At 61.1% G+C, this 57445-nt stretch carries 52 protein-coding genes and 1 riboswitch (1 of these 53 cut by a window edge); of the genes, 23 read left to right on the top strand and 29 right to left on the bottom strand.

The genetic code is table 11. The features are described 5' to 3' along the window. Positions 1 to 28, bottom strand: the 5' end (the start) of a protein-coding gene (locus PMI03_RS30525) for a plant virulence effector HPE1-like domain-containing protein (protein ID WP_007703769.1). Its footprint begins 401 nt before the window's first position; only the first 28 of its 429 coding nucleotides appear in the window; its start codon is at positions 26 to 28; its stop codon lies off the left edge, out of view. A gap of 120 nt (positions 29 to 148) precedes the next feature. Next, on the bottom strand, positions 149 to 1420 hold the full coding sequence (purD, locus tag PMI03_RS30520) for a phosphoribosylamine--glycine ligase (protein ID WP_007703767.1): 1272 nt from the start codon (positions 1418 to 1420) through the stop codon (positions 149 to 151). Between the two features lie 245 nt (positions 1421 to 1665). Here purD and PMI03_RS30515 point away from each other — a divergent pair, with 245 nt between their 5' ends. Together PMI03_RS30515 and PMI03_RS30510 are read left to right on the top strand one after the other, a co-directional pair. Beyond that, the gene (locus PMI03_RS30515; protein ID WP_007703766.1) at positions 1666 to 3975 is read left to right on the top strand and encodes a Tex family protein; all 2310 of its coding nucleotides are present in this window, start codon (positions 1666 to 1668) and stop codon (positions 3973 to 3975) included. Positions 3976 to 4120: 145 nt separating this feature from the next. Next, a complete protein-coding gene (locus PMI03_RS30510; protein ID WP_007703762.1) occupies positions 4121 to 5380 on the top strand; it encodes a cyclopropane-fatty-acyl-phospholipid synthase family protein in 1260 nt (419 codons plus the stop codon). 87 nt (positions 5381 to 5467) lie between these two features. On the opposite strand, the gene PMI03_RS31960 is transcribed toward PMI03_RS30510, so the two are convergent. Continuing rightward, on the bottom strand, positions 5468 to 5884 hold the full coding sequence (locus tag PMI03_RS31960; RefSeq protein ID WP_131596048.1) for a hypothetical protein: 417 nt from the start codon (positions 5882 to 5884) through the stop codon (positions 5468 to 5470). 109 nt (positions 5885 to 5993) lie between these two features. Further along, entirely contained in the window at positions 5994 to 6413 is a 420-nt protein-coding gene (locus tag PMI03_RS30505; protein WP_234907538.1) for a hypothetical protein, read from the bottom strand. 322 nt (positions 6414 to 6735) lie between these two features. Here PMI03_RS30505 and PMI03_RS30500 point away from each other — a divergent pair, with 322 nt between their 5' ends. The 3 genes from PMI03_RS30500 to PMI03_RS30490 all read left to right on the top strand — a co-directional run bounded on the left by PMI03_RS30500 (position 6736) and on the right by PMI03_RS30490 (position 9034). Next, entirely contained in the window at positions 6736 to 7509 is a 774-nt protein-coding gene (locus PMI03_RS30500) for a MipA/OmpV family protein (protein ID WP_178125486.1), read from the top strand. A 64-nt stretch (positions 7510 to 7573) separates the two neighbouring features. After that, complete coding sequence (gene ubiA / locus PMI03_RS30495) at positions 7574 to 8533, top strand: 4-hydroxybenzoate octaprenyltransferase (protein WP_007703754.1); 960 nt, start codon at positions 7574 to 7576, stop codon at positions 8531 to 8533. 48 nt (positions 8534 to 8581) lie between these two features. Beyond that, the gene (locus PMI03_RS30490) at positions 8582 to 9034 is read left to right on the top strand and encodes a GNAT family N-acetyltransferase (protein ID WP_007703752.1); all 453 of its coding nucleotides are present in this window, start codon (positions 8582 to 8584) and stop codon (positions 9032 to 9034) included. Between the two features lie 72 nt (positions 9035 to 9106). Here PMI03_RS30490 and PMI03_RS30485 read toward each other — a convergent pair whose 3' ends face one another. Beyond that, on the bottom strand, positions 9107 to 9673 hold the full coding sequence (locus tag PMI03_RS30485; RefSeq protein WP_007703751.1) for a DUF6101 family protein: 567 nt from the start codon (positions 9671 to 9673) through the stop codon (positions 9107 to 9109). A 319-nt stretch (positions 9674 to 9992) separates the two neighbouring features. Here PMI03_RS30485 and PMI03_RS30480 point away from each other — a divergent pair, with 319 nt between their 5' ends. Together PMI03_RS30480 and PMI03_RS30475 are read left to right on the top strand one after the other, a co-directional pair. Then, positions 9993 to 12503 (top strand): DUF1217 domain-containing protein, encoded by a 2511-nt coding sequence (locus PMI03_RS30480; RefSeq protein WP_007703747.1) that lies wholly within the window; start codon positions 9993 to 9995, stop codon positions 12501 to 12503. A 218-nt stretch (positions 12504 to 12721) separates the two neighbouring features. Then, on the top strand, positions 12722 to 15703 hold the full coding sequence (locus PMI03_RS30475; protein ID WP_174005655.1) for a DNA translocase FtsK: 2982 nt from the start codon (positions 12722 to 12724) through the stop codon (positions 15701 to 15703). A gap of 283 nt (positions 15704 to 15986) precedes the next feature. Here PMI03_RS30475 and PMI03_RS30470 read toward each other — a convergent pair whose 3' ends face one another. Genes PMI03_RS30470 through PMI03_RS30460 form a run of 3 tightly spaced genes read right to left on the bottom strand, consistent with a single transcriptional unit; the run spans position 15987 to position 19096 of the window. After that, a complete protein-coding gene (locus PMI03_RS30470; RefSeq protein WP_007703741.1) occupies positions 15987 to 17417 on the bottom strand; it encodes an FAD-binding oxidoreductase in 1431 nt (476 codons plus the stop codon). Between the two features lie 34 nt (positions 17418 to 17451). After that, the gene (locus PMI03_RS30465) at positions 17452 to 18426 is read right to left on the bottom strand and encodes an L-threonylcarbamoyladenylate synthase (protein WP_007703738.1); all 975 of its coding nucleotides are present in this window, start codon (positions 18424 to 18426) and stop codon (positions 17452 to 17454) included. A 58-nt stretch (positions 18427 to 18484) separates the two neighbouring features. Beyond that, a complete protein-coding gene (locus PMI03_RS30460) occupies positions 18485 to 19096 on the bottom strand; it encodes a DUF6656 family protein (RefSeq protein WP_007703736.1) in 612 nt (203 codons plus the stop codon). Positions 19097 to 19186: 90 nt separating this feature from the next. Here PMI03_RS30460 and PMI03_RS30455 point away from each other — a divergent pair, with 90 nt between their 5' ends. The 3 genes from PMI03_RS30455 (at position 19187) to PMI03_RS30440 (ending at position 22453) form a co-directional block, all read left to right on the top strand. After that, positions 19187 to 19588 (top strand): ACT domain-containing protein, encoded by a 402-nt coding sequence (locus tag PMI03_RS30455; RefSeq protein ID WP_007703735.1) that lies wholly within the window; start codon positions 19187 to 19189, stop codon positions 19586 to 19588. A gap of 226 nt (positions 19589 to 19814) precedes the next feature. Then, positions 19815 to 20019: riboswitch (cobalamin riboswitch) on the top strand. Between the two features lie 97 nt (positions 20020 to 20116). Next, positions 20117 to 21361, top strand: a complete 1245-nt coding sequence (locus PMI03_RS30445) for an aromatic ring-hydroxylating dioxygenase subunit alpha (protein ID WP_007703733.1) — start codon at positions 20117 to 20119, stop codon at positions 21359 to 21361. A gap of 3 nt (positions 21362 to 21364) precedes the next feature. After that, entirely contained in the window at positions 21365 to 22453 is a 1089-nt protein-coding gene (locus tag PMI03_RS30440) for a hybrid-cluster NAD(P)-dependent oxidoreductase (RefSeq protein ID WP_012651044.1), read from the top strand. On the opposite strand, the gene PMI03_RS30435 is transcribed toward PMI03_RS30440, so the two are convergent. Continuing rightward, positions 22450 to 23454: a glycoside hydrolase family 25 protein gene (locus tag PMI03_RS30435; protein ID WP_007703729.1), complete on the bottom strand. Its 1005-nt coding sequence runs from the start codon at positions 23452 to 23454 to the stop codon at positions 22450 to 22452. The genes PMI03_RS30440 and PMI03_RS30435 overlap by 4 nt on opposite strands. Before the next feature lie 217 nt (positions 23455 to 23671). Here PMI03_RS30435 and PMI03_RS30430 point away from each other — a divergent pair, with 217 nt between their 5' ends. Next, positions 23672 to 24163 carry a BA14K family protein gene (locus PMI03_RS30430; protein ID WP_007703727.1) on the top strand — a complete coding sequence of 164 codons (492 nt, stop codon included), beginning with the start codon at positions 23672 to 23674 and terminating at the stop codon, positions 24161 to 24163. 75 nt (positions 24164 to 24238) lie between these two features. Here PMI03_RS30430 and PMI03_RS30425 read toward each other — a convergent pair whose 3' ends face one another. Further along, positions 24239 to 25240 carry a transporter gene (locus PMI03_RS30425; protein ID WP_012651046.1) on the bottom strand — a complete coding sequence of 334 codons (1002 nt, stop codon included), beginning with the start codon at positions 25238 to 25240 and terminating at the stop codon, positions 24239 to 24241. Positions 25241 to 25509: 269 nt separating this feature from the next. Between PMI03_RS30425 and PMI03_RS30420 the strand changes: the two genes are divergently transcribed. Then, positions 25510 to 27288 (top strand): acyl-CoA dehydrogenase, encoded by a 1779-nt coding sequence (locus tag PMI03_RS30420; RefSeq protein WP_007703721.1) that lies wholly within the window; start codon positions 25510 to 25512, stop codon positions 27286 to 27288. Positions 27289 to 27298: 10 nt separating this feature from the next. Next, on the top strand, positions 27299 to 28051 hold the full coding sequence (locus PMI03_RS30415; RefSeq protein WP_007703718.1) for a crotonase/enoyl-CoA hydratase family protein: 753 nt from the start codon (positions 27299 to 27301) through the stop codon (positions 28049 to 28051). 9 nt (positions 28052 to 28060) lie between these two features. On the opposite strand, the gene PMI03_RS30410 is transcribed toward PMI03_RS30415, so the two are convergent. Then, entirely contained in the window at positions 28061 to 29311 is a 1251-nt protein-coding gene (locus PMI03_RS30410) for a class I SAM-dependent RNA methyltransferase (RefSeq protein ID WP_007703716.1), read from the bottom strand. Then, on the bottom strand, positions 29308 to 30048 hold the full coding sequence (locus PMI03_RS30405; protein ID WP_007703712.1) for a TlyA family RNA methyltransferase: 741 nt from the start codon (positions 30046 to 30048) through the stop codon (positions 29308 to 29310). Before PMI03_RS30405 ends, PMI03_RS30410 begins: the two co-directional genes overlap by 4 nt. Before the next feature lie 339 nt (positions 30049 to 30387). Between PMI03_RS30405 and PMI03_RS30400 the strand changes: the two genes are divergently transcribed. Then, a complete protein-coding gene (locus PMI03_RS30400; protein ID WP_007703710.1) occupies positions 30388 to 32325 on the top strand; it encodes a methyl-accepting chemotaxis protein in 1938 nt (645 codons plus the stop codon). 308 nt (positions 32326 to 32633) lie between these two features. Next, positions 32634 to 33662 carry a sensor domain-containing diguanylate cyclase gene (locus PMI03_RS30395; protein WP_007703707.1) on the top strand — a complete coding sequence of 343 codons (1029 nt, stop codon included), beginning with the start codon at positions 32634 to 32636 and terminating at the stop codon, positions 33660 to 33662. 55 nt (positions 33663 to 33717) lie between these two features. On the opposite strand, the gene dxs is transcribed toward PMI03_RS30395, so the two are convergent. From dxs to PMI03_RS32070, 5 genes are all read right to left on the bottom strand, one after another. Continuing rightward, positions 33718 to 35634: a 1-deoxy-D-xylulose-5-phosphate synthase gene (dxs, locus tag PMI03_RS30390; protein ID WP_007703705.1), complete on the bottom strand. Its 1917-nt coding sequence runs from the start codon at positions 35632 to 35634 to the stop codon at positions 33718 to 33720. Positions 35635 to 35759: 125 nt separating this feature from the next. Then, complete coding sequence (locus PMI03_RS30385; RefSeq protein WP_007703703.1) at positions 35760 to 36683, bottom strand: pirin family protein; 924 nt, start codon at positions 36681 to 36683, stop codon at positions 35760 to 35762. Between the two features lie 74 nt (positions 36684 to 36757). Next, positions 36758 to 37009, bottom strand: coding sequence for an exodeoxyribonuclease VII small subunit (locus PMI03_RS30380; RefSeq protein WP_007703701.1), 252 nt, complete (start codon positions 37007 to 37009; stop codon positions 36758 to 36760). A gap of 2 nt (positions 37010 to 37011) precedes the next feature. Then, positions 37012 to 37953 carry a histone deacetylase family protein gene (locus tag PMI03_RS30375; RefSeq protein ID WP_007703698.1) on the bottom strand — a complete coding sequence of 314 codons (942 nt, stop codon included), beginning with the start codon at positions 37951 to 37953 and terminating at the stop codon, positions 37012 to 37014. 242 nt (positions 37954 to 38195) lie between these two features. Continuing rightward, a complete protein-coding gene (locus tag PMI03_RS32070) occupies positions 38196 to 38327 on the bottom strand; it encodes a hypothetical protein (protein WP_161833884.1) in 132 nt (43 codons plus the stop codon). A gap of 450 nt (positions 38328 to 38777) precedes the next feature. Here PMI03_RS32070 and PMI03_RS30370 point away from each other — a divergent pair, with 450 nt between their 5' ends. Next, positions 38778 to 39179, top strand: coding sequence for a thioesterase family protein (locus PMI03_RS30370; protein WP_012651048.1), 402 nt, complete (start codon positions 38778 to 38780; stop codon positions 39177 to 39179). 3 nt (positions 39180 to 39182) lie between these two features. Here the strand turns inward: PMI03_RS30370 and PMI03_RS30365 are convergent, their stop codons facing one another. From PMI03_RS30365 to PMI03_RS30355, 3 genes are read right to left on the bottom strand one after another with little or no spacing between them, the layout of a single operon-like run. Continuing rightward, positions 39183 to 39746, bottom strand: coding sequence for a biotin transporter BioY (locus PMI03_RS30365; RefSeq protein WP_007703675.1), 564 nt, complete (start codon positions 39744 to 39746; stop codon positions 39183 to 39185). A 28-nt stretch (positions 39747 to 39774) separates the two neighbouring features. Next, positions 39775 to 40377 (bottom strand): energy-coupling factor transporter transmembrane protein EcfT, encoded by a 603-nt coding sequence (locus PMI03_RS30360; RefSeq protein WP_007703672.1) that lies wholly within the window; start codon positions 40375 to 40377, stop codon positions 39775 to 39777. After that, positions 40377 to 41054, bottom strand: a complete 678-nt coding sequence (locus PMI03_RS30355) for an energy-coupling factor ABC transporter ATP-binding protein (protein ID WP_007703668.1) — start codon at positions 41052 to 41054, stop codon at positions 40377 to 40379. Before PMI03_RS30355 ends, PMI03_RS30360 begins: the two co-directional genes overlap by 1 nt. 108 nt (positions 41055 to 41162) lie before the next feature. Between PMI03_RS30355 and PMI03_RS30350 the strand changes: the two genes are divergently transcribed. Next, positions 41163 to 42353, top strand: a complete 1191-nt coding sequence (locus PMI03_RS30350) for a winged helix-turn-helix domain-containing protein (protein WP_012651050.1) — start codon at positions 41163 to 41165, stop codon at positions 42351 to 42353. Positions 42354 to 42476: 123 nt separating this feature from the next. Here PMI03_RS30350 and ribB read toward each other — a convergent pair whose 3' ends face one another. Beyond that, a complete protein-coding gene (ribB, locus tag PMI03_RS30345) occupies positions 42477 to 43580 on the bottom strand; it encodes a 3,4-dihydroxy-2-butanone-4-phosphate synthase (RefSeq protein ID WP_007703663.1) in 1104 nt (367 codons plus the stop codon). Between the two features lie 10 nt (positions 43581 to 43590). Further along, positions 43591 to 44688 carry a chorismate synthase gene (aroC, locus tag PMI03_RS30340; RefSeq protein ID WP_034520542.1) on the bottom strand — a complete coding sequence of 366 codons (1098 nt, stop codon included), beginning with the start codon at positions 44686 to 44688 and terminating at the stop codon, positions 43591 to 43593. Between the two features lie 309 nt (positions 44689 to 44997). Here aroC and PMI03_RS30335 point away from each other — a divergent pair, with 309 nt between their 5' ends. Next, the gene (locus PMI03_RS30335) at positions 44998 to 45258 is read left to right on the top strand and encodes a DUF1344 domain-containing protein (RefSeq protein ID WP_007703658.1); all 261 of its coding nucleotides are present in this window, start codon (positions 44998 to 45000) and stop codon (positions 45256 to 45258) included. A 35-nt stretch (positions 45259 to 45293) separates the two neighbouring features. Here PMI03_RS30335 and PMI03_RS30330 read toward each other — a convergent pair whose 3' ends face one another. The 4 genes from PMI03_RS30330 to PMI03_RS30315 form a co-directional block, all read right to left on the bottom strand. Next, positions 45294 to 45890 (bottom strand): histidine phosphatase family protein, encoded by a 597-nt coding sequence (locus PMI03_RS30330; RefSeq protein ID WP_007703656.1) that lies wholly within the window; start codon positions 45888 to 45890, stop codon positions 45294 to 45296. A 20-nt stretch (positions 45891 to 45910) separates the two neighbouring features. Continuing rightward, positions 45911 to 46729: an enoyl-ACP reductase FabI gene (gene fabI / locus PMI03_RS30325; RefSeq protein ID WP_007703652.1), complete on the bottom strand. Its 819-nt coding sequence runs from the start codon at positions 46727 to 46729 to the stop codon at positions 45911 to 45913. A 121-nt stretch (positions 46730 to 46850) separates the two neighbouring features. Next, positions 46851 to 47999: a DnaJ C-terminal domain-containing protein gene (locus tag PMI03_RS30320; protein WP_007703649.1), complete on the bottom strand. Its 1149-nt coding sequence runs from the start codon at positions 47997 to 47999 to the stop codon at positions 46851 to 46853. A gap of 294 nt (positions 48000 to 48293) precedes the next feature. Further along, on the bottom strand, positions 48294 to 48752 hold the full coding sequence (locus PMI03_RS30315) for an RT0821/Lpp0805 family surface protein (RefSeq protein ID WP_012651054.1): 459 nt from the start codon (positions 48750 to 48752) through the stop codon (positions 48294 to 48296). 63 nt (positions 48753 to 48815) lie between these two features. Between PMI03_RS30315 and pdxH the strand changes: the two genes are divergently transcribed. Further along, on the top strand, positions 48816 to 49436 hold the full coding sequence (pdxH, locus tag PMI03_RS30310) for a pyridoxamine 5'-phosphate oxidase (protein WP_007703644.1): 621 nt from the start codon (positions 48816 to 48818) through the stop codon (positions 49434 to 49436). 4 nt (positions 49437 to 49440) lie between these two features. On the opposite strand, the gene PMI03_RS30305 is transcribed toward pdxH, so the two are convergent. Next, complete coding sequence (locus PMI03_RS30305; protein ID WP_007703641.1) at positions 49441 to 50499, bottom strand: polysaccharide deacetylase family protein; 1059 nt, start codon at positions 50497 to 50499, stop codon at positions 49441 to 49443. Between the two features lie 229 nt (positions 50500 to 50728). Here PMI03_RS30305 and PMI03_RS30300 point away from each other — a divergent pair, with 229 nt between their 5' ends. Together PMI03_RS30300 and PMI03_RS30295 are read left to right on the top strand one after the other, a co-directional pair. Continuing rightward, entirely contained in the window at positions 50729 to 52018 is a 1290-nt protein-coding gene (locus PMI03_RS30300) for a D-alanyl-D-alanine carboxypeptidase family protein (protein ID WP_007703638.1), read from the top strand. 110 nt (positions 52019 to 52128) lie between these two features. Next, entirely contained in the window at positions 52129 to 52437 is a 309-nt protein-coding gene (locus PMI03_RS30295) for a hypothetical protein (RefSeq protein ID WP_007703634.1), read from the top strand. 14 nt (positions 52438 to 52451) lie between these two features. Here PMI03_RS30295 and tldD read toward each other — a convergent pair whose 3' ends face one another. Further along, positions 52452 to 53867: a metalloprotease TldD gene (gene tldD / locus PMI03_RS30290; RefSeq protein ID WP_007703631.1), complete on the bottom strand. Its 1416-nt coding sequence runs from the start codon at positions 53865 to 53867 to the stop codon at positions 52452 to 52454. A gap of 64 nt (positions 53868 to 53931) precedes the next feature. Then, entirely contained in the window at positions 53932 to 54543 is a 612-nt protein-coding gene (locus PMI03_RS30285) for an invasion associated locus B family protein (protein ID WP_007703628.1), read from the bottom strand. A gap of 338 nt (positions 54544 to 54881) precedes the next feature. Here PMI03_RS30285 and coxB point away from each other — a divergent pair, with 338 nt between their 5' ends. Both coxB and ctaD read left to right on the top strand, forming a co-directional pair. Beyond that, positions 54882 to 55772, top strand: a complete 891-nt coding sequence (gene coxB / locus PMI03_RS30280; protein WP_007703623.1) for a cytochrome c oxidase subunit II — start codon at positions 54882 to 54884, stop codon at positions 55770 to 55772. A gap of 15 nt (positions 55773 to 55787) precedes the next feature. Then, positions 55788 to 57445: cytochrome c oxidase subunit I (gene ctaD / locus PMI03_RS30275; RefSeq protein WP_007703618.1), on the top strand; the 1658-nt coding region annotated here is incomplete at its 3' end.

The following is a 57445-nucleotide window of genomic DNA, read 5'->3' as shown; positions in this document are numbered from 1 at the left end:
ATGCCAAGGTCAGGAAGAAGGGACGCATAACTACCACTCCGTCTTATCGTGACCGAGAGATTAGCGCGTCTTTGTTTCCATCCCGTCAGGAGATTAGGTAAAAGTTTAGTGGAGACGAGAATTCGGAACAGGCTTTGCGTTTACGTTTTCAGGCTTTTTCCCGCGCGATGGCCTGCCAGCCGATGTCGCTACGATTGAAGCCGTTTTCCCACTCTACCTTGCTGGCAAGGGCATAGGCGCGCTTCTGCGCCTCGCTAACGGTCCTGCCGGTGGCGGTGACGTTCAGCACCCGACCGCCGGTCGCAACCAGCGCGCCATCCTTCAGCGCCGTGCCGGCATGAAACACCTTGGCGCCCTCGCTATCGGCGGGCAGCGCCGCGATCGGCGTGTTCTTGGCATAGGAACCGGGATAGCCCTTCGAGGCCATGACCACGGACAGCGCCACGTCGTCGCTCCATTCCGCGTCGACCTGATCCAGCGTGCCGTTGGCGCACGCCAGAAGCAGCGGCAGCAGGTCGCTCTTTAGCCGCATCATCAGCACCTGGCATTCCGGATCGCCGAAGCGGACATTGTATTCGATCAGTTCTGGCCCTTTCGCGGTGATCATCAGCCCGGCGAAGAAGACGCCGGAGAAGGGATAGCCGCTTTCGGCCATGCCGCGCATTGTCGGCTCGATGATCTCCTTCATGGTCCGCTCGACCATCTCCGCCGTCATCACAGGAGCGGGAGAATAGGCGCCCATACCGCCGGTGTTCGGGCCGGTATCGCCGTCGCCGACACGCTTGTGGTCCTGGGCGGTGGCAAGCGCCAGGGCATGCTTGCCGTCACTAAGGCAGAAGAAGCTGGCCTCCTCGCCATCGAGATAGGCTTCGATCACCACTTCGGCACCGGCCTCGCCAAATGCACCCTCGAAGCAGTCATCGACCGCGGCAAGCGCCTCGTCGACCGTCATGGCGACCGTCACACCCTTGCCGGCGGCAAGCCCGTCTGCCTTGACGACGATCGGCGCACCTTGCTCACGGATATAGACTTTGGCTTTCGGCGCATTGTTGAAGCGTTGGTAGGCGCCGGTCGGGATATTATAGCGGGCGCAGATATCCTTGGTGAAACCCTTGGAGCCCTCGAGCTGAGCGGCGGCCGTGGATGGGCCGAATACAGCAATACCCGCGGCGCGTAGTGCATCGGCGATACCCGCGACCAGCGGTGCCTCCGGGCCGACGACGACGAAGTCGATGGCCTTTTCCTTGCAGAAGGCGACAACCGCGCCATGGTCCTCGATGTCGAGGGCGGCAAGCGTCGCATATTCGGCAATGCCGGGATTGCCGGGCGCGGCATAGAATTCCGTCATCAGCGGCGATTGCGCCAGTTTCCAGGCCAGCGCATGCTCGCGTCCGCCCGATCCGATTAACAGAACTTTCATGGCTTGCCCTCTTCATTAGGTTCTTGTGCGCGGTTAAGGGGGCAGAGCCCAAAGGTCAAGCGGCAAATCCTGTGGAGGCGTGGGCAGCAACATTGCCCTGCCTTTTTATCTCGCTAAAGCGGGACGCTGGTTTTCGAATCGCGATCCCTCCCGGTTGTCCGGATCGGCGATCTCGTCCGAAACCGTTTCGTACTTTCCGGGATCACGCCTATGGTCCCGCCACCGAGTTCAGTTCAGAGAGACATATGGCCGCCGACATTCGCTCCCTTGCCGCAACTATTGCCAACGAGATCAATTCGCGCCCCGATCAGGCCAAGGCCGCGATCGAGCTTCTCGACGAAGGCGCGACGGTGCCGTTCATCGCCCGCTATCGCAAGGAAGTGACCGGCGGTCTCGATGACGGCCAGTTGCGCACGCTGGCGGAACGCCTTGTCTATCTGCGCGAGCTCGAAGCCCGCCGGTCCGCCATCGTCGAGTCGATCAACGGCCAGGGCAAGATGACCGACGAGCTGATGCACAAGATCGCCGTCGTCGCTACCAAGGCCGAGCTGGAAGACCTTTACCTGCCCTATAAGCAGAAGCGCCGCACCCGCGCCGAGATCGCCAGGGAGCGCGGCCTCGGTCCGCTTGCCGATACCATTCTTGCCGACCGCTCCAAGGAGCCGGCTACTCTGGCCGAGGGCTTTCTCACCGCCGACGTGCCTGATGTGAAGACGGCGCTTGAAGGCGCGCGCGATATCATCGCCGAAGGTATTGCCGAAAATGCCGACCTGCTCGGTAAGCTACGCACCTACATGAAAACCAATGCCGCACTGAAGGCCAAGGTCGTCGACGGCAAGCAGGAAGCGGGCGCGAAATTCTCCGACTATTTCGACCATCAGGAACGCTGGGCAACCGCCCCCGGCCACCGCGCGCTTGCCATGCTGCGCGGCTGGAACGAAGAGGTGCTGACGCTGACCATCGAGATCGACGTTGATGCCGTCTCGCCGAACAAGCCGGTCGAGCGAATGGTCGCCACGACCTACGAGATCGGCTCGAGCCGTCCCGGCGACCGCTGGCTGACGGAGGTCGCGAGCTGGACCTGGCGTGTGAAGCTCTCCATGTCGCTGTCGCTCGATCTGATGCGGGAGCTGCGCGAGCGCGCCGAGGAGGAGGCGATCCACGTCTTCGCCCGCAATCTGAAGGATCTGCTGCTGGCGGCGCCTGCCGGCTCGCGCGCGACCATGGGCCTCGATCCCGGCATCCGCACAGGCGTCAAGGTCGCCGTGGTCGACGGCACCGGTAAGGTGCTGGAGACGACGACGGTCTATCCGTTCCCACCGAGGAACGATGTGCGAGGCACGCAGGCGACCCTGGCGGCGCTGGTCCGCAAGCACAATGTCGAGCTGATCTCGATCGGCAACGGCACCGGCAGCCGCGAGACGGAAAAGCTGGTGGCGGATATGCTCGCCGACCTGCCGGCCCCGAAACCGACCAAGGTTATCGTTTCCGAAGCGGGCGCCTCCGTCTATTCGGCCTCAGAGACCGCGGCGCTGGAATTCCCAGGCCTCGACGTCTCGCTGCGCGGCGCCGTCTCCATCGCCCGCCGTTTGCAGGATCCGTTGGCCGAGCTGGTCAAGATCGAGCCGAAATCGATCGGCGTCGGCCAATACCAGCACGATGTCGATCAGCTGAAGCTGTCGCGCTCACTGGATGCTGTCGTGGAAGACGCGGTGAACGCCGTCGGCGTCGATCTGAATACGGCATCCGCGCCGCTGCTCGCCCGGGTCTCCGGCCTCGGGCCGTCGATTGCCGATGCGATTGTCAAGCATCGCGACGGCGAGGGTCGTTTCGAGACGCGGCGTGATCTCCTGAAAGTCGCCCGCCTCGGTCAGCGTACCTTCGAGCAATGCGCCGGCTTCCTGCGCATCCCCAATGGCAAGGAGCCGCTCGACGCCTCCTCCGTGCATCCGGAAGCCTATGGCGTCGCCAAGAAGATCGTTGCTGCCTGCGGCCGCGATCTGCGCAGCCTGATGGGTGATGCGACTGCGCTGAAGGCGGTCGACCCGCGCCAATTCATCGACGAAAAATTCGGCCTGCCAACGGTGCGCGACATCATCGCCGAGCTGGAAAAGCCGGGTCGCGACCCGCGCCCGAGCTTCAAGACCGCGACCTTCGCGGAGGGGATCAATGAGATCAGCGACCTCAAGCCCGGCATGCTGCTGGAGGGTACGGTAACCAACGTCGCCGCCTTCGGCGCCTTCGTCGATATCGGCGTTCACCAGGACGGCCTTGTGCATGTCTCGCAGCTTGCCGATCGCTTTGTGAAAGACCCGCACGAGATCGTCAAGGCGGGCGATGTCGTGAAAGTGAAGGTTGTGGACGTCGACGCCAAGCGGAAGCGAATCAGTCTGACGATGCGCAAGGATGGCGGCGCTGAGGCGGCCCCGGCTGCGCGTGAGTCGCGAGAGCAAAATGGCGCGCGCAACGCAGGCGGTAAGAACAATAGTCGTCCGAATACCCCTCAGCAGGGTAGTTTCGGTGCCGCTCTGGCGGACGCATTCAAGCGAAAATAAGTACTTAGCACGAATTATTGCAAGAATATCACACTCCGGCGGCGTTGTTGCCGGAGTGCCACAGAGTGCAAAAAGCTGCGCTTGCCACAATGTTCTGAGGCGCTAAAGTTAGCGCTATTGTCATGTCATAACATTCGAGGCGTCCATGGCGTCGGCACTGTTCTCTCTTGTCAAAAAACTGGTCCGTAAAGGCTCCCTGAAACTTACGCTTGCTTCCGGCGAGACGCACATGATCGGCGATGGATCCGGCGAAACAGTCGCCGTCCGCATCGCCGACCAACAGGCGGAGGACGCGGTCGCTCGCGATCCGACGCTGAAGCTCGGCGAAATGTATATGGAAGGGCGCTTCATTCTTGAGCAGGGGGATATCTATGATTTCCTCGCGCTGGTGAAGCAGAATACCACCAACGAAATCTTTGATATGCGTATGGCGACGCTGCTGATCGGCCGCATCGTCTGGCAGCAGCTCAAGAGCCGTTCGCCGATCAACCGCAACAAATACAATGTTGCGCATCACTACGATCTCTCGGCCAAGCTGTTCGATCTGTTCCTCGACGAGGATTGGCAATATTCCTGCGCCTATTTCGTGCCACCGGGTATCAGCCTGGACGAGGCACAGGTGGCCAAGAAGCGCCATATCGCCGCCAAGCTGCTGGTCGAGCCCGGCCAGCGTGTTCTGGAGATCGGCTCTGGCTGGGGAGGCATGGGCATGTATCTTGCCGAAGCCAATCCCGGCCTCGATTTTACCGGCATTACGCTGAGCGAAGAGCAGCTCAAGGTCTCGCGTGAACGCGCCGCCAAGCGCGGCCTGTCCGATCGCGTCCGCTTCGAGCTGCAGGATTACCGCTATCTGAAGGACAGGAAGTTCGACCGCATCGTCTCGGTCGGCATGTTCGAGCATGTCGGCATCGGCGATTACCGCAAATACTTCAACAAGGTTTCGGAGCTGCTCGACGACAACGGCGTCATGCTGCTGCATTCCATCGCCCGTCCGAAGCCAAGCTTTGCGACCAACGCCTTCATCGAGAAGTATATCTTCCCGGGCGGCTATATCCCCTCGGTCGGCGAGACCCTGCCGCCGCTGGAAAAGGCCGGGCTCTTGGTCAAGGATGTCGAAATCCTGCCGATGCACTATGCCCATACGCTAAGGCACTGGCGCAACCGCTTCGTGGCGCGCAAGGCCGAGGCCGTGGCGCTTTACGATGAGAACTTCTTCCGTATGTGGGAGTTCTACCTGGCCGGCTCGGAAATGGGCTTCCGCTGGGATGAGCTTTTCATCATGCAGATCCAAATCACCAAGAACCAGTTCGCGGTTCCCGACAACCGCAACTATATCGGCGAGCGTGAGGCGAAGCTCAGGGAATTCGAGGCGACCCGGGCGCCGCTTGAGAAGATCGTGTTCTGAAGGTTTGTCATCGTTTGGAAGGTTGCGCCGGCCGCATGGAGAACATGGGGCCGGCGTTTTGTCATTGTATGGCCAAACATCGAGCCGCTATTTGACCACCTTGATCGCAACATCAGTCGTCAGTCCTGGCCGGCGAAAGGTCGCTCGGTCGGAGCCGACAAACCCTGGATCGGATCGGTAGAAAACGACGGCACCTTCCACCGATTTTTGGCGGCACGCTGGACTGGAACCCTCGGTTATTGCTTTTGGGCGACCTGAGTGAACTTCAAAACTGATGTTACCATGATCTGGGTATCTGATAGTTTCCGGATAAGTGTAGTATGTATTTTTGCAATCTTTTGTTGCAGAAAACATGATTACGAGCGATGTTTTTTTGCCCGAGACGGCCGTTATCGCACGTTGTTCCTGCCTCGTTCCGCCGAACGGCGCGCTGACGCAGCCTGAAAGCGCTAGGCCAGTGACGGCGAGCAAGATACTGCCGCGGACCAGATAGCTGTTTTGCATTTTGTCCCCTTTCGAAAGCGAACACCGAACCATGGCCTCATAGTTCTGTGTTCGATTTTCGACCTCGCCGCCGCCTCACTCCTGCGGATGTGATACGGCGATGGTCCAGTTACTTGCCGACATGAACCGCGAATGTTCTGTCTTGCACTGTGCCGTCTGTATTCAGCCCTGTGAGACGGACCGTGAATTGATCGGTTCCGGCGAAGCCGGGGTTGGAGGTGTAGAAGATATTGTTTCCTTGGACAGGTTTGCCGCTGCAAAGGTAGGCGTTGCTGTCCTTGGGAAACTTTGATGCAACCGGACCATGCTCGACCTCGACCTTACCATGGGCAGGTTGCTTGATGATGCCGGTATAGGGAAAGCCTGCAAAGGTACAATCCGGCTTCACCAGCGAAGCGCCTGTGATCCGTGTCTTCTTGCCGGGCGCAACCCTGCCTGAAAACTGGCTTTGCTTGGCGCCGCCAATTGGCGCGGACACGCAGCCTGAAAGCGCCATGCCGACGCTGAGAAACGCGCCGAGATAAATCAAAGATCCGGGTTTCATTCCACTCTCTCGTTTAATCTTTATATTGGAAATTCATTGTTTATGCCTGAGCCCTGGGGGACACCCTTGATTGAGTAGCGCATGCCAAAATTAAATCGCTGCGACAGATCGGCGCAAGCTGGAAGCCAATGCAAGTCGCGTTGAAAATTGTGCCGTCGATCACGCATTCGGCAGCGCTTGGTTAAGGGAGCGGTAATGCGATCCGGATAATTTGAGACAACTCTCGGAGCGTGTGTATGGCTCCGTTGTATTGCGTATCAAGGAGTTGCATGTGTTTGCGAAGTCGCGTCTATTTTTCACCCTCGGCTTGTTCGTCGCGTCCGCTGGGGCGGCTTCGGCCGGAGACGGCCAGTACTTCTGGTCGGGTAACTGGTACCTAAGCGTCGGTGCGGCCGGTTTCTCGGCGCCCAAGTTCGAAGGCAGCAAGCACAATAAACTGCAGTGGTCGCCGTTGATCTCTGTCGGCAAGCAGGGTCCGGGGCCACGCTTCTCCTCGCGCAACGACAATCCGTCCTTTGCCTTGATCGAGAGTGACGCCTTCCGCGCCGGTATCGTCGGCAAGTTCGTGCCGAGCCGAGACAGCAGCGATGGTCGCGAGCTGAGGGGCCTGAAGAAGGTAAAGTGGGGCCTTGAGGCCGGCGGCTTTGCCGAGGCCTATCCGACCGACTGGCTGCGCGCCCGCGTCGAAGTCCGCCAGGGCATTCGTGCCCATAGCGGCATTGTTGCCGATGCCGCCGTCGACGCCTTCGTCGATATCACGCCGGAACTGCGCCTGTCCGGCGGTCCGCGCATGACGCTCGCCTCCAACGATTATTTCAACACCTACTACGGCGTCGATGCACGGACGGCGGCGGCATCCGGCCTCAGCCGCTACAATCCGGGCGGCGGGGTGAAATCCGTCGGTGCCGGCGGCGCATTGACGTGGAAACCGTCCGAGAACTGGACCACCAGTACTTTCCTGGAATACACGCGTCTTACCGGCCCGGCCGGTGACAGCAGCCTTGTGCGCGAGCGTGGCGATCGCAATCAGCTGCTGGTCGGCGTCTCCGCCAGCTACAAGTTCAATTTCACGATGAACTGAGAAAAGCGCGGGGCTGCGGCCCCGCCGCTTGACCGCGGGCGGCGGATATCACTACTACTCGCCTATGCAAAAGACAGGTGATATCAACGGGCGCGTCGCCGACGCGCCGTCCGGCAACTGGGTTTACCGCATCCTGCCCCCGGTGCTTTGGCCCTATGCGCAGCTCGCGCGCTGGGACAGGCCGATCGGCTGGCAGCTCTTGATGTGGCCGTGCTTCTGGTCGGCGGCTCTTGCCGCCAATGCCGCCGCCGCAGTGGGGCAGTCGCCCGGCTTTCTGGTGGTCTACCACCTCATCCTCTATTTCATCGGCGCGGTCGCCATGCGCGGCGCCGGCTGCACCTATAATGATCTGGTCGATCACAAGATCGACATGGAAGTGGCCCGCACACGCTCGCGTCCGCTGCCGTCGGGCCGCGTGACGCGCTTCCAGGCCAAGGTCTTTATCGCGCTACAGGCGCTGGTCGGGCTGCTGGTGCTTTTGCAGTTCAACTGGTTCGCCGTCATTCTCGGCGTCTTGTCGCTCGCCATCGTCGCGCTCTATCCGTTTGCCAAGCGCTTTACCGACTGGCCGCAGTTTTTCTTGGGGCTCGCCTTTTCCTGGGGCGCGCTGATGGGCTGGGCCGGGCTGTTCGGCAGCCTGTCGCTTGCGCCCATCATGCTTTATGCAGCCGCCATCCTGTGGACGATCGGTTACGACACGATCTACGCCCATCAGGACAAGGAGGATGACGAGCTGATCGGCGTGCGCTCCACCGCCCGGCTCTTCGGCGACAAGACCCGCCTCTGGCTGATTGGCCTCTACGGTGTCGCGCTGGTGCTGATGCTACTGTCCTTCGCGCTGGCGGGGGCGGGATGGCTCTCCTATGTCGGCCTTCTCGTTGCCGGCGGCATGTTCGCCTATCAGATCGCCGTGCTCGACATCAACAATGGGGAGCAGTGCCTGGCGCTGTTCAAATTCAACGGCAAGGTCGGCCTTATTATCTTCGCCGGCCTATTCCTGTCGTTCCTGTTTCTTGTTGCCTGATGAAAACGAGCCGGATTGCCGTCACATAACCAGCGATGGGTGCTTGCCATGGCGTGCGATGTCCGACCGGCTCGCGAAAGTGATGCGAATGCCATCAGCGCGGTGATCCTGTCCGCGCTTCGCGAAACCAACGCGAAAGACTATTCGCAGGATATCATCGCCCGTGTCACGCAGAGTTTCAGCCCCGCCGCGGTGCGAAAGCTTATGGTCAGCCGGACGGTTCTCGTCGCGATGAAAGGCGGGGATGTGGTCGGCACCGCCAGCCTCGATGGTGCTGTGGTCCGCACGGTGTTCGTTTCCCCTTCGGTGCAAGGTCAGGGGACCGGAACTCGGTTGATGGCCGAGATTGAGCGGATAGCATACATCAAGGGTGTCACGCTCCTAACTGTGCCGTCATCCGTCACCGCAGAAGCTTTCTATGCCAGGCTCGGATTCAAGGCTGTCGAGGATAGTTACCACGGCGATGAGCGGACGATCATCATGGAGCGCTCGCTGCCATAACGAAATCGGCCGCAGGGCTGATGCCCCACGACCGATGTCTGACGAATACCAGGATATCAATCCCAGCCGCTTTCAACGCCGCGCGATGATCTCGCGGCCTTCGATCTTCATCTTGAGGCCCAGCGAACCGGTCGAGCGGCGCACCAGGAAGCGCGGACGGCGCTCGGCGAAATAGGAGTGGCGGCGGCGCGGCTGGGTATCGCGGGCGGCGACCCCACCCAGATGCTCTTCCAGCGGACGGGCAACGCCATCGGCTTCGATCATCAGCATCGGAATGCGGAAGGCTTCCGACCACGAGCGCCAGTCGGCGGCGATGTCGCTCAGGTCATGGGCAACGAGGAGAGGGATGCAGAGATCCGGATCGGAATGATGCAATTCCAGCGTCACGGTGACTTCGCCGTCGCCATGATCGATGGCGCGGGCGGCAACACCCATGAAGGCGCGTTTCGGCAGGGCGACGGACAGCGGCAGGCCGCTGGACGGGAGGATCTTGCGCAGCACCGCGCCGCGCTCGTCGATCGTGATGGTGACGTCACCCTCGGCACCCCGCATGGCGTAGCTGACCTGTTGCGGGAAGCGCGCCGGATCAAGCCGCAGTGTGTTTCCAGCCCAATCGGGCTTCAGGACGGTATTTGTCATCTAATCTCTACCCTTGCTTTACCTGAGAGCCGGTTTTCCGGTCTTCTTACGGAGAACGTCATGTCCTCTCGTTGGGTTCAGATTAGGCGGCGTCCCTTCCAGACAGCTTAAAAATTGCGGTTAAGAAAACTTTGCGTCCTCAAATGGTTAGCAAAACCGAATCGATCAGGGTTTCCATAAAGTGAATGCACGGCGCAGGCAGAGCGTGCCGATCCGGCACACGCAATAGATGAAGTATTGTAAGTCTCGGGTAAGGTTTAACTGCGATACTGTGGAGAGATTCACTGGCTTATATTAGAGAATTATTGGGATCGCGCTGATGATATCCACCTATCTTGGTTACACGGTCGCGACCAGGAATATGGCGACGACGCTCAATCAGGTAGCGTCCCAGTCGCAGAGCAAGCGTCAGATCGACTACTACAATGCCAATATCGGCAAGGTAACCAATGTCGATGACTTCATGGGCGACTATCAGCTCTATAGCTATGCGATGGAAGCATACGGCCTGTCGGACATGACCTATGCCAAGGCCTTTATGAAACAGGTGCTGACCAGCGACCTCAGCGATTCCACCAGTTTTGCCAATAAGCTGACCGATCCGCGCTACAAGGAATTCGCCGCCGCGTTCAATTTTGGCACGGGCAGCTCCTCGACGGCGCAATCCAGTACCCAGGAAGACGATCTGATCGGCCTTTACAATCAGTCCTTTACGACTGAGGCAACGAATGCGCAGACCGAAACGACCTATTTCAGCCAGAATATCAGCAGCGTTAAGACCGTCGACGACCTCCTGGGCAACAGCCGCCTGAAAAACTACGTGCTGCAGGCCTATGGCCTCGATCCGACCTATACGTCGAATTCGTTCCTGAAGCAGATGCTGACGAGCGATCTCAGCGATCCCGACAGCTTCGTCAATCAGAACGGCAGCGCCGCCGACAAGGCGATCGTCGCGGAATTCAATTTCAATGCCGACGGAACGGTGAAGACCTCGACGGCTGATGCCGATACGACCTACTACGAAAACCATATCAGCACGATCACGTCCGTCAGCCAGCTCACGGCCGATCCCAAGCTGTTCAACTATGTCAAAACCGCCTTCGACATTCCGGCCTATATCACCGCGACCCAATTCAACGCCGCCGCCAAGGATGCAAGTGTTGCGGCGACGAAGGGGCTGACCGATGTCATGGCGCAGTTCAATTTCCAGAGCGACGGTACCGTCGCGAGTGGTTCGCAAGCGCAGACATCGGCTCAGATCAGCGCCACGACGGACGCCTATGCGACGAATTATAAGGGCGGCCCGCAGACGCTCGGCCAAATGGCCGATGTCATGAGCGCTTACAATTCCGCGGTTCCCTCGTACACGACGGATGTCGGCGCCAACGACAACGACCTTTATTACAAGGAGCATATCGGCTCCATCACCACCGTCGACGAACTGACGTCGGATACTCGCCTGTTCGACTATATCAAGACGGCCTATGGGATCGACGCGGATACGCCTGCGGTCGTGCTCAAGAATGCTTTTTCGAGTTCTTCGACCGCGGCCATCTTCGGTCTCACCGATGTCGTCTCGCAGTTCAATTTCCAGGCTGACGGCACCCTTGCCTCGGGTGACACGGCGCAATCCCAGACGGCGATCGATGCCGCGTCGACGGCCTATATGAAGAACTACCAGACGTCGCAGACGTCCTTGACCACCAAAGCCGTCAGCAACTACCAGACGCGCATCGCCGCAGTGAAGACCATTGACGATTTCTTCGCCACCAATGCCACGGCCGATAGCGATACCAGCAACGACAGTCTTCCCGAACTCTACCAGATGGCGATGCGCGCTTATGGCATCAGCCCGGACGAGATGACGAAGACGCAGATGAAGAAGATCCTCGAAAGTGATCCCTACGATCCGAAGAGCTATGTCAATTCGCTCAAGGACACGCGCTTCACCAATCTCGCCAAAGCCTTCAATTTCGACAGCGACGGCAAGCTGAAACCGCCGGTCCAGGCCTTGTCGCAGACGCAGATCAACAGCTATGTCTCGGAATATTCCAGCCGCAGCAAGATCGGCCTGACGGGCGCCGAGCTGACCAAGGCCACCAGCGACGCCAAGGATGCCGGCACCTATTTTGCGACGAATATCGTCAAGGTCACCAGCGTCACCGATCTTCTCGCCGATAGCAAGCTCACCGACTACATCCTGAAGGCCAACGGCATCGATCCGAAGACGGTCGACACCGCGACGCTGAAAAAGGCCTTCGCCTCCGATCCGAGCGATTCGAAGAGCTTCATCAACACGGATGACGGCGCGCAGTTCAAGAGCATCGTCAATGCCTTCAATTTCGACACGGACGGTAATCTGACCAACACGAAATTGGGGACGGCGCAAAATCAGGGCACGATTGCCGATACGAACGACCTCTTCCTGCATCAGACCCTTGAGGATCAGGAGGGAGAAACCAATACGGGCGTGCAACTGGCGCTTTACTTCCAGCGCAAGGCTCCGGATATCAGCTCCATCTACGATATCATGGGCGACACCGCCCTCTATCAGGTCATCACCACGACCTATAGCCTGCCGAGCTCGATGTCCTCGATGGATGTCGACACCCAGGCCAAGCTGCTTGCCAAATTCGTCGACGTCAGCGATCTGCAGGATCCGACCAAGGTCAACAAGCTCCTGCAGCGATTCTCGGCGATGTACGATCTGGCGAACAACACCACCTCGTCGACATCACCCGCGCTCTCGATCCTGACGAGCTCCTCCTCAAGCGTCGGCATCAGTGCCGATACGCTGCTGTCGATCGCGCAGCTTTCCTCCACCAAGTAATCAATCCCACAAAAGATCTCCGTCGATTCGCGTCGCTTTCCCGGCGACGTGGAGCCAATCGGCGTGCCTGTTGCTGTCGTGCCGCTATGGGCCGCTCCCTTGGGCCGGCGATGCGGAATAAGTGCATTCTACGACGATCAGAAGGAACTTATTAACCGTCTTTGCCCTATTCGATTTGGGAAGCCATCGGCAATATCAATGACTGGGTTGCAGGTCTCATGCGTCTTTCCCGAACGAACATTTCGAATGCTGCAAATGGCTCCCAGCCTGAAGGCGAGCTTGACCCGGAACAGGTCGCGGAAGAAGCCCGCCGTGCCGAGCAGATCGCTGCTCGCCGCGCATTCCTGGAAGAAAAAATCCGCACCGTCCGCGAAGCCAAGCGCCAGGCCGAAGAGCGCCGCCGCGCAGAAGAGCGGCGGATTGCCGAAGAGGCACGCTTGCGAATCGCAGCCGCGCCAAAGCCGGTCGTGGAGGCCCTGCAGGCGAGCACCGTGGCTGCCAGCGGGCCGATCATGCCCGTTACACCGCAGGGTATCTCGGCCGAGGAGCTTGCCTCGCCCGGCTGGCAGAACGCCTTCCTGATGGGGCCGAACGTCCGCTTCACCCGAACGCGGGAGAACGAGATCGTCAGCCGGCGCGCACCAGCGGAGCCCGTACCTGTCCTCGTGCCGCCGGCCGCGAACCATGCCGCGATGCGGGTCATGGAACCGCCGGTGGTCGAATCACCGGCGCCGATTGTCGCTCGCCCGGCGGAACCGTCGGTCGAATTCGATCTGCCGCCATGGGAGGGCGCGCCGTTTGCGGCTGAAGCCTACCAGCCCACCGTAATTCAGAACTCTCCGGCGACTGCGCCGGACGCATTGGAGACGACTGTCATCGCTACCGCATTTTATAAGGCTCCCGCGACCGCGCTGGATGCTTCTCCGTCATTGCCGAAAATTGCAGAATTCGTTGCCGCGCCTGTCGTCGAGTCGCGGCTCGCCCATCTCTCCGATTTCGCCTTCTGGGACGCCATGCCCTTCGAGGGAGAATTCGTGTCCGCCATCAAGGGGACGCTGGCCCAGCCGGTGCTCGTTCCCGAGATCCAGGCCGAGGTCGAATCAATCGTCGCGAAATTCCGCGTCGTCGAGTGCCGCCGCCCGTCACTCGTTGTTGAAGCACAACAGGAAGCCCCGGTCTCGCCGGTTGTCGCAGTCGTTGCTCCGGTCGAATCCCAGCCGACCCCGATTAATCCGTTCGTTATGGATGAGCTTGCCGCGTTAGAGGCCATTGCCCTGGCGCCCGTGGTACCGGCAGCGATCGAGGCGGTCGCTCCCGTCGCTGTGAAGCCGGCAGCGATGGAGCCCGCAGCCTTCGTACCGCCCGCCTTCGTCACCGCCGTCTTTGCCAATGAGGCCGAGGCTGCTGCTGCGCCCAAGGTGGCTCCAGCCAAGCCGGCTCCGGTCATGGTCGTCGCTCCGATGCCGGTGAAGGCATCGGTGCCGCCGGTCGCGGCAGCCGTTGTCGAAGCAGCACCCGTCATTCCCGCCGTCGAGGCCGCCAAGCAGCGCCTGATCGATCCGCCGCCGTCGCAGATCACGCCGCGCAGGCCGAACGCCATGACCCCGCCGGAATGGCGGCCGATCGCCCGTAGCGGCGAGGGCGAATATGAACTGCCGCCGCGCGAACTGCTGCAGGAACCGGTCGCCCGACCCGGCGTGATCATGACACAGGAAACGCTGGAGCAGAATGCCGGCCTTCTCGAAAGCGTTCTTGAGGACTTCGGCGTCAAGGGCGAGATTATCCATGTCCGTCCCGGCCCGGTGGTCACGCTTTACGAATTCGAGCCGGCCCCCGGCGTCAAATCCTCGCGCGTCATCAATCTCGCCGACGATATCGCTCGTTCGATGTCGGCGCTCTCGGCCCGCGTCGCCGTCGTTCCCGGCCGTAACGTCATCGGCATCGAACTGCCGAACGTCATTCGCGAGACCGTCTATTTCCGCGAGATGATCGAATCCGCGGATTTCGAGAAGAGCGGCTACAAGCTGGCGCTTGGTCTCGGCAAGACCATCGGCGGCGAACCCGTCATCGCTGAACTCGCCAAGATGCCGCATCTGCTGGTCGCCGGCACCACCGGCTCGGGCAAGTCCGTCGCCATCAACACCATGATCCTGTCGCTGCTCTATCGGATGACGCCGGAGCAGTGCCGCCTGATCATGGTCGATCCGAAGATGCTCGAACTTTCCGTCTATGACGGCATCCCGCATCTGCTGACCCCTGTCGTTACCGACCCCAAGAAGGCCGTGATGGCGCTGAAATGGGCGGTGCGCGAGATGGAGGACCGCTATCGCAAGATGTCGCGCCTCGGCGTGCGCAATATCGACGGCTACAACAGCCGCGTCGCCCTGGCCCGCGAAAAGGGCGAGACGATCCACGTCATGGTCCAGACAGGCTTCGACAAGGGCACTGGCGCTCCGATCGAGGAGAGCCAGGAAATGGACCTGACGCCGATGCCCTACATCGTCGTTATCGTCGACGAAATGGCCGACCTTATGATGGTCGCCGGCAAGGAAATCGAAGGTGCGATCCAGCGTCTGGCGCAGATGGCCCGCGCCGCCGGCATCCATCTGATTATGGCGACGCAGCGTCCCTCCGTCGACGTCATCACCGGCACAATCAAGGCGAACTTCCCGACGCGTATTTCCTTCCAGGTGACGTCGAAGATCGACAGCCGCACGATCCTCGGCGAACAGGGTGCCGAACAGCTCCTCGGTCAGGGCGACATGCTGCACATGGCCGGCGGCGGCCGCATCTCCCGCGTCCACGGTCCCTTCGTCTCGGATGAAGAGGTCGAAAAGGTCGTCGCGCATCTGAAGACGCAAGGCCGTCCGGAATATCTCGACACGGTCACCGCCGACGAAGATGAGGAAGAAGACGAAGAGGACACCGCAGTTTTCGACAAGGGCGCGATCGCCTCTGAAGACGGCGACGATCTCTACGAACAGGCAATCAAGGTCGTCATGCGCGACAAGAAGTGCTCCACCTCCTACATCCAGCGCCGCCTCGGCATCGGCTATAACCGCGCCGCCTCGCTCGTCGAACGCATGGAAAAGGACGGCCTCGTCGGCCCGGCCAACCATGTCGGCAAGCGCGAGATCATCTCGGGCAACCGGAATGGCGGCGGGCAGGCAGCGCAGCCGAGCAATGAGGATTTTGATTGATCCAGCAGGGGGATGATATTGGCCGCGGTAGTCGCGGAGAGTGTTCACCCCCCTCTGTCACTTTGTGACATCTCCCCCACAAAGGGGGAGATCGTTGAGAGCATGCTGCACCGCCTAACCAAGGGAGCATGCTTTGGTCTCTGCGGATACGATGTTCGTTTGAGGCAAGGTGACGCTGCGAGTTACCAATCTCCCCCCTTGTGGGGGAGATGTCACGAAGTGACAGAGGGGGGTATCAGAGGCTCGGCATGCTCAGAGCTAAACTCTCGGCGCGCAAAGCCTCTCACACCTTCAAAACCTTCCCCGGATTCATCACTCCCGCCGGATCGAACGCCGTTTTGATCCGGCGCATCAGATCCATCTCGATATCCGAGCGGATCGAGGCCAGCTCGTCGCGCTTCAATTGGCCGATGCCGTGTTCGGCGGAAATCGAGCCGCCGTGCTTCAGCACCAGTCCATGGACGATCTTGTTCATGTCGTGCCAACGGCTGATGAATTCTTCCTTGTCGGCGCCGACGGGCTGGGAGATGTTGTAGTGGATATTGCCGTCGCCCATATGGCCGAAGGCGCAGATGCGGGCGCCGGGCAGGGCCGCCATCACAGCCACCTCGGCTTCAGCCATGAATTTCGGGATCTGTGCGACCGGCACGGAGACATCGTGCTTGATCGAGCCGCCCTCCGGCTTCTGCGCGTCCGACATGCTCTCGCGCATGTGCCACAGCGCCTTCTGCTGTGCCTCTGAGCTGGCGATAGTTGCATCCTGGATCAGTCCGGCCTCATAGCCCTGTTCCAATAGCGTCGTCATCATCCGCTCGGCAGTCTCGGCCGAATCTGAGGTGGAGACGTCGATCAGCACATACCAGGGATGCGCCGTTTCCAGGGGATCGCGCACGCCTGGGATGTTGCGTGCGGTGAATTCGACACCGATGCGCGGCATCAGTTCGAAGCCGGTCAGCGCCGTGCCGCAGAGGCCGGACGCGTTCTTGAACAGGGTCAGCGCATCGTCGACCGACTGGATGCCGGCAAAGGCCACTTGATGGCCGAGCGGCTGCGGGAAGAGTTTTAGCACCGCGCCGGTGATCACGCCGAGCGTGCCCTCGGCGCCGATGAAGAGATCGCGCAGGTCGTAGCCGGTATTGTCCTTCTTCAGGCGGCGCAGCCCGTTCCAGATTTCGCCGGTCGGCAGTACGACTTCCAAGCCGAGGCAAAGCTGGCGCATGTTGCCATAGGCGAGAACGGCGGTGCCTCCGGCATTGGTGGAGAGGTTGCCGGCGATGCGGCAGGAGCCTTCCGAACCGAGGGTCAGCGGAAACATGCGGCCATGCTCCGCCGCCGCCTTATGCACGTCGGCGAGGATGCAGCCGCCATCGACGACCATGGTGTTGCCGATGGGATCGACATCACGGATGCGGTTCATCCGCTCCAGTGACAGGATGATGTCGGAGCTGCCCTCGCGTGGCGTCTGGCCGCCGACAAGGCCGGTATTGCCGGTCTGCGGTACGATCGCCGTACCGGTCTCGCTGGCAAGCTTCAGGATCGCCGAAACCTCCTCCACGGAGCCGGGCTTCAAGAGCATCGGCGATGCGCCATGATAGAGCCCACGGTTCTCGACCAGATGCGGGGCGAGATCCGCTGCCTCCCGCAACGCGTGCTTTTCGCCGACGATGGCGGCGAAGCGATCGAGAAGGGCGGAGGAGGGGGCGGCGCTGCTCATGGCGTGTCCTTTACCGAATTGCGTGTGGTCGGATTTACTCTCTCGGCGCGGCCGCGCGCTGCAGCCGGTCGTTGATGGCCTCGCCGAGGCCTTCGTCGGGAATGCTGGAAAAGGCGATGGTCGCAGCACCGCTGGCATCGGCGCGCTTCATGAAGTCGAAGAGATTGGCGGCGGCTTCAGCAAGATCGCCGGACGGGCTGAGGTCGAGCACGACGGCCGCCGTCTCGATCCCGGCAATATCGGGCTTGCCGAAACGGATCAGCGCTTCGCCGGAGGAAACTGCGGTCGCGTCGAGCCGCACAGCGGCACCCGGCGCATAATGGGAAGCCAGCATCCCCGGTGCTTCGATGGCTGCCGACGCACCATTCTTGCGCTTGAGCGATTGGCCCGCGACCCGCTCGATCTCGTCTGCCGCCAGCCCGCCGGGCCTGAGCAGGCGCATCTCGCCGTGCTCGACCTTGACGATGGTCGACTCGACGCCGACGACCGAAGCCCCGGCATCGAGGATCAGCGAAATCCGCTCGCCGAGATCGTCATGGACATGATCGGCACTAGTGGCGCTGATCTTGCCGGAGGTATTGGCGCTGGGGGCGGCAAGCGGTCGTCCGAAGGCGCGGATCAGCTCGCCGGCAAAGCCCTGCGGTATCCGGATGCCGACCGTATCGAGCCCGGCGGTCGCCAGCGGATGAATGTCGCTTTCCGGGCGCAGCGGTAAAACCAGCGTCAGCGGACCGGGCCAGAAGGCTTCCGCCAGCTTTCGCGAAACGGGATCGAAGATCGCGTAGCGCTCGGCCATGGCGAGGTCGCTCATGTGGCAGATCAGCGGATTGAAGCGTGGCCGTCCCTTGGTCTCGTAGATACGGGTGATGGCGGCGGGGTTGGTGGCGTCGGCGGCGAGCCCGTAGACCGTCTCGGTCGGCAGCCCGATCGGCAGACCTTCGGCGAGAGTTGCCGTTGCCGCCGCTATTGCCGCCTCTGGATGCTGGAGAATGTCTATATGTCGCGCCATGGCCTGACCGATTGCCGTTCAGGCCGTTCTTATGCTTTTCAAGTTTGGGGATCAATGATCAAAGCTGGCGAATGATGTCGCGGAGCTGTTCGTTGCGCGCGCCGAGCAGCAACACATTGCGGATGGCGATCTGCGGATCGTGTGTGTGGAAGAGCACGCCGTTGCCGCGCACCTCGCGATTGATCGTCAGCTTCTTCTTCGAAGCGTCCTCATCCGGCCTTATAGCGACGGCGAAATACATCCGCGAATATTTCAGGCTGATGTCTTCGAAGAAATTATCGTTCTGGCCGAGGCGGGCGAAGAAATTGGCGATGTAGAAAGCCCAGCTCACTTCCTCGTACTGCGCAAATTGCGTCCGCGCGGCGGTGACATGGCAATAGCCGAGATGCGGTGTGTCCCTGAGCGTGTGATGGAAAATCAGTTTCGGAAAGCGGATCGACTGGTGAAAGCTATTGAGCCGGCCATGGGTTGTCTCGCCGGCGTTTCTGAGCTTGGTTGCCGTGCGTTCGGCCACTTCCTCGAAGGTGAGGTAACGCCGTTCTTCGGCGAGCCAATGCGTCTTGTCGCGATTGATACGCCCGGTGCGCAGGAATTCCGTATACCCCGGTGCCGGCAGCGTCGGCTCCGGGTCGGCGGGTTTCTTGGCATCGAAATATCTGAGCTTTGCCATGCCGGCTCGCGATGGAGATCTGGATACCGAATGATAGATCATCTAGCTTGAGCCGGGCTTGCTGATGGATCGCTGAAGAGGACCAGAACCATGCCCGGCATTACCGATCTCAAGCTGCTGCTTGCCGGCATGAAGCCGGATCTCGTCGAGGGCGAGTTCGTCTATTGCAGTGTGCCGGCCTCGTCGCTGGCGGATTACATTCATATGAATCCGGTTGGACTGTTTCAGGAAAGGGAAGGTGTGACGCTGATCCTGCCGGTCGAGGTGGCCCGACAAGCGGGGCTCCCGGCCGAGCCTGCGATGCGGATGATCACCCTCGACATTCACTCCTCGCTGGAAGCCGTGGGTCTCACGGCTGCGCTTGCGACGGCGCTGGGAAACGAGAGGATCAGCGCCAATGTCGTTGCCGGCTATTACCATGATCATATCTTCGTGCCGGCGGCCGATGCCGGGCGCGCAATGGCGGCACTGCAGGCGCTTTCCGTCGTGTAATATCCGCTCTGAAGCCTGTTCGCTGACGGGTCTGTCGCAATTAAGACAAGGCGCCGCGGACGCAGAGAGGCCGGCGCGGGAAACGATGCTCTTCACAGGAGCATAAGGATTTGAATTATCTTCCGATATTTCGGCCGCGAGGTCTCTGCGAAACTCTTCTTGGGCCTGTCGTCAATTTCGAAGCGGATGTCGCATTGCAGCAGAGCGGCGAGAGGGGCGCAGATTATGATGGTATCAATCTCAAGGTGCCGCCCGCTAGGGGGGCGGAGAATTGGGAAGCCGGTCGAAATCCGGCGCTGCCCCCGCAACGGTGGTGGAGTAAGGCATGGCGAATGAAGCCACTGGGCTTAAGACAGCCTGGGAAGGTGCCATGGGGTCCTTTGGGGGACCGCTCCAGAGCCCGGAAACCAGCCTTGGGGAGACTGATTTACTGACCGCGGCGGGCGGTCGGGACATTGCGTTGCGGTCGTTCGCGGCCGATCGTGCATGTCCTCTGCCTGCTGATCGCTACCGCGCAAGGATAGGCAAATGGACATCAGCAGCAACGTTTTGCGGCAATTGAAGAACCGCCGCGAGGGCTTCAGCCTGGAGCAGCCCTTCTACACCGATCCGGATTATTTCAAGCTCGATATGGAAATGATCTATTATCGCGACTGGCTGTTCATCGGCCATGATTGCGAAGTGCCGCGCGCCGGCAACTATTTCACCGTCCAGATCGGCGATTATCCCGTCGTCATCGTTCGTGGCCGCGATCAGGTCATCCGCGCCTTCCACAATAGCTGTCGCCATCGCGGCTCGCGCGTGTGCACGTCCGAGCGCGGCTCTTCGGCAAAGCTCGTCTGCCCCTATCATCAGTGGACCTACGAACTGAACGGGAGCCTGCTCTTTGCCCGCCATATGCCGGAGGATTTCGACAAGAGCGAGTTCTCGCTGAAGCCGGTCCATTGCGAAAGCATTGGCGGCTATATCTTCATCTGCCTTGCAGATCAGGCGCCGGACTTTGCGCCGTTCCGCGCCATGGTCGAGCCCTATCTCGTCCGCCACCGCCTCGGCGAGACCAAGGTCGCCTTCGAAAGCACGATCATCGAGAAGGGCAACTGGAAGCTCGTCTGGGAAAACAATCGCGAATGCTATCATTGCGCGGCCAATCATCCCGAACTCTGCCGCACCTATCCGGAAGCACCGAGCGCGACCGGCGTGCAGGGCGCCAAGGACGATCCGGTGATTTCGGAGCATTGGGCGAAGTGCGAGGCGGCGAATCTTCCAAGCGAATTCCGCATGTCGCCGTCCGGCCAGTTCCGCGCCGCACGCATGCCACTCATCCAGGATGCCGAGAGCTACACCATGTCGGGCGCGCGCGCCGTGCAGAGGCCGCTCTCCAACGATGTGCTGGAAAGCCATATCGGCACCTTGCTGCTCTTCCACTATCCGACGACGTGGAATCATGTGCTCGCCGACCATGCGATCACCTTCCGCGTGCTGCCGCTCGGTCCCGAGCAAACGCAGGTCACGACCAAATGGCTCGTCAACAAAGATGCGGTCGAAGGGGTCGACTATCGTATCGACGAACTCACCCACGTCTGGACCGAGACCAACGATCAGGACCGCCGGATCGTCGAGGAAAATGCCTTCGGCATCCGCTCGCCCGCCTACCAGCCCGGCCCCTATTCGCCGGAAGATGAAGGCGGCGTGATGCAGTTCGTCGAATGGTACGCGAATTTCATGATCAACCGGCTGCAGGGCGATCAGGCCAAGCTGTCGGCGGTTGCCTGAGTTATGAACATGACCGTCTCCCTCCGCCATCAGCACCTGGACCAGATGAAGCCCTGGAGCGACAGGCAGCATCTGCTCGAATGCCTTTCGGCAACGCCGGAAGCACCCGATGTGATGACCTTCACCTTCCGCTCCGACAAGGACAACTGGTTCCGCTATCTGCCGGGCCAGTTCGTCACCCTGGAGCTGCCGGCGGCTGCGGAGCCGGTCATGCGTACCTATACGCTGTCCTCGACCCCGTCGCGCCCGCTCTCGGTCGCCATTACGGTCAAGGCGCAGAAGGACAGCATTGGCACGCGCTGGATGTTCGAGAACCTGAAGCCCGGCATGCGTGTCAAGGCTTTCGGTCCGCTCGGCGATTTCAGCCATATCCGTCATCCCGGCGAAAAATATCTCTTCGTTTCCGCCGGCTCCGGCGTCACGCCGATGATGGCGATGACGCGCTACATGTCCGATACCGCGCCGCTATCCGACATCACCTTCATCAATTGCTCGCGCAGCCCCGCCGACATCATCTTCCGTTCGGAGCTGGAATATCTCGCGCGCTTCATGCCGAACCTCGATCTCGGCTTCATTGTCGAAGGCTGTGGCCGCACCGATCTCTGGTCGGGGCTGAAGGGCCGCATCGACAAGGCGAAGATCGGGCTGCTGGCGCCCGATTTCATGGACCGCACGATCTTCTGCTGCGGCCCGGAAGTCTTCATGGACGCCGTCCGTTCCATGCTGGTAGCCCACGGCTTCGACATGACGCGCTATCATCAGGAAAGCTTCCAGCCGGCGCAGGCGGCAACGCCGCTGGCCGAAGTCAGCGATGACGCCTCGACGGAAGCGGCGACTTCGATCAGCTTCACCATGGCTGGCAAGGATGTTCCCTGTGCGCCGGGCCAGACGATCCTACAAGCCGCGCGCGGCGCTGGCGTGCGTATCGGCGCGGCCTGCGAGTCGGGCCTCTGCGGCACCTGCCGGGTGATGAAGCTCTCGGGCGAGGTCGAGATGAGCCACAATGGCGGTATTCTCGATGACGAGATCGAGGAAGGTTATATCCTCGCCTGCTGTTCGCGTCCTAAGACGGATGTGCAGATCGAAGCCTAAAAATCCTGGTAGTTCAATTCATTGATCTCGACCGGTTCCGAGCGGCGGGTAGATGCCGTGACGACGGGGTCGACCATTAATGAAATGAGTGTCTGCCGCGGACCATTGCAGCTCGGCGCCTTGGCGATCATCATGTCGGGCGCCGGCATCGGCTTGGTGGGCAGGAGATCGCCCTGTGGCCAGACCTTGGCCAGTTGCAGCTTGGTCATCGGCACGACGTTGACGTCGATGTCCTTCAGTGTTCCCGGCACCCTGTAGGGACAGCTCTTGTCCGAGCAATTGTCGGAGGAGGCAAACTGCCAGAGGGCATAAGTGTCCCAGTTGCCGAGCGGGAAAGTGCCCTTCACGTCGGATTTGTAGCGAGCATACCATAGCGGTAGCCGCGCCAGGATCGGGTAATCCTGGCGGTGGTCGGCGATGTATTGAGCGGTATTGTGGTTGGTATAGAGGATCGGATAGCGCCCGGTCCTCACCTTGATATGGCCGACGAAGACCTGCGCGTCGGAGAGCGACATATATCGCAGGACATCAAGGCCCTCGATATCGAGCACCATCAGTTCGTCCGGTTTCGGATCGGCGTAATCGAGAAAATGATTGGCCTGGTCGACCGGATTGCCGGGTCGTCCGAGATGATAGGCGCCCCATAGCAGCCCGTTCATTTTCGCCAGCATCCGCCGCGTCTGATAGAGTTCGCGGCTGACCGCATATTTGCGCCACATGGTCTTGCAGTGCGCGAAGGTGTCGCCGGCATGGTCGCCGGTGCAGCTGAAGCTCTCGGGCAGGCCGTCGGAAGCCTTGGAGATGAAGGCGGATATGCGCTTGTCCTGCAGGAGCTGCTCCCAGTCGATGGTATTCAGCTCGTAGGCATCGACGATGAGGGCGTTTTGCGGATCGGTCCAGGGTTGGCTTTCACCGGCCGCAAGCCTGGAGGCCAGTCCCAGCAATGCCAGGACCATCAGGAGACTGCAAATCAGAGGGTGAGTCTGCCGGTATCCCTTCATGAATTAAGGGTAAGGATGAGTGGTTAATCCCGGGTTAAGAATGAGATCGCTATAAATTTACCGTGGAGTCTGTGCATAAGGCCTTAAATTGGTGCATATTTAAGGTTGGACTAAATGTCCGCGCGACTTGTGGATGCGCAGAGCAGTAAGGGGAGCCGTCCCCGATACGGAACATTGTTTGCTTGAGCACAAGACAAGCCAGGGAATGGAGAAGTAAATGCTTGGTTTCCGTGCGAGAATTGCGACTATCGCTCTTTCGGCCGCCGTGGCTCTGACGAGCTTCACGCCGTCCTTCGCAATGCAGATGCCTGCCGCACCCGTTGTTGCGGCGGACAAGGCCGCGCCTGCCGGCGTCGAGCGGGTTCAATGGCGCGAGTATGGCGGCTACGGTGGTTACCGTGGCGGCTATTATCGTCGTGGCTACTATCGTGATGGTTGGTATGGCGGTCATCGTGGCTACCGGGACTATCGTCGCGGTTATCGCTATCACGAGGGCTACTGGTTCCCGCTGGCCGCATTCGGCGCCGGCGCCCTGATCGGCGGGGCGATCGCCAGCCAGCCGCGCTATGCGGCTCCGCCGCGCGCCGCTGGGGTCAATCCACGCCATGTCGATTGGTGCTACGCGCGCTATCGGTCCTACCGATCTTATGACAACACGTTCCAGCCCTATAACGGTCCGCGCCAGCAGTGCTACTCGCCCTATTTCTGAGCGAGAGATCAGGACCTGTCGAAACAAGCCGCCCGGTCATCCGCCGGGCGGTTTTTTCTTGGCCGATCGTCAGTGTCAGAGAATGTTGACCCGCTTCAGCAGCCACCAGGCGAGCACCATCGAGGCGATGATCAGGACAACGGCATATTCCGTGCCGGCGCCACCGCCTGAAAACGGCAGGCTCGATGTGTTCATGCCGAAAAAGCCGGTCACCAGTGTCGGCGGCAACAGGAGCGCCGTCATGATCGACAGAATGTAGAGGTGGCGGTTGATCTCGGAGGAGAGCTTCGAATCGATCTCTTCGTGCAGCAGGCGTGCACGCTCCTGTAGCGCATAGACGTCATGGTCGACCGATTCCAGCCGGCCGGTCAGCCGACCCGCGACATCCTCGAAGCCGAGCGGCATCTCCTCGTCGTCGGAGGCTGCTGCGCGCCGCATCAGCGTCAGCACTGTGCGCAGATGCCGATGCAGCCGCACGATCGTCCGGCGTACCGGCGCCAACCGCCGCCGCTCGTCGCGCGGCGCGTTGTCATAGACGAAATCCTCGATGAGGTTCAGCTCCTCGGTAATCTCGATGACCAGCGAGATCAGCGTGCGCTGGAACTCGACGACCAGCAGTTCGAAGAGGTCGATCGGGTTTGTGAATTTCGCGGCATTCTTCTCCACCGCCATGCGTACTCGCTCGACACTGCGCAGTGGCTGCAGTCGGGTGGTGATGAGGAAGCGGTCGGTGAACACGAAATGCAGCCAGCCGATGTCGCTCGTCTCCTGATCGAAGTCACGCTGGAAATCGACCAGCGTGCCGAACAGCATCTGCTCGTCGACGGTGATCGTCGCATGGGTTTCATGTGTGGTCAGAGCTGTGCGGGCCGGCTCGTTCAGTCCGGGGACCTCTTCGAGAAATGCGGCGACACGGGCGTCCACAAGGTTCAGGTGCAGCCAGACGAAGCCTTCGCCATCGAACAATCCCGTACGCTGCATGTCCTCGGATAGCCGTTCGGCCTTGCCCGCGCCGGGAGGGAAGCGGTAGGCCCAGACAAAACCCGGGATCCTGTTGGCTGTCGTGATCGTGTTCATGGCCGGAGGTTTCGCATTATCAAGAGGGTTGCCATAGTCATTGTTCATGACGATTGTTTATGCAAGTGCGGATGGCTGGGGGACAATCGCGCAGAATGGCGAAAATACCGCGGCTTTTATCGCCGAGACGGTCGGGCTCGTCGCAATTTTGATCCAACATCCGTTTCCTAAAATTGACGCTTACGTAAAAATCAATTAGCAATAGGCAACAAGCGGCTGATGGTCTGGGTGAGGTAGACTGTCGGCATCATCACTGCGGAGGAGATACCATGTACAAGGCGCCTGTCGAAGAAATCGCATTCACGCTGAAGCATGTCACCGGCATGGGCCAGGCCATGGAGGAGGGGCGTCTCGGCGACCTGAGCGGCGATGTCCTCGATGCCATCCTGACCGAGGCCGGCCGTTTCGCCGGCGACGAGATGGAACCGCTGGCCGAGATCGGCGACCGGCAGGGCGCCAGGCTTGTCGACGGCAAGGTGGTGTTGCCCGATGGCTGGGAAAAACTCTATCGCGACTGGATCGCTGGCGGTTGGAACGGACTGACCGCGCCGGAAGAGTATGGCGGACAGGGCCTGCCGCACATGCTCAATGTCGCGACGCTGGAAATGTGGAATTCTGCCTCCATGGCTTTCGGTCTCGCGCCGACGCTGACAATGGGCGCCGTCGAGGCACTGGTTGCCCACGGTAGCGCAGACCTCAAGAGCAAATATCTTGCAAAACTGGTGACTGGCGAATGGGCCGGCACCATGAACCTGACCGAGCCGCATGCCGGCTCCGATGTCGGTGCGCTGCGCACCCGCGCTGACCGCCACAACGATGGCACCTATCGCCTCTTCGGCCAGAAGATCTTCATCACCTGGGGCGACCACGAGGCCGCCGAGAACATCATTCATTTCGTACTCGCCCGCATTCCGGATGCGCCGGCCGGCACTCGTGGCATTTCGCTGTTCCTCGTGCCGAAATTCCTGGTCAATGACGACGGATCGCTTGGCGCCCGCAACGACTATTTCGCCCATTCGCTGGAACATAAGCTCGGCATCCACGGCTCGCCGACCTGCACAATGATCTATGGCGACGGCAAATACGGGGATGAGAGGGGCGCGGTTGCCTGGCTCGTTGGCGAAGAGAACAAGGGTCTCGCCTGCATGTTCACCATGATGAACAACGCCCGCCTTGCCGTCGGCATTCAGGGCGTGGCGATTGCCGAGGCCGCGACGCAGAAGGCCATTGCTTACGCAAAAGAGCGTACGCAGGGCAGGGCGCCGGGCACGACAGCTTTCGGCATGAGCCCGATCATCGAACATCCCGACATCGCCCGCATGCTGCTGACGATGAAGGCACTGACGCAAGGCTCGCGGGCCATCTGCTATGCCTGCGCCGAGGCGATCGACATGTCGCACCGCGATGCCGGGAAGGCGCGCTATTGGCAGGAGCGTGCCGCGCTGCTGACGCCGATCGCCAAGTCCTTCTCCACCGATGCCGGTGTCGACGTTGCCTCGCTCGGCATCCAGGTGCATGGCGGCATGGGCTTCATCGAGGAGACCGGCGCTGCCCGCCTGCTGCGCGACGCCCGCATCGCGCCTATCTACGAAGGCACCAACGGCATCCAGGCGATCGACCTCGTCACGCGCAAGCTGACCATCAGTAACGGCGACCAGGTGCGTGGTTTCATCACCGAATTGCGCGGGATCGCCGATGCCGTCGCCAAATCCAATCTCGACGGTTTCGGGCAGACGGCCGACCGGCTCAATGCCGCCATCACCGATCTTGAAACGGCAAGCGAATGGCTGCTGGCACAGCAGGCAGAGGGCCATGTGGCCGAGGCTTTGGCGGGGGCTACGCCCTATCAGCGGCTCTTCGGCCTCGTCTTGACGGGATGCTATCTCGCCAAGGGCGGCTTGGTGGATATCGCGGATGGCGACAGCGAAAAGCGCATCGCGCTCTGCCGCTTCGCCGCCGAAAACATGCTGGCCGAAACCGCCGCGCTCACCGATCGCGTCGTGACCGGCGCTTCCAGTCTTGAAGCCGCACGCATCGCTCTTGCCTGAGGACAAACATTTGACCGACCATATCCTGATTCAGCGCCCTGAGACCGCACCGCATGTGCAGGTCATCCGCTTCAATCGGCCGGAAAAGAAAAATGCGATTACCCGCGTCATGTATCAGACGATGACGGACGCGCTGCAGGCGGCGAATGAGGATCCGGATATCCGCGTCACCGCCTTTCTCGGCACCGAAGGCTGCTTCTCCGCCGGCAACGACATGGGCGATTTCCTGGCCTTCGCCATGGGCGGCAGCATGGGCCGAGAAGTGCTGGATTTCCTGGGCGCGCTTGCCACGGCAAAAAAGCCCATCGTCTCCGGCGTCGACGGCCTGGCGATCGGCATCGGCACGACCATCCACATGCATTGCGACCTGACCGTCGCCTCCGATCGCAGCCTGTTCAAGACGCCCTTCGTCGATCTCGCCCTTGTGCCGGAAGCCGCCTCCAGCCTGCTCGCCCCGCGCCTGATGGGCCACCAGCGCGCCTTTGCCCTGCTTGCGCTCGGCGAAGGTCTTTCCGCTGCGGATGCAAAGGATGCAGGCCTGATCTGGAAGGTGACGACGCCGGATGCGCTGGAAGCCGAAACCCTGTCGCTCGCCACCAGGCTTGCCGCCAAACCGCCCGAGGCGCTGCGGATCGCACGCAACCTGATCCGAGGCTCGACAGCGGACGTTCTCGCCCGCATCGACGAGGAGGCAACACTCTTTGCGGCACAACTGAAGAGCGCGGAGGCGAGGGCGGCGTTCGAGGCGTTTATGAAGCGTTGAGGCGGAGCCTCACTTCTCCAGTGCCACCACCACCTCGACATGCGAGGTCCAGAGAAACTGGTCGATCGGGGTTACCTTCGTGATCCGATAGCCGGCCTCCGTCAGGATGGCGAGGTCGCGCGCCAGTGTCAGCGGATTGCAGGAGATGGCGACGATTTTTTTGACGACGGAGCGAGCCAGTTCCTTGGTCTGGAACTCCGCGCCGGCGCGGGGTGGGTCGAAGATGACGGCGTCGTAGTTCTTCAACTCCTGCGCCATCAGCGGCCGGCGAAAGAGATCGCGGCGTTCGATCGAGACCGGCTTCAGCCCTTGCGTGTTGCGGGCAGCGTGGTCGAGGGCTGCCAGGGCCTTTTCCTCGCTTTCGACGGCGTGGACGCGACCGATGCGCGCCAGGCGCAGCGAGAAGGTGCCGCTACCGGCGAAGAGATCGGCGATGCGCTTTGCCTTGCCGATATGCGTGGCGACCAGCTCGACCATCGCCTCTTCGGCGGCCTTCGTCGCCTGGGTGAAGGCGCCCGATGGCGGTGAGATCTGCACGCCGCTGAAATCAATTATCGGCTTCGTCGTTTCGACCAGGACTTCGCCATTCAGCGAAACACGGCCAACGCCGCGAAGGGCAAGTACGGTCTCGATGGCGCTGCGCCGGTGCTTGTCGGAGAGGCCCTTGATACCATCGACGGCCAGATCGAGGCCGGTGAGCGTTTCGAGCACGGAGATGCGGAATGCCTCGGCATTGATGGCAAGCGCCGCGCCGACAGCCCTGATCGCCGGAAGTTGCGCCATGATGCCGGGCGACGCGATGGGACATTCTTCGATGGCGACGATGTGGTGGCTTTCGGCCTGATTGAAGCCGATCAGCATGTCCTTCTCGGTCTTGCGCGCGGCAAAGACGACACGCCGGCGCTCACCGGGGTGGGCTGCAATGAGGTCGTCGACCTCGGGCGTCAGCCCCTTGGAACGCAGCGCGTCGATCACCAGCTGGCGTTTGAAGGCGCGGTAGGGCGCATCGGCATAGTGTTGCAGCGTACAGCCGCCGCAGGTGCCGTTGACCCCATCCGGGCCGAAGTGCCGACAGTGCGGCTCCCGGCGGTCGGGCGAAGCCGACGCAATCGACATCAGCGTGCCTTCGCTCTTCACTCGAGCAATGGCGACAGTCTCGCCGGGCAGAGCGAAGGGCACGTAGATCGGTCCGTCCGCGCCTTGCACAATGCCGTCGCCTTGGGCGCCGAGCTTCTGGATGGTGACGGTTTCGGTGCTCATGGCTTGATCCCTGCAAGAAGAAATTCGTTGTTGCCGTCGCCACCCGCGATCGGCGAGGGGATAAGGCCGAGGCTGCGCCAGCCCATATCCTCGACAAGCCAGCGTTCCAGCTCCGCCGCAACGGCCGGAGCAGACGAGGGATCCTTCAGCAGGCCAGCCTTGCCGACCGCATCGCGTCCGGCCTCGAACTGCGGCTTCACCAATAGAGCCGCGCTCGAACCCGGCTCGGCGAGTTCAAGCGCCGGCGCCACCGCCAGTTTCAGCGAGATGAAGGAGACATCCGAGACAAGGAATGTGAAGGGCTTGCCGATATCCTCAGCCGTCAGGTTACGGGCGTTCAGCCCCTCCATACTGGTCACGCGCGGATCGGCCGATATGCGCGGATGCATCTGTCCATGGCCGACGTCGATCGCAGTGACGTGCTCGGCGCCCCGCAGCAGCAGCACCTCGGTAAAGCCACCGGTCGACGCGCCGACATCGAGACAGTGTTGTCCCTTGGGGTCGAGCTCGAAATGATCGAGCGCCGCCACCAGTTTCAGCGCCGCGCGCGAGACGTAATCCTGCGCTGGATCGTTAATCGCGATTTCGACATCTTCGGTAAACAGTGAGCCCGGCTTGGTCACAACCGTGCCGCCGACGGTCACAGTGCCGCGTTGAATGGCGTCGCGCGCCCGCGATCGGCTGGCGAAAAGCGAGAGGGCGACAAGAAGTTGGTCTAGACGTTGTGGTTCGGACATGGGCAGTCCATGCAGGGCAATGGGCGAGGTTGCAAGCGTTTTGTGCTGATGGCGGCAAATGTAGACGTAGACGCTATACTGATCCTCGATATGGCGCGGTGGAATAGGGTTTCCGTTTCGTCTCTTGCATCCCGCAAAATTAAATGAATTTAAAGCCGCGGCGTCTAACTATGCTTGTGATTGCGATCGTCCGGTTCGGGAACGATCGCCTGCCATGACGGCTTTGCGCCCTTTGCGCCCAATCATGCCTCTTCCCTGAATTTTCGAGCATCCGGCCGCGTGCTTCTCCGTGGGGTCGTCGATGCTTGCCAGGACCGGCGCTCAAGGAGGCGCTCGCCCATGTTTGCGAAGAACCTTTCTTTGAATGGCAAGCTTGCCATCACCTTTGCCGCTCTTATCGCTATTTTCGCTGGTGTCTGCGCATTCGTTTACACCAAGGAAGAGGTATCCGCCGGGGCTGCCGCCGAACAGGACAAGTCGCAGCAGCTCGTCAATCTGATCGACGATTCCTTGCAGGCCATGCTGGAGCAGGCTGTCAATCTGCGTGGCTTCCTGTTGTTGCGCAGCGATAGCACCTATGGCGGTATCTTCGAAAATCGCGACCGCATGCTGAAGAGCATCGACGCAGCCAAGGTGGTTGCGGCCGACGCGCCGGACCTGCTGCAGTCCATCGGCAGCATGCAGAAGGCGGCGGACCTCTATTTCCATCAGCTTGCCGAGCCGCAGTCGAAGGCCCGCAAGGAAACCGAGATGCCGCTCGACCAGATCGTCAAGATCGGCCAGAACGAGACCAAGGGCCAGCTTGATGGCTTCCGCGAGGCTGCGGGCAAGATCAAGCAGGCCGCACGTACCAAGGCCGGCGAGCTGGCGGCCATTCAGGACGACGCCAATGCCGACTTGCGCCTGACGCTGATCGTCGGCGGCATCGTGGCTTCGCTTGCCGCTGCCGTGCTGGCCTGGCTGCTGTCGCGCACCATCGTCCGCCCGATCGTCGGCATGACCGCTGCCATGGGTCGGCTTGCCGGCGGTGAGCACGCCATCGACGTCCCGGCCATCGGTCGCGGCGATGAAGTTGGTCGTATGGCCGATGCGGTTGTCGTCTTCAAGGAAGCGGCGGTTGAGAAACTGCGTCTTGCTGGCGAGACCGAGCGCATGCGCGGCGATGCCGAGCGCCAGCGCCAGATGAGCGATGAGCAGAAGGCGCGTGAAGACGATGAACTCCGCTTTGCCATGGGCGCCTTGGCCGATGGACTTGCCGGACTTGCCGCCGGCGATATCGCTGCACGTCTCGACCGCGCCTTCGCGCCGCAGTTCGATGGCGTTCGTGCCGATTTCAACAATGCGGTTGAGAAGCTGGAAGCGGCTCTGCAGTCGGTCGGCAGCAACGCATCGGCGATCAATGCTGGCGCCGGTGAAATCCGCTCAGCCGCTGACGACCTTGCTCGCCGCACTGAACAGCAAGCTGCCGCCGTCGAAGAGACCGCCGCCGCCCTCGAAGAAGTGACGACGACGGTTCGCGATTCGGCCAAGCGTGCCGAGGATGTCGGCCATCTGGTCGAGCGTGCGCGGTTGGGCGCCGAAAAGTCCGGAGACGTGGTGCGCAAGGCGGTTTCCGCCATGCAGCAGATCGAAAAATCCTCGGGCGAGATCAGCAACATCATCAGCGTCATCGACGACATCGCGTTCCAGACCAACCTGCTGGCGCTGAATGCCGGCGTCGAAGCTGCCCGCGCCGGGGATGCGGGCAAGGGTTTTGCCGTCGTCGCCCAGGAAGTGCGCGAGCTGGCGCAGCGTTCCGCCAACGCCGCCAAGGAGATCAAGGCGCTGATCACCACCTCGAGCGATCAGGTCAACACCGGTGTCTCCCTGGTCGGAGAGACCGGCAAGGCGTTGGAACTGATCGTCTCCGAAGTGCAGGAAATCAACCGCCACGTCGGAGCGATCGTCACCGCCACCCGCGAACAGTCGATCGGCCTGCAGGAGATCAACACCGCCGTCAACAACATGGACCAGGGCACGCAGCAGAATGCCGCCATGGTCGAGGAGCAGACGGCTGCCAGCCATTCGCTTGCCCGTGAGGCATCAGCGCTGAACGATCTGCTGCATCAGTTCCGCCTGAGCGGCCGGCCGGCCGAAGCCAAACGCCCGGTGGCCGCGTCGACGCAGTCGAGGCCCACGGTTTCGCCGGCGCGTGCGCTCGGCCGCACCGTCGCCAAGGCTTTCGGCGGCAAGGCAACCGCAGCAGCTGCTGCTCAGGATGAGTGGGAAGAGTTCTGATCTATCACCCTCCCCTTGATGGGGAGGGTCGGCACGGGCGTGCCAGGGTGGGGTGACGACGGCATACGCCGAAGTCTCGTTTCGCGGGAAATCACCCCCACCCGCCGCTTTGCAGCAACCTCTCCCCTCAAGGGGGAGGTAAACCTACCCGGCAGTCCCAACGATCCGGCTACGCCCCAATGCCTTGAACACCGTCTCGACGATGCCGCCATGGTCGAGGCTGGTAATGGCGTTCATAACTTCGGGCTTGCGCTGTTCGCCGAACCATTCTTTTCTACATCACAGCATGATCAGCGATGGAGAAAAGAATGGGACAGGTCGTCCGAATTCCGGTCAATGAACCCCAGAGGTTATTGGCTGTCCGCTCCCTGAATTCCATTCACAGCAGTCCGACGCCCGAACTTTCAGTCCTGGCCGAACTTGCCAAGGGCATTTTCGGCTCGCCCTATGCGGCAATCAATATCATCGACGAGGATTGGCAGCGGATCGCCGGCCAGGCGGGACTGAAGATTGCCGAATGTTCGCGTGGAATGTCGATCTGCACGCGGGTGGTTTTCGAGGACGAGCTGCTGGTCATCCCCGATCTGGCTGAGGATCCCGAACTGAAAGCCATGCCCTATGTCACCGGCGAGCCGCATTTCCGCTTCTACGCGGGAGCCCCGGTGCGGCTGGAGGGAGGGCTTGCCGTTGGCGCTCTCTGTATTCTCGATCACAAGCCCCGGCAGTTTTCCAAGGATGAATCGGAGAACCTCGCGCGTTTTGCGCAGGTGGCAAGTGCGCTTCTGCGTCTTCAAAAGACAAATCTGATGATGGGGATCGCCACGAGCGGCCTTCGCACCGCGGCGATGACCGATCCTTTGACCCTCTTTTTCAATCGATCGGCGCTGGTTTCGGTTGTCGACGATGCGCTCAATGCCGCAGTCGCCGTGGGGCGGGGTTTTGGTGCTCTCTATCTCGACATGGACGGTTTCAAGGCTATCAATGATAGCCTCGGCCATCACGTCGGTGACGAGGTTCTGTGCGAAGCCGCCCGGCGCATTCGCTCGGTTGTTCGCGCCGACGATATCGTTGTCCGCATGGGCGGAGACGAATTCGCGATATTCGTTCCCGATCCTCCCGACGCGAGTGCCCTGGTCTCGATGTCGGAGCGGCTGCTTTCCGCTTTCCGTGTGCCTTTCGAGATTGAGGGCAAATCCGTTGTCGCACGGCTCAGCGTCGGCGCTGCGATCGCGCCGCAGGACGGCACGACGCGAACGGAGCTGCTAAAGAACGTAGATAGCGCGCTCTATCGGGCAAAGGGAGCGGGCCGAGACCGCTTTGCAGTCTTCGCGCCCTGATGCGACGAACAGGAAATCCGGCGGATTGGTTGGTTCGGCAATGCAGAACCGATTCCTATCCAGCAGCCCCAACGATCAGGCTGCGTCCCAGCGCCTTGAACACCGTCTGAACGATGCCGGCGCGGTCGAGGCCGGCCATGGCGTTCATGACTTCGGGCTTGGCCTGTTCCACCCAGATGTCGGGCATGACCAGCGTGCGGATCTTCAGGCCGTTGTCGAGCAGGCCCTCGCTGGCGAGGAACTGCATAACCTGGCTGCCGAAGCCGCCGACCGAGCCTTCCTCGATGGTGATCAGCACCTCATGGTGGCTGGCGAGCTGGCGGATGAGATCGTGGTCGAGCGGCTTGGCGAAACGGGCGTCGGCAACGGTGGTCGGCAGGCCGGCGGCGTCGAGGTCTTCGGCGGCGGCCAGGCTGTCAGCGAGACGTGTCCCAAAGGACAGCAGCGCCACTTTCGAGCCCTGCTTGACGATACGGCCCTTGCCGATCTCGAGAATCTGCCCGCGTTCCGGCATCTCGATGCCGACACCTTCACCGCGTGGATAGCGGAAGGAGATCGGACCGAGATCATAGGCGGCGGCCGTACGCACCATATGTTTCAGCTCCGCCTCGTCGGCGGCCGCCATGACGACGAAGCCGGGCAGGGTAGCGAGAAAGGTTGTGTCGAAGGAGCCGGCATGCGTCGGCCCGTCGGCGCCGACGAAACCGGCACGATCGATTGGGAAGCGGACCGGCAGGCCCTGGATCGCCACATCATGCACAACCTGGTCGTAGGCGCGCTGCAGGAAGGTCGAATAGAGCGCGGCAAAGGGCTTGAAGCCCTCGGCGGCAAGACCTGCGGCAAAGGTCACGGCATGCTGCTCGGCAATGCCGACATCGAAACAGCGCTTGGGGAAAACTTCCTGCAGCTTGTCGAGGCCGGTGCCGCTCGGCATGGCGGCGGTGATGCCGACGATCTTGTCGTCGAACGTCGCTTCCTGCACCAGGGCATCGGCAAAGACGCTGGTGTAGCTCGGGGCATTCGGCTTCACCTTGGCCTGCGCGCCGGTGATGACGTCGAACTTGTTGACGCCGTGATACTTGTCGGCCGCCGCTTCGGCAGGGGCATAGCCCTTGCCCTTTTGCGTGACGACATGGATCAGCACCGGACCCTGCGCATTGTCGCGAACATTGCGCAGAACAGGCAGCAGATGGTCGAAGGAATGACCGTCGATCGGGCCGATATGGTAGAAACCCATCTCCTCGAACATCGTCCCGCCGGTGACATAACCCCGCGCATGTTCGACGGCGCGGGTAATCGCGCGGTCGACATTCTTGCCGAGATAGGCGGTCAGCTTCTTGCCGAGATCACGGAAGCCCATATAGGTCCGGCCGGAGGCAAGGCGCGCGAGATAGGCGCTCATGGCGCCCGTCGGCGGGGCGATCGACATATCGTTGTCGTTGAGGATGACGATCAGCCGGGCGTCGAGCGCGCCGGCATTGTTGAGCGCCTCATAGGCCATGCCGGCCGACATCGCCCCATCGCCGATGACGGCAATGACGCGGCGGTCGGTCTTGTCGAGATCGGCGGCAACCGCCATGCCGAGACCGGCGGAAATCGACGTGGACGAATGCGCTGCACCGAAGGGATCGTATTCGCTCTCCGCCCTGCGAGTAAAACCGGAAATTCCGCCTTCCTGGCGCAGCGTGCGGATACGGTCGCGCCGGCCGGTCAGGATCTTGTGCGGATAACATTGATGACCGACGTCGAAGATCAAGCGGTCGTTCGGCGTGTCGAAGACGTTGTGGATAGCGATGGTCAGTTCAACGACGCCGAGACCGGCGCCGAGATGTCCGCCGGTGCGCGATACCGCATCGATCATCTCGTCGCGGACTTCGCGGGCGAGTTGCGGCAGATCCCGGTCCTCCAGCTTTCGCAGGTCGGAGGGATAATGGACCTGATCCAGCAGGGGCGTCTCTGGCATGTGTGTCAAGGCTGGAGCCTCTTTCTTGCTATTCTTGGGCGGCGGCCCGCCTTTGCGTCAAAACAAATTGCGACGAAAGCCGACGAATTCAAGGAGTGGCCGAACAAGAAACATTTGGCACTGTTATGAACCCGTTAGCTCTCCGGCAAGGGAATGAACTCTTCCTCGTCTCCCGGTACGATATCGAAACGACCGGTGCGCCATTCTTCCTTTGCCTTTTCGATGCGCTCCTTGGAAGACGATACGAAATTCCACCAGATATAGCGCTTCGAATTGAGCGCCGCACCACCAAAAAGCATCAAATGACAGTCTTTTTCGGACGCTTCCAGCGTTATGGCGTCGCCGGGACGAAATATCAGGAGTTGATCCTGCTCGAAACGATCGCCAGCGACGACGAGCGAGCCGGAGAGAATATAGACCGCGCGCTCCTCATGGCCCGCCGCAAAAGGAAACTTTGCGCCGGGCCGGAGCTGAAGATCGACATAAAGCGTGTCCGAAAACACCGTCACGGGCGAGGTGACGCCCTCGAAGCTGCCGATCACCACGCGCCCGGTTGCGCCACCGTCATTGATCAGCGGCAGGTCGGTCTTTTCCGTATGGGTAAAGGCCGGATCGATCTCTTCCTTGTCGTCGGGAAGCGCCAGCCAGGTCTGAAGCCCGGACATTGCCAGCGGATGGCCGCGCAGATTGTCCGGCGTGCGCTCCGAATGCACGATGCCGCGCCCGGCTGTCATCAGGTTGATATCGCCGGGACGGATGACCTTTTCCGTGCCGAGGCTGTCCATGTGGCGGATTTCACCGTCGAAAAGATAGGTGACGGTGGAGAGCCCGATATGCGGATGCGGCCGGACATCCAGCGCCTCGCCGGGACGCAGCACCGCCGGTCCCATGCGGTCGAAAAAGATGAATGGCCCGACGAGCCGCCGCCGGCTGCTCGGCAACGCGCGCCGCACGGAAAAGCCGCCAATATCGCTGGTGCGCGGAATGATGAGATGCTCGATCGCATCGCAGGCAAAGGCATCGCCAGGCTGCGGATCTTTTCCGGGAAAGAAGGACATGGCGGGCGCTCCATTCGGTTGAAGCGCAACCTACCGGGAATAGGCGGGAAACTCAAATTTTCCCACGCTTCGCCTCACTGCCCGTCCAGCGGCTCGGTGCCTTGTGGCTTGCCGGCGCGGTCGAGCCTGATCTTTTCGATCCGGTTCTCCGCCGCCGAGAGCAGCGTTTCGCAATGCTTCTTCAGCGCTTCGCCGCGCTCGTAGATGGCGATAGATTCGTCCAGTGCCACGTCGCCGCGTTCCAGGCGCGCAACGATGCTTTCGAGCTCCGCCACTGCCTTTTCAAAGGAATAGTCGGACACATCCAATTTGGCGCTTTCGCTCATCGTCAACCCTTCATCATGCGCAGAATATGCAGCCCGGCCGACTCGGCCAGACCTTCCAGATCATAGCCGCCTTCGAGCAGGCTGACGACCCGGTTCTTGGCGCTGCGATCGGCGGCCTCCAGAATCCGCCCGGTCGCCCAGTCGAAATCCTCGCCGGTGAGGTTCAGTTGCGCCAGCGGGTCGCGGTGATGGGCGTCGAAACCGGCGGAGATGATGATGAGGTCGGGGCGGAAATCATCGAGCGCCGGCAGCACGCGCGATTTGAACGCCTCGCGGAAATGATCGCCGCCGGTGTTCGGCGACAACGGCGCGTTGACGATGGTGTTATGCGCGCCTCGGTCGTCCTTCTTGCCGCTGCCGGGGTAGAGCGGCATCTGGTGGGTGGAACAGAAGAGCACGGACGGATCGTCCCAGAAGATGTCCTGCGTACCGTTGCCGTGATGCACGTCCCAATCGACGATGGCGACACGCTCGGCCCCATAGGCCTTTTGCGCATGGCGGGCGGCAATCGCGGCATTGTTGAAGAAACAGAAGCCCATGGCCTTGTTCTTCTCGGCATGGTGGCCGGGCGGTCGGGCCGCGACGAAGACATTGTCGGCGGCGCCTGAGAACACGTCATCGACCGCCGCCATCGCGCCACCGACGCCATGCATGATCGCCTGCAACGTCTTCGGGCTGGCATAGGTGTCGGCTTCGAGCTGGTTGATCTCACCCTCGTCGCCCTTGTCGGGCATCGAGCGCAGGACGAACTCCAGATGCTCCTCGGAATGGGCGAGCAGCATGGCATCCTCATGCGCGGGCGGCGCCTTGCGCCGGTCCAGCCGGTCGAAATTCGGATGCTCGAGCGCGATATTCAGCGACCGCAGCCGGTCCGGCCGCTCCGGATGACCCGGCGGGACGATGTGCTCAAGAAAGATCGGATGTTCGTAAAGACGTGTGCTCATGAAACCAATCTATAGGTGAGATATGACGGTGCTACTGCACATGGACTATATCACCGCAATGTCAACACAGCATGTTGCGCAGGCCGTGTTGACGGATTGGTCGAGACGAATACGTGCGATTGGGGAATTTTGGTGTTGCGACTGCGGCTTCCGCTGCCAACCGTCGCCCCGATGCAGGGCGCCGTTTGACCCTATCCCAGGGCCGATACGACACCCACGTCACGGACGATCAATGCGGTCGATCAGGATTTCGCATGGATGGTGTCTGCGAGTTCGCCGAAGGTCTTCGCCCCGGCTAGTTCATTGAGGGGGATATCCAGCTGCAACTTATCCAGTGTGGCAATGACGATCTCGGCCAGATCGAGCGAATTGATACCAGAGCGTCAAATGAATCGGTGCGTTGGACAGAGCCACCCAAGTCGGGAACGATTTGCTGGGCAGAGCGTTCGAGGGTGTCGAAAATCTGGTCTTTGGTCATGGTATCATCTCCAATTGCCTGTCTGTTTTCTCATAAAAACATATGCTTACTTGGAAATATAAGTAGCTTCATTTCCCGCGCACAACGTCTCAAGGAGTTGATTCTGCTTTATTTTTACGGCTCATGATTGTGGAGGTTGGGTCGCGTTCGGCGGAACGTCATCGGCGGAGATGGCCGCAAGCGCGATGCTTTTGCGCCTGCAAGACTGTCGTAAAGTCGTGCCAGAAGAGAGCTTCGGATCGGGTGCAGTCATCCCGATCAATTCCGCCGGCTCCCGTTTACTTCGCGGGGCGCAGTGTTAAGCTTTCCATCAGGTGCGGGGAGCGCCGGCCAAGGTCTTTTCGTGATGACAAGTGCAGAACGATCCGATGTCGTCGAGATGCGGGTAGCACCCCGCGATGTCGACAGGCATGGGCGGATGTTCATCGCCTCCTACATCTCGGAGGCGGAAACCGCCCTGTCGAATTTCTGGCGAACACGGCCGCTGGTCGACGACGAGCCGGCCTATATCGCCACCAAGGCCTCCTGCTCGCTGCATCGGGCGCTGCGCCATGACGATCTCGCCCGTTTTTCGGTCCGGGTCAGCAAGATCGGCGGCAAGTCCATCGGCTTCAAGATCATGGTCGAAACCGGTCAAGAGCTGGCCGCCGAGGTGGAGATCCTTTGGCTTGCTGTGCGCGGCGAGCAGTATGAGCCAGTCCCGCTGCCTGAAGACACCCGCGACTGGCTCTATAAGTATCTTGATTAAGGATCAGGTCCGCTGCGGCAGCAGCGGATAACCGGCCATGACGGCGCGGCCGACGAGAGCGGCGACCACTGCCTTGGCGAGATCGCCGGGCACGAAGGCCATCGACCCGAAGAATGCCTTGCCGAAGTCGATATTGGCCACGAGGGCCAGCCAGCCGATGCCAAAGGCATAGAGGACGATAACGCCACCGATCACCGAGGCTATAAAGAAGCCAATGCCCTGGGCGATGCCGGTCTGCTCGGCCTTGACCAATCGTTCGGAGAGATAGCCGGTGATGTAGGCGGCAAAGGTCCAGCCGATGAAGAAGCCGGCCGTCGGCCCTGCGAAGACGGAAAGCCCGCCACGACCGCCCGACAGTACCGGCAGGCCGATCGAGACCAGCACCACGACGATCAGCACCGCGATCGCGCCGCGTTTTGCGCCGAGCACCACGCCCGCCAGCATGACGCCGAGCGACTGCGCGGTGATCGGCACAGGAATGAGGCCGATCGAGATCGGCGGCAGCAGGCCGAGCGCCACGATGATGGCGGCAAAAAGCGCGGAGAGAACGAGGTCGCGGGTCGTCATGACGGCTCCATTCAAAAACAATCTCTGTTCAATGCCGCCGAATGCCGCGGGCGTCAATCGCAGCCGCGATATTATCGGCATCACGCAAGGTCAGGATGATCAGCGGCACGAGCGTCGTGGCGATGCGGATCTTGATCCCGCGCGCCTCATGCGCCTCGCGGATGGCGCGGTAGCGGTCGAGAATTTCAGGCACGAAGCGGACGACCAGGCCGACCGCAAGGCCGATATCGGCGGCCTTCAAAAGACCGAGCCTTTCGAGGGGAGCGGCAAGCGCAGTGATTTCGTCCATGAAGGCTGAGATCGAGGTCGTCGCCGTGACGGTCGCCGCGAACAGCACCAGCGCGACCAGCCGCAGCACGGTGACAACAGCGACATGGAGCGGATTGAAGATCAGGCCGAACAGCGCCACGACGGCGATGGAGAGAAGGACCGGCCGCAGCCGTCTCAACGCTTCGCCCGCCGGCAGGCCGGTGCGGAAGTAGAGGGCGGCGCCAATGATGATGGCGATAGCGAGCAGCGCAATGGAGTCGATCAGGAACAGGACGATGCCGAGCGCCGCCAATACGCCAAGCTTCAGACGCGGCGATATCCGGTGCATCCATGTGTCGGCGTCGACATGCAGTGTCTGCATCAGGCGGCCAGCTCCCTGTATCGGGTGATGGCTTCGGCAGGCGGTGCGTCGACGACAAGGCGGCCCTGATCGAACAGCAGCACGCGGTCGAAATCCTCGACCAGCGGCAGGTCATGGCTGATGACGATGACGCTTTCCGGCAGGCCGGCGATGGTTTTCTGCACCAGCGCCCGGTTCTTCAGGTCGAGCTGGTTGGTCGGCTCGTCGAGAATGAGGATATCAGGCCCGGTGACGAGCACGGAGCAGAGGGCGGCCATCTGCAACTCGCCGCCCGAAAGTTCGTGCGCCCGCCGTTCCGCCAGATGCCGCACGCCGAACCGGTCGAGAATGCCATCAACCGCCGTCTCGATGTCGGCTTTCCCAAGCCCGCGAGCCTTCAGGCCAAAGGCGATGTCGTCACGGATGATCGGCAGGATGATCTGGTTCTGCGGCGACTGGAAGATATAGCCGACCTTGCCGAGCACAGCTTTGGCATCACTGAGCGTGTCGAGTCCATCGACGGTGACGCGGCCGGCGGTCGGCTTCGTCAGCCCGTTGATCAGCCGCGCGAATGTCGTCTTGCCGGAACCGTTCAAGCCGATCACGCCGATGCGCTTTTCGCTGAGCGTCAGGCTGAGCGGCAGAAGGGCTGCCCGTGTGCCGAAATCGACGCCGGCATTGTCGAAGCGGATATCCAAGCGGCTGGTCCCATTCCGTGGTGGTGTTGCGGTCCTATAGCCCATCATGGCGAATTATCAAATCAGCGCCTATTTGAAAGCATGGGAATTTATGCCTATGATCTGGTCATGACGAATCTGCTTTCCAATCGCGACGCCCGCCGGGTCTTTCTCGCCAAGCAGGGGCTTTCAAATCCACCGAACCGCGCCTTGACCAAGGCGGGGTTGCTGCAACTCATCCACGATATCGGCTTCGTACAGGTCGACAGCATCGGCACCGTCGAGCGGGCGCATCATCAGATCCTGTTTTCGCGCAACCAGACTTACCGGCGCGAACATCTGACCGAGCTGCTCGAAAAGGACGGCGCGCTGTTCGAACACTGGACGCACGACGCCTCGATCCTGCCGAGCGCCTTCTTCGTTTATTGGAAACACCGGTTCCGCCGTGAGGAATTGGCGCTGGTCGAGCGCTGGCGCAAGTGGCGCGGTGAGGGGTTCGAGTCCGCCTTCGAGGAGACCTACGAGCGCGTGCTGAAGAATGGCGCCATCATGGCCCGCGAGATCAAGGCGGAGAACCATGTCTCCGGCGGCTGGTGGAACTGGCATCCGAACAAGACGGCGCTCGAATATTTCTGGCGCACCGGCAAATTCGCCATCGCCGGCCGCACGAACTTCCAGAAGGTCTACGATCTGGTCGAGCGCGTGCTGCCGGATCATGTCCATACACCGGAGGTCGGCCACGACGAATTCGTCGACTGGGCCTGCCGCGGAGCATTGCAGCGCCTGGGCTTCGCCACCTCGGGCGAAATCGCCGCCTTCTGGAACCTGGTGACGCCGCAGGAGGCGAAAGTCTGGGTGGAAGCGCATCGCGACGAACTCTCGGAAATGCTGATCGAGCCCGCGGGCGACGGCAAGCCACGCCCTTCTTTCGCCTTTGCCGATTTTTCTTCCACACTCGACAGCTTCCCCGAGGCTCCTGCCCGCATCCGCGTCCTCAGCCCCTTCGATCCGACACTACGCGACCGCAACCGCACCGAACGCCTCTTCGGTTTCTTCTATCGCATCGAAATCTTCGTGCCGGAGCCGAAGCGGGAATATGGTTATTACGTCTTCCCATTGCTGGAAGGAGACCGTCTGATTGGACGGATCGACATGAAAGCCGACCGCAAGGCGGGAACGCTTGATGTCAAACGCCTATGGTTGGAACCGGGCGTAAAGGCGTCTGCCGGCCGGCTGGAGAAGCTGGAGGCAGAACTGGAGCGCGTCGCGCGCTTTGCCGGGGTTGAGAAGGTGGTGTTTTTGGAGGGGTGGCGGGGTTAATTACCTCTCCCTTGAGGGGGAGGTCGCGCGGAGCGCGCGGGTGGGGGTGACCCTGGGCGTGGAGAGACATCACCCCACCCCAGAGCTATGCTCCGACCCTCCCCTTCGAGGGGAGGGTGGAAATCAACAAATCTCCGTCGCAGCGATCTTGATGCCGAACCCTTCGAGGCCGACATAGTGGCGTTCGCGGCTGGTGAGCAGCTTGATCGAGCTGACGCCAAGATCCTTGAGAATCTGTGCGCCGAGGCCGATTTCCAGCCATTCGCTGTCGCGTGCCTGCGCCTCGGCATGGCTTTCGCGCTCGGCCTGGCGTGCTTTACGGCCATTGTCGAAATGGCCGACGCCGACAGAGCCTTCGCGCAGATAGACGATGACCCCGCGGCCCTCGTCGGCGATCTTCTTCATGTAGAAATCGACCGGTCGGCGTTTGCCGAACAGGTCCTCGGCGACGCTTTCCGGATGCAGGCGGACAGGAATGTCGATGCCGTCGCGGATGTCGCCGAAGACGACGGCGAGGTGCTGCATCGTGTCCCAGGGCAGCGAATAGGTATGCGCGCGTGCCTTGCCGAACGGCGTGTCGATGTCGAAGCTGGTGCCGAGTTCGATCAGCGTTTCCTTGCGCTGGCGATAGGCGATGAGATCGGCGACGGAGACGAGCTTCAGCCCATGCTGCTCGGCGAATTCGACCACCTGCGGGCCGCGCGTCACCGTACCGTCGTCGTTGACAAGTTCGCTGATGACGCCGATCGGCGGTAGATTGGCAAGCCTGCAGAGGTCGACCGCAGCTTCCGTATGGCCCGAGCGCATCAGCACGCCGCCTTCGCGGGCGATCAGCGGGAAGATATGGCCGGGACGAACGAAATCGGTCGGGCCGACATTCGGATTGGCGAGGTTGCGCACCGTCAGCGTCCGGTCGTCGGCGGAAATGCCGGTGGTCGTGCCGTGCTTGAAGTCGACGGAGACGGTGAAGGCGGTCGTATGCGCCGAATCGTTTTCCGCCACCATGGCATTGAGGTTCAGGCGTTTGGCCTCCTCGCGCGGCATCGGCGTGCAGACGATGCCCGAGGTATGACGAACGATGAAGGCCATTTTTTCCGGCGTGCAATGAACGGCGGCGACGATCAGGTCGCCTTCGTTTTCGCGGTCATTGTCGTCCATGACGACGACGATTTCGCCTGCTTCGAAAGCCCTGATAGCATCGACAACACGCTTCTGGTCATAGGGCATGAGAAAGTCCTTATTTCAGCCGGCCTGTCTGGCCACGGTCTCTGAGGTAATGATCGGCAATGGCGCATGCAACCATCGCTTCGCCGATCGGCACGGCGCGGATGCCGACGCAGGGGTCATGGCGGCCCTTGGTACGGATATCGACATTCTTGCCGTCGGCGTCGATCGACTGGCGTTCGGTCAGGATCGAGGAGGTCGGCTTGATGGCGAAGCGGGCGACGATGGGTTCGCCGGTGGAAATGCCGCCCAGAATGCCGCCGGCATGGTTGGACAGGAAAATGCGATTGCCGTCATTGCCCATACGCATCTCGTCGGCATTTTCCTCGCCGGTCAGTTCGGCGGATGCAAAGCCTTCACCGATTTCGACGCCCTTGACGGCGTTGATCGACATCAGCATCGAGGCGATATCCTGGTCGAGCTTGGCATAGATCGGAGCGCCAAGGCCGGCGGGTACGCCCTCGGCGATGACCTCGACCACCGCGCCGATCGAGGAGCCTGCTTTGCGAATGCCGTCGAGATATTCCTCCCAGACCGGTACGATCGCTGGATCGGGGGCGAAGAACGGGTTCTGGTCGACCTGTGCCCAATCCCAGTTGGCGCGATTGATCTTGTGCTTGCCGATCTGCACCAGCGCGCCACGCACGGTGACGCCGGGCACGACGAGGCGGGCAATGCCGCCGGCAGCAACACGCGCCGCGGTCTCGCGGGCCGACGAACGCCCGCCGCCGCGATAGTCGCGAATGCCATACTTGACGTCATAGGTATAGTCGGCATGGCCGGGGCGATAGCTGCGGGCGATCTCGCCGTAATCCTTGGAACGCTGGTCGGTATTTTCGATCAGCATGGAGATCGGCGTGCCGGTCGAAATCATCGTCTCGCCGTCCTCGTCCAGCATCACGCCGGAGAGCACCTTGACGAGATCGTCCTCGCGCCGCTGCGTCACGAACCGCGACTGGCCGGGCTTGCGCTTGTCGAGCCAGGCCTGGATGTCTTCCAGCTTGAAGCGCAGGCCGGGAGGGCAGCCATCGACGACGCAGCCGAGCGCCGGCCCGTGGCTTTCGCCCCAGGTGGTGACGCGGAAGAGGTGACCGAAACTATTATGCGACATGGGAACAACCGGATTGCGGCGGCCCGGCGGCGGGCCGCGTCTTGTCTCTTGGAATTGCGGCACACTCATAGGCCAAAAAGCCGCCGAGGCAAATCTTTCTTTCCACAATGACGGCACAAGCATGAGGGGGTGAAAGCCCGCCAAGCACCTGATATGGTAAACAAAGATTAGGCCATGCTGTGGATTGTGACGATACATTCATCAATTGGGCGGCGAAAGCCATTGTTGCGGGCAACTTCCGCCATATTCAAAGTATTATCTATGTCAGATCAAAAATTGGCACTGAAATGGAATAAAAGGGTCCCTCTAATGCGCTTCTTTGTTGCGACGCTCCTGGCCACGGCAAGTTTTCTTGCCCCTGTTGCCGGTTTTGCCGAAAGCGCCGACGTCCAGTCCACGATCAAGAAGGTCGACGCGAAGAATTTCAGCATTACGTTGGATGACGGCAAGAACTATCAGGCGCCGGAGGATTTCGATTTCAGCGGCCTGAAACCCGGCGTCAAGGTCGACGTTTTTTACACCGAAGTCGACGGCAAGCGCGTCATCAACGATCTCGATATCGTTCAGTGAGAATTGACAGCCGCTAGCCGAACACGCGGCTGCTTCTAGATCCAGCCGATGATCTTCATCTGCGGATCGACCTTCAGGATACGATCCTGCGGGATCTCTGCCTCCGAGGCATATTCTTTCGATACATCGCCGACCAGCCGGAACAACGAACGGATGACGCCGCCATGGGTGACGCAGACGGTCGGCTTGTCGACGGATGCCAGCCATGAGCCGACGCGCCAGGAGAGAATCTCGTAGCTCTCCGCATCCTCGCCGGGCGGGATGAAATCCCATTTTCCGGCATTGCGCTCGGCAAGACGTTCGGCCTCGGTCGCCTTCAGTTCCTTGATAGTGAAGCCTTCCCAGGCACCGAAGGAGACTTCGACCAGCCGCTCGTCGGTGTGATAGTTCTTGGGCGGCAGGCCCATGGCTTCTCGCGCGATCTCCATGGTCTCGCGCGTGCGGCGCATTGGGCTCGCAACAAAGTCGAAGGGCTGGTTTTCGAAGGCGAGAATTTCGGCCAGTTCAAGGCCGTTCTGCCGCGCCTGCGCGCGACCGATGGCATTGAGGTCTATGTCCTTCTGGCCTTGCAGTCGGCGCTCGGCATTCCAGTCGGTCTGACCGTGGCGGATCACATAAAGGATAGGCGGCACGGTTCAGACTTCCTGTTGCTTCAGTCCTTGAGGACCGACATGTCGGGCGCATCCACAGCCTTCATGCCGACGGTGTGGTAACCGGAATCGACGTGATGAATTTCGCCTGTGACGGCGGTGGAGAGATCGGAGAGCAGGTAAAGTGCGGAATTGCCGACCTCATCGATCGTAACCCCACGCTTCAGCGGCGCATTATATTCGTTCCACTTCAGGATATAGCGGAAATCGCCGATGCCGGAAGCGGCCAGCGTCTTGATCGGGCCGGCCGAAATCGCATTGACGCGAATGCCGCGGCCGCCGAGATCGACGGCGAGATAGCGAACGCTCGCTTCGAGAGCGGCCTTGGCAACACCCATGACGTTGTAATGCGGCATGACCTTTTCCGCACCATAATAGGTGAGGGTGATCAGCGAGCCGCCGTCATTCATGATTCGCTCGGCGCGCTGGGCGACGGCGGTGAAGGAATAGACCGAGATGTCCATCGTGCGTGCGAAGTTATCGCGGCTGGTGTCGACGTAACGGCCGGTCAGTTCGTCCTTGTCGGAGAAGGCGATGGCATGCACGACGAAATCGATCTTGCCCCATTTCGCTTCCAGCGCGTCGATGACGGCGTCGATCGTCGCGGGTTCGGTGACGTCGCAATGGCCGGCCATGAAGGCGCCGAGTTCCTGAGCAAGCGGCTCGACGCGCTTCTTCAAAGCGTCGCCCTGCCAGGTCAATGCGATTTCGGCACCGGCGTCCGAACAGGCCTTGGCAATGCCCCACGCTATGGAACGGTTGTTTGCAACGCCGAGAATGACGCCGCGCTTGCCTGCCATGAGGCCAGTGGCTTGAGCCATATTATGCTCCCTTGAATTACAATTGAACCTGCCTATGGCATAGGCCGATCCCCTGTTCAAGCATTGTCAAGATCATCAACTGTTAGGGAGCGTAACAAAGGGTGCGGTTGTCACTGAAATTTCACAGAAAAAAGCCCTCGCGCATGCTGCGCATCAAATCCGTGACTTTGTCGTCCGGCTTTTCCCAGAGCATCAGGCGCAACTCCACCACCAGGTCGCCTTTTCCGCCCTGTCCGTCCGGAAGACCTTCGCCGGAGATTCGGATGACTTGATCCGAACCCGACCAGGCGGGAACCGTCAGTCGGACCTGACCGTTCAATCCCTCGACCTCCGTCTCATAACCGAGCACGGCATTTTCGATGGTGACCGGAAGCGTCGTGCGGACGTCGAAGCCGTCGAGTGTGAAGCGGCTGTCGGTGGAAAGATGGACGGTGATTGCCACATCGCCGCGCAGCATGCCCGGCAGTTTCAGTCCCTGATTCTTCAGGTGCAGGACTTGTCCGTTGCCGATATCCGTTGTCGCCTGGAAGCGTGCTTCCCGCCCTTCGGGGAGCGGAACGGTGATCCATTGTCCCTTGAGCATGTCGTCGAGCGTAATGGTCGCCTCGGCGGCGATCTCCGGCGTTTTCTCCGGAGGCTTGTCCTGCGCGACGCCGGTGATGCGGCGCACGAGCGAACCGAGGATACCTAAAGGGGAGCGCACGGCGCTCGAGCCGGTTCCCGTCGCAAGCTGTTCCTCTTCGACGAAAGCTTCGCCGTTCGTGTCGCGTTGCTTCGCAGTCTCCGTGGCGCTGGTATCGGCCGCAGCCTGGTTCTGTGCCATTTGCGCGGTCTTCACGCCAAAAATGCGCTCGACCATATCTTCCGGCGATTCGCTCGCGCCGGCGGCCTGCGGATTGGCGGTCGCAGCTGCCTGCGCCTTGCGGGCATTGGCGCGGGCGAGTTCTTCCATGATCTTTTCGGCGTTGGCACGCGCTGCCTTGGCGCGCTCCTCGGCTTCTCGCGCCGCCTGGCGCTGCTGCATAATGGTCTGCTCGCGGCTCTGCGCCTTGGCTTCGGCCATGTGCGCTACCTGATCGTAACGGCTCCGCTTCTGCGGATCCTTCAGCGTTTCGTATGCGCGGCCGATTTCGGCAAAGCGCTCCGTTGCGGTGGGATCGCCAATATTGTGGTCGGGATGGACAGCCTTCGCCAGGTTGCGCCACGCCGTCTTGATTTCGTCTGGTCCGGCATCCCTCTTAACGCCAAGTAGCTTGTACGGATCGCGCATCATCTCAACCACCGATTTGGACGGCGCCAGGTCTCGTTGGGGCGCCCAAAAGGAAACAATAGAATGGATCGCGCTCCCTCCGTGGTCCCCGGACGCGAAGAGGGTCAGCGCGCATGTGGTGTGATCCTGCGGGAACAGTTGCTAATCAGTTGTTACGTCTGGTGCGCCCTGCTCAGGCGATCTGCCGGAATGGTTAGCCGTTCGCTAAGCCTCGGCGCTGCCGGCCGGCGCGCATTGCATCGCGTCCACCGGTCCAGGGGGCACTTGATGGGAATAACGAGGAGAACGAAGTGGTCAGCCGGCCTGCTGGAAGCTCAGCAATTGCCATTCGCCCTGGCCGAGAAGGCAGGTCCTGCCGGAAAAATTGGCGATGCCCTGATAGGAATGCCGGGTGGTGCGGAACTGGCGGCAGACTTGGCCCGAGGCGCTGTTTTCGACGATCGTGTCGATGACGCCGGCGCTGCCCGTCGATGCATTTGCCCAGGGAACGGGCTGCCCATTGAGTTTGTGGAGATCCGCCGAGGTCACGGCATTACGCACGGTGGTCTCGTCTGAAACGCTGTCGGCGGTGACGGGAGCCGTCGGTATCGTGCCCGTGGCCACGCTTCGATCCACCTTCGCAGAACTCAGGATATCCATGCCGCCGCTGACACAGCCGCCAAGGGAGAAAAGGGAGAGAATGGCAACCGCCATCGCTGCGCCTTTTACAAGCTTGCGCTTTGTATGAACCGTCGACTTTGCTATGACTTCCACCCGAGTGTCTTGGCCAGCATCAGGGCTGGCGATTTTTAGGAATTGCGGAGCATTTGAGCTAATATGTCGGAAAACGAGTTAACAAGCGGTGACTTCACCGAACAGAATGAACCCTTCGCGCTTTTCGCCGCCTGGCTGCGCGAAGCAGAAGCCACTGAGCCGAATGATCCGAATGCGGTTGCCCTGGCAACGGTTGATAAGGATGGATTGCCGAATGTCCGCATGGTCCTTCTGAAAGGTTTCGATAGTCAGGGATTCGTATTCTATACAAATTTCGAGAGCCAGAAAGGCCAAGAAATTCTTTCCCAGAAGAAAGCGGCCATGTGCTTCCACTGGAAGTCGCTGCGACGGCAGGTACGGCTGCGCGGTCTGGTTGAGGTGGTGAGCGACAAGGAAGCCGACGAGTATTACAAGACGAGGGCTCGCGGCAGCCGCATCGGCGCCTGGGCTTCAAAACAGTCGCGCCCGCTTGAGGGCCGTTTTGCGCTGGAAAAGGCGGTCGCCGAATATACCGCGCGCTATGCCCTCGGCGACATTCCGCGCCCGCCGCATTGGTCTGGTTTCCGCATCAGGCCGCTGTCGATCGAATTCTGGCACGATCGTCCATTCCGTCTGCATGACCGCGTCGAATTCCGCCGCGAGGTGCCGGAAGGCGCCTGGGAAAAGGTGCGGATGTATCCGTAACCGATTATGCCGGCGCCCGGCGCCCCATCAGCCGCATGGGGATGCCGGAGGCAAGCGCCGAGGCGTAGCGTTCTTTCTGATAATGGCCGTTGAGAGATAGCCGGGGCAGGAGGGTGGTGGCGGCAGCATTTGCGGCAGCAATCGTCCCGGGCCGGGTCGTAACGCCGACCGCAAAGCCGAGCTCCGCCGCAAGCCGGGCCTCGCGCGGTGAGGCCGCTTCAGTCGTACCGTAAGGATAGGCGATTGCCGCCGGCCGTCGACCGATGATCTCGGCAACATAATCCGCCGACAGCGACATTTCCGCCGCCGCTTCCGCTTCAGGCAGCCGGGCAAGCGCCCGGTGGCTCACCGTATGGGCGCCGAGCGAGGCGAGCGGATACGCAGCAAGCCGCTTCAACTCCGTCCGGTCCATGATCGACGCGAGCACGAGATCGAGCGGCTCGATGCCGTTCTGGCGCGCAAGCGCGTCGATCCGGCCGACGGCTTCCGTCTCGTTGTGGCCATGAACATAGGCCGCGAAGCGTGCGAATACGGTTTGCCGTTGACTGGCTCTATTAAGAGCGAAGCTCTCCGCACCTGTACCGAAATCGAATGTCAGCCGGTCCAGCCGGTTAAGCAGCTCGGCCAGTGTTTCCCACCATAGGCTATGCGTCCGCTCAGACAGCCCCTGGGCGACAAAGACCGTGAAGGGGACTCCGTGGCGGGCAAAGACCGGTAGTGCATGGTCGAAATTGTCGCGATTGCCGTCATCAAGGGTGAAGGCTGCAAAGGGCTGCCTGTCACCCTTGCTTGCCATTCGCTCCGGTAGCGCATCGAGAGCGATGAAATCGTAGCCGTCCCGTTTCAACCGGGTCAGCGCGCGATCGAGGAATTCGGGTGAAATTTCCAGATGTGCGTTCGGCGCAAAGCGGTGGGGCTGCGGCGGACGGACATGATGCAGGGTGAAGATCACGCCGAGGCCGGCGGCGTCGCGCATCAGCCCGAGGCTTTTCAGAATTGTGGCGGTTTCCAGCCCGCCGGAGATCGCGGCGCGCTTGAGACGGTCTCTGATGGCCTGCTCCATGGGGATTGACCCGGTTGACGAAGACCCATGCTGTAGCCCGAGTGCCGTTAATCCTTGCTGAATCTGCGCCATATTTTCAATATGTTAACCGTTATTTTACCAGCAAAGGCAAAATTGGGAATCTCTTGAGGGTGTTGCCTCAATATCGCACCGAATATCAGGCTTCTGTCGCAAAAGCGCACAATGGGTTGACGCGGTGTATTGGCATTTGTTTCGTTTGGGGACGAATATGAAAAAATTTCTGATGGCCCTCTCTGCGGCCGTCGTGCTTCTGGGTGCGCCCGTCGCAAGCTTTGCGGGCAGCGCCTATTTCATCATGGATGCGAAGACAGGCGCGGTGCTTGCTTCGAGCAACGCCGATGATCTCAATCATCCGGCGTCGCTGACCAAGATGATGACGCTCTATATGACGTTCGAGGCAATTAATCGCGGCAAGCTGAGCTGGAACAGCAAGATACCGGTTTCGAGCAATGCCGCCGGCAAGCCCCCGACCAAACTCGGCCTGAAGCCCGGCGGTACTGTCACCGTGCGCGAGGCCGTCGACGGCATGATCATCAAGTCCGCCAACGATGCCGCCGCCGCGATGGCGGAAGCGCTGGGTGGCAGCGAAAGCGGCTTTGCCCGCCTGATGACGCAGAAGGCTCGCGAAATCGGCATGCGCCGCACCGTTTTCATGAACGCTTCGGGCCTGCCGAACATGCAGCAGGTGACCACCGCCCGGGATATGTCGACGCTGGCCGTCGCGCTCATCAACAATTACCCCCAGGAATACCGGCTGTTCTCGCAGACCGGCTTCACTTACCGCGGCCAGCGCGTTCGCGGCCACAACAATTTAATGTATCGCTATGAAGGCATGGACGGCATCAAGACCGGCTACACCAATGCGTCCGGCTTCAACCTTGTCAGCGCCGTGCGCCACGGCAATCGCCGCGTCATCGGCGTTGTCATGGGTGGCGCGACGGCCCGTGGCCGCGACGCGCTGATGGCTTCGCTTCTCGATCGCTACGTGCCAAAGGCCGCATCCAGCTCGACATCGCGCCTTGTGGCGAGCATCGGCGGCGGCAAGGTCAAGCAGGTCGAAGTGGCTTCCGCCTCGAACGATGTTGCCATGGAGGTCGACACGCAGACCACGGCAACGACCCGCAAGCGTACGGACACCGCTCCGGTATCCGCACCGCTCGCCTATGCGGCCGTCCCGAACGTTACCGTGCCGATGGATCGCCCGGTGGCAATGGATGAGATCCTGAATGCCGGCAAGCCGGCGACTGGCCGCTGGCAGGTGCAGATCGCCGCGACCCCGACCGCGCAGGCGGCCAAGGACCTGCTCTCCGCGGCCCAATCCAAAGCCGGCAATGCGCTCGCCAATGCCTCGCCCTATACCGAAGCCGTAGGCAAGGGCAGCGGAACCGTCTACCGCGCCCGTTTCGTCGGTTTCGGCAGCCGTGACGATGCGAATTCCGCCTGCGCCGCGCTGAAGCGCAACGATTTCGACTGCCTGCTTCTGCCGCACAAGAGCTGATCGAAAATCAAAATCTGGAACGATCGAGACGGCGGGGCGCAAGCTCCGCCGTCTCGACATTTGGGGAAGAATCGTTCACTGATGTCTGGAACATACAGGGAACGATATCGATGCTTTCCGACCTGATCCAGCAATTCGAAAAAGCCTCCGCCACTTACGCCGCTGCCAATGGCGTCGAGCGCGACGACGATTGGTTCGTGCTCAAACTGCAGGAAGAGGTGGGCGAGCTTACCCAGATCTGGAACAAGAAGACCGGCCGTGGCAGGCGTAAGGGCATGACGGATGAGGAGCTGGCGACCGCGCTGGCGGACGAAACGGCCGACGTGCTCGGCCATATCCTGCTCTTCGCCCACCGCAACGGTCTGGATCTAGCCGCCGCCGTGGAGCGGAAATGGCGCTTTCGTCCGGAGGAGGGGTGAGCGGCAGACAGGTCTTACGTCTTCGTCCCGCCGACCGTGACCTGATCCATCCTGAGATGCGGCTGGCCGACGCCGACGGGGACCCATTGACCGGCCTTGCCGCAATTGCCGATGCCGGTGTCGAGTTTCATGTCGTTACCGATCATCGAGACCCGCTTCATGGCGTCCGGGCCGTTGCCGATCAGCATGGCGCCCTTGATCGGCGCGCCGACCTTGCCGTTCTCGATCAGATAGGCCTCCGTGCAACCGAAGACGAACTTGCCGGAGGTGATATCCACCTGGCCGCCGCCGAAGGAAACGGCATAGACGCCCTTCTTTACCGAAGCGATGATTTCTTCCGGCGTCTTGTCGCCGCCGAGCATATAGGTGTTGGTCATGCGCGGCATCGGTGTGTGGGCATAGCCTTGGCGGCGACCGTTGCCGGTCGCCTTCATGCCCATCAAGCGGGCATTCTGCCGGTCCTGCATGTAGCCGACCAGCTTGCCATTCTCGATCAGGACATTGTAGGCCGAAGGTGTGCCTTCGTCGTCGACCGTGATCGAGCCGCGGCGGTTTTCGATCGTGCCGTCATCGACGACGGTGACGCCGGGCGCGGCGACCATCTGGCCCAAAAGTCCGGCAAAGGCCGAGGTCTTCTTGCGGTTGAAATCGCCTTCCAGCCCGTGGCCGACGGCTTCGTGCAGCATGACGCCCGGCCAGCCGGAGCCGAGAACGACATCCATCGTGCCGGCCGGCGCATCGATCGCTTCGAGATTGACGAGCGCCTGGCGCAGCGCCTCGTCGGCACCACGGCGCCAGTTCTCTTCCGTGACGAAATCGCCGAAGCCGACGCGGCCGCCGGTGCCGAAGGAGCCGGATTCCTGCCGGTCGCCATCGCCGACCATGACGGAGATGTTGATGCGGGTCATCGGCCTGATGTCACGGACGCGATGGCCGTCGGCGCGAAGAATATCGACCACCTGCCAGCTCGCGGCGACGGAGGCCGTCACCTGACGCACCTTGCCGTCCTTGTCGCGCAGATAGCTGTCGATCTGCTGCAGGAGCTTCGCCTTGTCCTCGAAGCTCGGCGCTCCGATCGGGTTCTCGTCGCTATAGAGCACTTTATTGGTGCGCTGGGGCGCCGCTGCATAGGAGCCGGCATAACCGGAGGTAACCGCACGCACCGCGTCGGCGGCGCGCTTCAGTGCCGCTTCCGAAAGATCGCCCGCATGAGCATAACCGACCGCTTCGCCGGCGACGGCGCGCAGGCCAAAACCCTGTTCGGTGTTGAAGCTGCCGCCCTTCATCCGCCCGTTGTCGAAGGTCAGCGATTCCGCCTGGACATGCTCGACGAAAAGCTCGCCGTCGTCGGCGCCGGCAAGCGCCTCTGCGACGATGGCGCGCAGCTTGGTTTCGTCGGCATCGAACAGGGTAAGCAGATCGGTATTCATGGGTCAGGTGCTCCGTTCAGAGCCGATGTAGGCGTCGCACGACGAGAGGGCAAGCCCTGCCGACTTACGGAAGCGCGTCGTAGCCGTCGGCAAAGCCCTTGAGGTCGACGGGAATGCCGATGCCTTCTTCCGGCGATTGGAAGACGATGAAGGTCGCCGTGGCACCGCTGCGCAGCGTCTTCAGCAATTCGTCCTCAAGCACCACTTCGGCATAGCAGCCGTCGGAGAAGCAGCGGACGAAATAGGCGCGGCCGATATCCTTGCCATCAATGTTGAGGCCAAGGCCGTTCGGCAGCAGAACGCCGAGCGGGGCGAGCACGCGCAGGATCTTCGATTTGCGATCAGCGGTCTTCAGCACGACGACCGAGAGGCCGACTTCCGGCCGGTCCTCGGCGATGACATTCTGCATCAGCGCGCACTGCTCGGTGGCGGCACCCGCCGGCTTGTCGCAGACCACGGACCATGCGCCATGGCTCGAGCGCACCGTACCCGGCGGTTGTGGAACCTGGGTGGTGGGGACTTGCTGGGTATGCGTCGGCGGCTGCTGACCCTGCTGCGGTTGCAACTGTTGGGCCTGCGGCGCCGGCTGTGCCTGTTGCGCTGAAACGGGCACGGCAACCGCGACAGCGATGCTGGCGGTGGCAAACCAAAGCCGCGCGAGGGAACGAAAACCCATGGAAACCTCTAGATTCGAATCAGTGCCGCTATTGTTGAAGCCCAGCCCGGCAAATGAAAAGCCCCGCCTGCTGAATTCCAATCGAGTGCGGCGGAAATACGACCTCCATCCTATTTTGTCACGGCGATACGATGGACCGTCATGCAATTTTTCGTATGATGATGAAATGCTTGTCATGTTTAGACGGGTCGGGGGAGTATATTTCGCGCAAAAATGCCGCACGGACAAATGTTGTGAGTTGTTGCGGTGTGCCCCAAACTGTGGTTTGAAGCGCAGAGGACTGTAGGGATACTGCGTTTGAGGTTGATCTGGGATCAAACGCTGGAGGGAGAGACATCGTGATTAAGAGGGCTTACGCAGCTCTGGCGGCTATCGCCTGTCTGCTTTTTGCGACCGGCAGCTATGCCGATCAGCCAAAACCATGGGAAACCGGTCTGCAGGAGGCGGCGACCGGCAACATGCATGAAATTCGCTGGTTCGAAGCATACACGCTTTGGTTTATCATTCCGGTTACATTGCTGGTGCTCGTCCTTCTGATCGTCGTCATGGTCAAGTTCCGGGCCTCCAAGAATCCGGTGCCCTCCAAGACGAGCCACAACACGGTGATCGAGGTGATCTGGACGGTGGGTCCGGTTCTCGTTCTCCTGTTCCTGGCCGTTCCGTCCTTTGAACTTCTGACCAAGCAGCTCACCTTTCCGCAGAATCCCGACGTGACCGTCAAGGCGACGGCGACGCAGTGGCAGTGGAACTACGAGTATGAAAACAGTGGAAATAACCCGCTGGCTTTCGATTCCTTCATGCTGAAGGAGCCCGATCGCGCGGCGGCCGGCAAGGAAGACAAGTCTAAATATCCGCGGCTTCTCGCCGTCGACAACGAGCTGGTGCTGCCCGTCAACAAGGTCGTGCGCGTTCTCGTCACCGCGGCACCCACGGATGTCATCCACTCCTTCGGCATGCCGTCCTTCGGGCTTAAGATCGACGCCGTTCCGGGCCGTCTGAACGAGACCTGGTTCAAGGCCGACCGTGAAGGTCTGTACTACGGCCAGTGTTCCGAGCTCTGCGGCAAGGACCATGCGTTCATGCCGATCGCCATCCGCATCGTCTCCCAAGATCAATACCAGCAGTGGCTGACCACCGCCGCCGGTGATCTGACCAAGGCGAACAAGGCCCTGATGGCCGCCGTCGATCAGCCGGCTACCGTCAATGTCGCTGAAAACGTCGCGAAGTAAGAGGGATTAGGGACAATGGCTGGATCCACGGCACACGACGATCACTCGCACGATCATCACGACGCCCACGCGCATGACGATCACCACTCTCACAAGCCCAGTTTCGCAAACCGCTGGCTTTTCTCGACGAACCATAAGGACATCGGCACTCTCTACCTGATCTTCGCGATCTTCGCCGGCCTTATCGGCTTCCTGCTGTCACTTGCCATCCGCATGGAATTGCAGGAACCCGGCATCCAGATCTTCAGCGGCCTGGCCTCCATGGTTTATGGCTATTCGGGCGATGCTTCCATCGATGGCGGCAAGCAGATGTATAACGTCTTCGTCACCGCCCATGCGCTGATCATGATCTTCTTCATGGTCATGCCGGCGATGATCGGCGGTTTCGCCAACTGGATGGTGCCGATCATGATCGGCGCGCCGGACATGGCGTTTCCGCGCCTGAACAACATCTCCTTCTGGCTGATCGTTCCGGCCTTCCTGCTCCTGATCCTGTCGATGTTCGTCGAAGGCCCGGCCGGTGCTTATGGCGCGGGCGGCGGCTGGACCATGTATCCGCCATTGTCAGGCATAGGTGGGCATCCGGGACCAGCGGTCGACCTGGTGATCTTCGCGCTGCATATCGCCGGCGCATCCTCGATCCTCGGCGCGATCAACTTCATCACCACGATCCTCAACATGCGCGCTCCGGGCATGACGCTGCACAAGATGCCGCTCTTTGCCTGGTCGGTGCTGATCACTGCCTTCCTGCTGCTCCTGTCGCTGCCGGTTCTGGCGGGCGCCATTACCATGGTGCTGACCGACCGTAACTTCGGCACGACCTTCTTCGCGCCTGAAGGCGGCGGCGATCCGATCCTTTACCAGCACCTGTTCTGGTTCTTCGGTCACCCGGAAGTCTACATCCTGATCCTGCCCGGCTTCGGCATGGTCAGCCACATCATCTCGACCTTCTCGCGCAAGCCGATCTTCGGCTATCTCGGCATGGCCTACGCCATGGTCGCGATCGGCGCTGTCGGCTTTGTCGTCTGGGCCCACCACATGTACACGGTCGGCCTGTCGCTCGACACGCAGCGTTACTTTGTCTTCGCGACGATGGTCATCGCCGTTCCGACCGGCGTGAAGATCTTCTCCTGGATCGCAACGATGTGGGGTGGCTCGATCGAGTTCCGCACGCCGATGATCTGGGCGATTGGCTTCATCTTCCTGTTCACGGTTGGTGGCGTCACCGGCGTGCAGCTCGCCAATGCCGGCCTCGACCGCGTATGGCACGACACCTATTACGTCGTGGCACACTTCCATTACGTGCTGTCGCTCGGCGCCGTCTTCGCCATCTTCGCCGCCTGGTACTACTGGTTCCCGAAGATGACCGGCTACATGTACAATGAGAAGATTGGCAACCTGCATTTCTGGGTCACCTTCATCGGCGTCAACATGGTGTTCTTCCCGCAGCACTTCCTCGGTCGTGCCGGCATGCCGCGCCGCTACATCGACTATCCGGATGCGTTCGCCGGCTGGAACTTCGTTTCCTCCATGGGCTCCTATGTCGCAGCCGTGGGTGTGGTCATCTTCCTTTATGGCGTTTATGACGCCTTCGCCAAGAAGCGCGTTGCCGGCGACAATCCTTGGGGCGAGGGCGCGACGACGCTCGAGTGGCAGCTGTCATCGCCGCCGCC

It is taken from the genome of Rhizobium sp. AP16 (assembly GCF_000281735.1).
GTDB classification, from domain to species: domain Bacteria; phylum Pseudomonadota; class Alphaproteobacteria; order Rhizobiales; family Rhizobiaceae; genus Rhizobium; species Rhizobium rhizogenes.
The sequence above is the reverse complement of the archived record's forward strand: the minus strand, read 5'-3'. Positions and strand labels throughout refer to the sequence as shown.

Coding starts and splice junctions, on each gene's coding strand:
- PMI03_RS30350 (WP_012651050.1), top strand. CDS start 41,163: ATGACGAATCTGCTTTCCAATCGCGACGCCCGCCGGGTCTTTCTCGCC.
- PMI03_RS30285 (WP_007703628.1), bottom strand. CDS start 54,543: ATGGGTTTTCGTTCCCTCGCGCGGCTTTGGTTTGCCACCGCCAGCATC.
- PMI03_RS30335 (WP_007703658.1), top strand. CDS start 44,998: ATGCGCTTCTTTGTTGCGACGCTCCTGGCCACGGCAAGTTTTCTTGCC.
- aroC (WP_034520542.1), bottom strand. CDS start 44,688: ATGTCGCATAATAGTTTCGGTCACCTCTTCCGCGTCACCACCTGGGGC.
- PMI03_RS30440 (WP_012651044.1), top strand. CDS start 21,365: ATGAACATGACCGTCTCCCTCCGCCATCAGCACCTGGACCAGATGAAG.
- ubiA (WP_007703754.1), top strand. CDS start 7,574: ATGCAAAAGACAGGTGATATCAACGGGCGCGTCGCCGACGCGCCGTCC.
- PMI03_RS30465 (WP_007703738.1), bottom strand. CDS start 18,426: ATGGCGCGACATATAGACATTCTCCAGCATCCAGAGGCGGCAATAGCG.
- PMI03_RS30430 (WP_007703727.1), top strand. CDS start 23,672: ATGCTTGGTTTCCGTGCGAGAATTGCGACTATCGCTCTTTCGGCCGCC.
- PMI03_RS30385 (WP_007703703.1), bottom strand. CDS start 36,683: ATGTCCTTCTTTCCCGGAAAAGATCCGCAGCCTGGCGATGCCTTTGCC.
- purD (WP_007703767.1), bottom strand. CDS start 1,420: ATGAAAGTTCTGTTAATCGGATCGGGCGGACGCGAGCATGCGCTGGCC.
- tldD (WP_007703631.1), bottom strand. CDS start 53,867: ATGAATACCGATCTGCTTACCCTGTTCGATGCCGACGAAACCAAGCTG.
- PMI03_RS30320 (WP_007703649.1), bottom strand. CDS start 47,999: ATGCGCGATCCGTACAAGCTACTTGGCGTTAAGAGGGATGCCGGACCA.
- PMI03_RS30300 (WP_007703638.1), top strand. CDS start 50,729: ATGAAAAAATTTCTGATGGCCCTCTCTGCGGCCGTCGTGCTTCTGGGT.
- PMI03_RS30305 (WP_007703641.1), bottom strand. CDS start 50,499: ATGGAGCAGGCCATCAGAGACCGTCTCAAGCGCGCCGCGATCTCCGGC.
- PMI03_RS30375 (WP_007703698.1), bottom strand. CDS start 37,953: ATGAGCACACGTCTTTACGAACATCCGATCTTTCTTGAGCACATCGTC.
- PMI03_RS30480 (WP_007703747.1), top strand. CDS start 9,993: ATGATATCCACCTATCTTGGTTACACGGTCGCGACCAGGAATATGGCG.
- PMI03_RS30410 (WP_007703716.1), bottom strand. CDS start 29,311: ATGAGCACCGAAACCGTCACCATCCAGAAGCTCGGCGCCCAAGGCGAC.
- PMI03_RS30405 (WP_007703712.1), bottom strand. CDS start 30,048: ATGTCCGAACCACAACGTCTAGACCAACTTCTTGTCGCCCTCTCGCTT.
- PMI03_RS30485 (WP_007703751.1), bottom strand. CDS start 9,673: ATGACAAATACCGTCCTGAAGCCCGATTGGGCTGGAAACACACTGCGG.
- pdxH (WP_007703644.1), top strand. CDS start 48,816: ATGTCGGAAAACGAGTTAACAAGCGGTGACTTCACCGAACAGAATGAA.
- PMI03_RS30460 (WP_007703736.1), bottom strand. CDS start 19,096: ATGGCAAAGCTCAGATATTTCGATGCCAAGAAACCCGCCGACCCGGAG.
- PMI03_RS30510 (WP_007703762.1), top strand. CDS start 4,121: ATGGCGTCGGCACTGTTCTCTCTTGTCAAAAAACTGGTCCGTAAAGGC.
- PMI03_RS30395 (WP_007703707.1), top strand. CDS start 32,634: ATGGGACAGGTCGTCCGAATTCCGGTCAATGAACCCCAGAGGTTATTG.
- PMI03_RS30295 (WP_007703634.1), top strand. CDS start 52,129: ATGCTTTCCGACCTGATCCAGCAATTCGAAAAAGCCTCCGCCACTTAC.
- PMI03_RS30365 (WP_007703675.1), bottom strand. CDS start 39,746: ATGACGACCCGCGACCTCGTTCTCTCCGCGCTTTTTGCCGCCATCATC.
- ribB (WP_007703663.1), bottom strand. CDS start 43,580: ATGCCCTATGACCAGAAGCGTGTTGTCGATGCTATCAGGGCTTTCGAA.
- PMI03_RS31960 (WP_131596048.1), bottom strand. CDS start 5,884: ATGCAAAACAGCTATCTGGTCCGCGGCAGTATCTTGCTCGCCGTCACT.
- PMI03_RS30470 (WP_007703741.1), bottom strand. CDS start 17,417: ATGAGCAGCGCCGCCCCCTCCTCCGCCCTTCTCGATCGCTTCGCCGCC.
- PMI03_RS30380 (WP_007703701.1), bottom strand. CDS start 37,009: ATGAGCGAAAGCGCCAAATTGGATGTGTCCGACTATTCCTTTGAAAAG.
- fabI (WP_007703652.1), bottom strand. CDS start 46,729: ATGGCTCAAGCCACTGGCCTCATGGCAGGCAAGCGCGGCGTCATTCTC.
- PMI03_RS30360 (WP_007703672.1), bottom strand. CDS start 40,377: ATGCAGACACTGCATGTCGACGCCGACACATGGATGCACCGGATATCG.
- PMI03_RS30370 (WP_012651048.1), top strand. CDS start 38,778: ATGACAAGTGCAGAACGATCCGATGTCGTCGAGATGCGGGTAGCACCC.
- PMI03_RS30515 (WP_007703766.1), top strand. CDS start 1,666: ATGGCCGCCGACATTCGCTCCCTTGCCGCAACTATTGCCAACGAGATC.
- PMI03_RS30425 (WP_012651046.1), bottom strand. CDS start 25,240: ATGAACACGATCACGACAGCCAACAGGATCCCGGGTTTTGTCTGGGCC.
- PMI03_RS30455 (WP_007703735.1), top strand. CDS start 19,187: ATGCCCGGCATTACCGATCTCAAGCTGCTGCTTGCCGGCATGAAGCCG.
- PMI03_RS30475 (WP_174005655.1), top strand. CDS start 12,722: ATGCGTCTTTCCCGAACGAACATTTCGAATGCTGCAAATGGCTCCCAG.
- PMI03_RS30420 (WP_007703721.1), top strand. CDS start 25,510: ATGTACAAGGCGCCTGTCGAAGAAATCGCATTCACGCTGAAGCATGTC.
- PMI03_RS30445 (WP_007703733.1), top strand. CDS start 20,117: ATGGACATCAGCAGCAACGTTTTGCGGCAATTGAAGAACCGCCGCGAG.
- PMI03_RS30490 (WP_007703752.1), top strand. CDS start 8,582: ATGGCGTGCGATGTCCGACCGGCTCGCGAAAGTGATGCGAATGCCATC.
- PMI03_RS30400 (WP_007703710.1), top strand. CDS start 30,388: ATGTTTGCGAAGAACCTTTCTTTGAATGGCAAGCTTGCCATCACCTTT.
- PMI03_RS30435 (WP_007703729.1), bottom strand. CDS start 23,454: ATGAAGGGATACCGGCAGACTCACCCTCTGATTTGCAGTCTCCTGATG.